At 71.8% G+C, this 57,671-nt stretch carries 47 protein-coding genes (1 of these 47 running past the window's edge); 25 read left to right on the top strand and 22 right to left on the bottom strand.

Annotated elements, in window-relative coordinates; all coding sequences use genetic code 11:
* A protein-coding gene (locus ACYVD5_RS25425) for a hypothetical protein (protein ID WP_461003672.1) crosses the window boundary here: on the bottom strand, window positions 1-321 show its 5' portion. 1,020 nt of this gene lie to the left of the window's left edge; 321 of the gene's 1,341 nt are visible here — the first part of the coding sequence; the start codon lies at window positions 319-321; the stop codon falls past the left edge of the window.
* Between the two features lie 175 nt (window positions 322-496).
* Here ACYVD5_RS25425 and ACYVD5_RS25420 point away from each other — a divergent pair, with 175 nt between their 5' ends.
* From ACYVD5_RS25420 to ACYVD5_RS25410, 3 genes are all read left to right on the top strand, one after another.
* A complete protein-coding gene (locus ACYVD5_RS25420) occupies window positions 497-1,645 on the top strand; it encodes a sensor histidine kinase (RefSeq protein WP_461003671.1) in 1,149 nt (382 codons plus the stop codon).
* A complete protein-coding gene (locus tag ACYVD5_RS25415) occupies window positions 1,642-2,298 on the top strand; it encodes a response regulator (protein WP_461003670.1) in 657 nt (218 codons plus the stop codon). The genes ACYVD5_RS25420 and ACYVD5_RS25415 overlap by 4 nt, the downstream gene beginning before the upstream one ends.
* Window positions 2,299-2,607: 309 nt before the next feature.
* Window positions 2,608-3,276, top strand: coding sequence for a DUF2306 domain-containing protein (locus ACYVD5_RS25410; RefSeq protein ID WP_461003669.1), 669 nt, complete (start codon window positions 2,608-2,610; stop codon window positions 3,274-3,276).
* A gap of 64 nt (window positions 3,277-3,340) precedes the next feature.
* On the opposite strand, the gene ACYVD5_RS25405 is transcribed toward ACYVD5_RS25410, so the two are convergent.
* Window positions 3,341-4,006, bottom strand: a complete 666-nt coding sequence (locus ACYVD5_RS25405; protein WP_461003668.1) for a pyridoxamine 5'-phosphate oxidase family protein — start codon at window positions 4,004-4,006, stop codon at window positions 3,341-3,343.
* 219 nt (window positions 4,007-4,225) lie between these two features.
* A complete protein-coding gene (locus ACYVD5_RS25400) occupies window positions 4,226-5,185 on the bottom strand; it encodes an aldo/keto reductase (protein ID WP_461003667.1) in 960 nt (319 codons plus the stop codon).
* Window positions 5,186-5,357: 172 nt separating this feature from the next.
* Between ACYVD5_RS25400 and ACYVD5_RS25395 the strand changes: the two genes are divergently transcribed.
* Window positions 5,358-5,846 carry a MerR family transcriptional regulator gene (locus ACYVD5_RS25395; protein WP_461003666.1) on the top strand — a complete coding sequence of 163 codons (489 nt, stop codon included), beginning with the start codon at window positions 5,358-5,360 and terminating at the stop codon, window positions 5,844-5,846.
* 59 nt (window positions 5,847-5,905) lie between these two features.
* Here the strand turns inward: ACYVD5_RS25395 and ACYVD5_RS25390 are convergent, their stop codons facing one another.
* On the bottom strand, window positions 5,906-6,460 hold the full coding sequence (locus tag ACYVD5_RS25390; protein ID WP_461003665.1) for a GNAT family N-acetyltransferase: 555 nt from the start codon (window positions 6,458-6,460) through the stop codon (window positions 5,906-5,908).
* 377 nt (window positions 6,461-6,837) lie between these two features.
* On the opposite strand from ACYVD5_RS25390, the gene ACYVD5_RS25385 reads away from it, so the two are divergent.
* Complete coding sequence (locus tag ACYVD5_RS25385) at window positions 6,838-7,776, top strand: ketopantoate reductase family protein (RefSeq protein ID WP_461003664.1); 939 nt, start codon at window positions 6,838-6,840, stop codon at window positions 7,774-7,776.
* A gap of 148 nt (window positions 7,777-7,924) precedes the next feature.
* Window positions 7,925-8,866: a LysR family transcriptional regulator gene (locus ACYVD5_RS25380; protein WP_461003663.1), complete on the top strand. Its 942-nt coding sequence runs from the start codon at window positions 7,925-7,927 to the stop codon at window positions 8,864-8,866.
* A 56-nt stretch (window positions 8,867-8,922) separates the two neighbouring features.
* Here ACYVD5_RS25380 and ACYVD5_RS25375 read toward each other — a convergent pair whose 3' ends face one another.
* A complete protein-coding gene (locus tag ACYVD5_RS25375; RefSeq protein ID WP_461003662.1) occupies window positions 8,923-9,918 on the bottom strand; it encodes a LysR family transcriptional regulator in 996 nt (331 codons plus the stop codon).
* A 71-nt stretch (window positions 9,919-9,989) separates the two neighbouring features.
* Here ACYVD5_RS25375 and ACYVD5_RS25370 point away from each other — a divergent pair, with 71 nt between their 5' ends.
* Entirely contained in the window at window positions 9,990-11,132 is a 1,143-nt protein-coding gene (locus ACYVD5_RS25370) for an EamA family transporter (protein WP_461003661.1), read from the top strand.
* Here ACYVD5_RS25370 and ACYVD5_RS25365 read toward each other — a convergent pair.
* The gene (locus ACYVD5_RS25365) at window positions 11,080-11,307 is read right to left on the bottom strand and encodes a hypothetical protein (RefSeq protein WP_461003660.1); all 228 of its coding nucleotides are present in this window, start codon (window positions 11,305-11,307) and stop codon (window positions 11,080-11,082) included. The genes ACYVD5_RS25370 and ACYVD5_RS25365 overlap by 53 nt on opposite strands.
* A 161-nt stretch (window positions 11,308-11,468) precedes the next feature.
* On the opposite strand from ACYVD5_RS25365, the gene ACYVD5_RS25360 reads away from it, so the two are divergent.
* Window positions 11,469-13,280 carry an NPP1 family protein gene (locus ACYVD5_RS25360; RefSeq protein WP_461003659.1) on the top strand — a complete coding sequence of 604 codons (1,812 nt, stop codon included), beginning with the start codon at window positions 11,469-11,471 and terminating at the stop codon, window positions 13,278-13,280.
* A 24-nt stretch (window positions 13,281-13,304) separates the two neighbouring features.
* Here the strand turns inward: ACYVD5_RS25360 and ACYVD5_RS25355 are convergent, their stop codons facing one another.
* Window positions 13,305-13,958, bottom strand: coding sequence for an alpha-ketoglutarate-dependent dioxygenase AlkB family protein (locus ACYVD5_RS25355; RefSeq protein WP_461003658.1), 654 nt, complete (start codon window positions 13,956-13,958; stop codon window positions 13,305-13,307).
* A 366-nt stretch (window positions 13,959-14,324) separates the two neighbouring features.
* Between ACYVD5_RS25355 and ACYVD5_RS25350 the strand changes: the two genes are divergently transcribed.
* Window positions 14,325-15,494, top strand: a complete 1,170-nt coding sequence (locus ACYVD5_RS25350) for a magnesium and cobalt transport protein CorA (protein ID WP_461003657.1) — start codon at window positions 14,325-14,327, stop codon at window positions 15,492-15,494.
* Between the two features lie 94 nt (window positions 15,495-15,588).
* Here ACYVD5_RS25350 and ACYVD5_RS25345 read toward each other — a convergent pair whose 3' ends face one another.
* The 5 genes from ACYVD5_RS25345 to ACYVD5_RS25325 all read right to left on the bottom strand — a co-directional run bounded on the left by ACYVD5_RS25345 (window position 15,589) and on the right by ACYVD5_RS25325 (window position 23,519).
* A complete protein-coding gene (locus ACYVD5_RS25345; protein ID WP_461003656.1) occupies window positions 15,589-16,815 on the bottom strand; it encodes a VWA domain-containing protein in 1,227 nt (408 codons plus the stop codon).
* 169 nt (window positions 16,816-16,984) lie between these two features.
* Entirely contained in the window at window positions 16,985-19,462 is a 2,478-nt protein-coding gene (locus ACYVD5_RS25340; RefSeq protein WP_461003655.1) for a DUF5682 family protein, read from the bottom strand.
* On the bottom strand, window positions 19,462-20,562 hold the full coding sequence (locus tag ACYVD5_RS25335; RefSeq protein WP_461003654.1) for an ATP-binding protein: 1,101 nt from the start codon (window positions 20,560-20,562) through the stop codon (window positions 19,462-19,464). The genes ACYVD5_RS25340 and ACYVD5_RS25335 overlap by 1 nt, the downstream gene beginning before the upstream one ends.
* Window positions 20,559-22,091 (bottom strand): DUF5691 domain-containing protein, encoded by a 1,533-nt coding sequence (locus tag ACYVD5_RS25330; protein ID WP_461003653.1) that lies wholly within the window; start codon window positions 22,089-22,091, stop codon window positions 20,559-20,561. Before ACYVD5_RS25330 ends, ACYVD5_RS25335 begins: the two co-directional genes overlap by 4 nt.
* A 123-nt stretch (window positions 22,092-22,214) precedes the next feature.
* Window positions 22,215-23,519: an SWIM zinc finger family protein gene (locus ACYVD5_RS25325; RefSeq protein ID WP_461003652.1), complete on the bottom strand. Its 1,305-nt coding sequence runs from the start codon at window positions 23,517-23,519 to the stop codon at window positions 22,215-22,217.
* Window positions 23,520-23,830: 311 nt separating this feature from the next.
* On the opposite strand from ACYVD5_RS25325, the gene ACYVD5_RS25320 reads away from it, so the two are divergent.
* Together ACYVD5_RS25320 and ACYVD5_RS25315 are read left to right on the top strand one after the other, a co-directional pair.
* Window positions 23,831-25,048 (top strand): RNA-guided endonuclease InsQ/TnpB family protein, encoded by a 1,218-nt coding sequence (locus ACYVD5_RS25320; RefSeq protein ID WP_461003651.1) that lies wholly within the window; start codon window positions 23,831-23,833, stop codon window positions 25,046-25,048.
* Window positions 25,049-25,109: 61 nt separating this feature from the next.
* Window positions 25,110-26,117, top strand: a complete 1,008-nt coding sequence (locus tag ACYVD5_RS25315; protein WP_461003650.1) for a methyltransferase — start codon at window positions 25,110-25,112, stop codon at window positions 26,115-26,117.
* A 394-nt stretch (window positions 26,118-26,511) separates the two neighbouring features.
* Here ACYVD5_RS25315 and ACYVD5_RS25310 read toward each other — a convergent pair whose 3' ends face one another.
* A complete protein-coding gene (locus tag ACYVD5_RS25310; RefSeq protein ID WP_461003649.1) occupies window positions 26,512-27,084 on the bottom strand; it encodes an LURP-one-related/scramblase family protein in 573 nt (190 codons plus the stop codon).
* A 305-nt stretch (window positions 27,085-27,389) separates the two neighbouring features.
* On the opposite strand from ACYVD5_RS25310, the gene ACYVD5_RS25305 reads away from it, so the two are divergent.
* Window positions 27,390-28,049, top strand: a complete 660-nt coding sequence (locus ACYVD5_RS25305) for a TetR/AcrR family transcriptional regulator (RefSeq protein ID WP_461003648.1) — start codon at window positions 27,390-27,392, stop codon at window positions 28,047-28,049.
* Window positions 28,050-28,286: 237 nt separating this feature from the next.
* Here the strand turns inward: ACYVD5_RS25305 and pstS are convergent, their stop codons facing one another.
* The gene (pstS, locus tag ACYVD5_RS25300) at window positions 28,287-29,405 is read right to left on the bottom strand and encodes a phosphate ABC transporter substrate-binding protein PstS (RefSeq protein WP_461003647.1); all 1,119 of its coding nucleotides are present in this window, start codon (window positions 29,403-29,405) and stop codon (window positions 28,287-28,289) included.
* A gap of 222 nt (window positions 29,406-29,627) precedes the next feature.
* Complete coding sequence (gene aroQ, locus ACYVD5_RS25295) at window positions 29,628-30,098, bottom strand: type II 3-dehydroquinate dehydratase (RefSeq protein WP_461003646.1); 471 nt, start codon at window positions 30,096-30,098, stop codon at window positions 29,628-29,630.
* A 256-nt stretch (window positions 30,099-30,354) separates the two neighbouring features.
* Here aroQ and treY point away from each other — a divergent pair, with 256 nt between their 5' ends.
* From treY to ACYVD5_RS25265, 6 genes are all read left to right on the top strand, one after another.
* On the top strand, window positions 30,355-32,685 hold the full coding sequence (gene treY / locus ACYVD5_RS25290; protein ID WP_461003645.1) for a malto-oligosyltrehalose synthase: 2,331 nt from the start codon (window positions 30,355-30,357) through the stop codon (window positions 32,683-32,685).
* Window positions 32,686-32,803: 118 nt separating this feature from the next.
* Window positions 32,804-33,691 (top strand): putative RNA methyltransferase, encoded by an 888-nt coding sequence (locus ACYVD5_RS25285; RefSeq protein WP_461003644.1) that lies wholly within the window; start codon window positions 32,804-32,806, stop codon window positions 33,689-33,691.
* 122 nt (window positions 33,692-33,813) lie between these two features.
* A complete protein-coding gene (treZ, locus tag ACYVD5_RS25280; RefSeq protein ID WP_461003643.1) occupies window positions 33,814-35,583 on the top strand; it encodes a malto-oligosyltrehalose trehalohydrolase in 1,770 nt (589 codons plus the stop codon).
* Window positions 35,584-35,857: 274 nt separating this feature from the next.
* Window positions 35,858-38,023 (top strand): fibronectin type III domain-containing protein, encoded by a 2,166-nt coding sequence (locus ACYVD5_RS25275; protein WP_461003642.1) that lies wholly within the window; start codon window positions 35,858-35,860, stop codon window positions 38,021-38,023.
* A 65-nt stretch (window positions 38,024-38,088) separates the two neighbouring features.
* Window positions 38,089-38,538: a spore-associated protein gene (locus tag ACYVD5_RS25270; protein ID WP_461003641.1), complete on the top strand. Its 450-nt coding sequence runs from the start codon at window positions 38,089-38,091 to the stop codon at window positions 38,536-38,538.
* Window positions 38,539-38,681: 143 nt separating this feature from the next.
* On the top strand, window positions 38,682-39,143 hold the full coding sequence (locus ACYVD5_RS25265) for a PPOX class F420-dependent oxidoreductase (protein ID WP_461003640.1): 462 nt from the start codon (window positions 38,682-38,684) through the stop codon (window positions 39,141-39,143).
* 284 nt (window positions 39,144-39,427) lie between these two features.
* On the opposite strand, the gene ACYVD5_RS25260 is transcribed toward ACYVD5_RS25265, so the two are convergent.
* From ACYVD5_RS25260 to ACYVD5_RS25250, 3 genes are all read right to left on the bottom strand, one after another.
* Window positions 39,428-39,685: a hypothetical protein gene (locus tag ACYVD5_RS25260; protein ID WP_461003639.1), complete on the bottom strand. Its 258-nt coding sequence runs from the start codon at window positions 39,683-39,685 to the stop codon at window positions 39,428-39,430.
* A 617-nt stretch (window positions 39,686-40,302) separates the two neighbouring features.
* Window positions 40,303-41,220, bottom strand: coding sequence for a methionyl-tRNA formyltransferase (locus tag ACYVD5_RS25255; protein ID WP_461003638.1), 918 nt, complete (start codon window positions 41,218-41,220; stop codon window positions 40,303-40,305).
* A 945-nt stretch (window positions 41,221-42,165) separates the two neighbouring features.
* A complete protein-coding gene (locus ACYVD5_RS25250) occupies window positions 42,166-42,912 on the bottom strand; it encodes a phosphotransferase family protein (RefSeq protein ID WP_461003637.1) in 747 nt (248 codons plus the stop codon).
* A gap of 154 nt (window positions 42,913-43,066) precedes the next feature.
* On the opposite strand from ACYVD5_RS25250, the gene ACYVD5_RS25245 reads away from it, so the two are divergent.
* The 3 genes from ACYVD5_RS25245 to ACYVD5_RS25235 all read left to right on the top strand — a co-directional run bounded on the left by ACYVD5_RS25245 (window position 43,067) and on the right by ACYVD5_RS25235 (window position 46,591).
* Window positions 43,067-43,645, top strand: a complete 579-nt coding sequence (locus tag ACYVD5_RS25245; protein ID WP_461003636.1) for an NADAR family protein — start codon at window positions 43,067-43,069, stop codon at window positions 43,643-43,645.
* 271 nt (window positions 43,646-43,916) lie between these two features.
* Window positions 43,917-46,364 (top strand): anthrax toxin lethal factor-related metalloendopeptidase, encoded by a 2,448-nt coding sequence (locus ACYVD5_RS25240; protein WP_461003635.1) that lies wholly within the window; start codon window positions 43,917-43,919, stop codon window positions 46,362-46,364.
* 23 nt (window positions 46,365-46,387) lie between these two features.
* Window positions 46,388-46,591 (top strand): hypothetical protein, encoded by a 204-nt coding sequence (locus ACYVD5_RS25235; protein ID WP_461003634.1) that lies wholly within the window; start codon window positions 46,388-46,390, stop codon window positions 46,589-46,591.
* A gap of 324 nt (window positions 46,592-46,915) precedes the next feature.
* Here the strand turns inward: ACYVD5_RS25235 and ACYVD5_RS25230 are convergent, their stop codons facing one another.
* Window positions 46,916-47,179 (bottom strand): hypothetical protein, encoded by a 264-nt coding sequence (locus tag ACYVD5_RS25230; protein WP_461003633.1) that lies wholly within the window; start codon window positions 47,177-47,179, stop codon window positions 46,916-46,918.
* Window positions 47,180-47,267: 88 nt separating this feature from the next.
* Entirely contained in the window at window positions 47,268-51,194 is a 3,927-nt protein-coding gene (eccCa, locus tag ACYVD5_RS25225; RefSeq protein WP_461003718.1) for a type VII secretion protein EccCa, read from the bottom strand.
* 346 nt (window positions 51,195-51,540) lie between these two features.
* Between eccCa and eccD the strand changes: the two genes are divergently transcribed.
* Complete coding sequence (gene eccD / locus ACYVD5_RS25220) at window positions 51,541-52,887, top strand: type VII secretion integral membrane protein EccD (RefSeq protein ID WP_461003632.1); 1,347 nt, start codon at window positions 51,541-51,543, stop codon at window positions 52,885-52,887.
* Between the two features lie 72 nt (window positions 52,888-52,959).
* Here the strand turns inward: eccD and ACYVD5_RS25215 are convergent, their stop codons facing one another.
* Together ACYVD5_RS25215 and ACYVD5_RS25210 are read right to left on the bottom strand one after the other, a co-directional pair.
* Window positions 52,960-55,521, bottom strand: coding sequence for a TPR repeat region-containing protein (locus ACYVD5_RS25215; RefSeq protein ID WP_461003631.1), 2,562 nt, complete (start codon window positions 55,519-55,521; stop codon window positions 52,960-52,962).
* 49 nt (window positions 55,522-55,570) lie between these two features.
* On the bottom strand, window positions 55,571-55,951 hold the full coding sequence (locus tag ACYVD5_RS25210; RefSeq protein ID WP_461003630.1) for a hypothetical protein: 381 nt from the start codon (window positions 55,949-55,951) through the stop codon (window positions 55,571-55,573).
* Window positions 55,952-56,503: 552 nt separating this feature from the next.
* On the opposite strand from ACYVD5_RS25210, the gene ACYVD5_RS25205 reads away from it, so the two are divergent.
* The 3 genes from ACYVD5_RS25205 to ACYVD5_RS25195 are packed head-to-tail and all read left to right on the top strand — an operon-like array spanning window position 56,504 to window position 57,662.
* Complete coding sequence (locus ACYVD5_RS25205) at window positions 56,504-56,848, top strand: hypothetical protein (RefSeq protein WP_461003629.1); 345 nt, start codon at window positions 56,504-56,506, stop codon at window positions 56,846-56,848.
* Window positions 56,849-56,862: 14 nt separating this feature from the next.
* Window positions 56,863-57,159, top strand: a complete 297-nt coding sequence (locus ACYVD5_RS25200) for a WXG100 family type VII secretion target (protein ID WP_461003628.1) — start codon at window positions 56,863-56,865, stop codon at window positions 57,157-57,159.
* 26 nt (window positions 57,160-57,185) lie between these two features.
* Window positions 57,186-57,662 carry an ABC transporter permease gene (locus tag ACYVD5_RS25195; protein WP_461003627.1) on the top strand — a complete coding sequence of 159 codons (477 nt, stop codon included), beginning with the start codon at window positions 57,186-57,188 and terminating at the stop codon, window positions 57,660-57,662.
* Window positions 57,663-57,671: the final 9 nt, after the last annotated feature.

Below are 57,671 nucleotides of genomic sequence, written 5' to 3'. Positions count from 1 at the left end.
GGTCAGCAGGTCCTCGGCGCGCACCCGCGCCTCGGTAACGGGGGCGGCGGCAATGCCGGGAGTAGCCGCAGAAGCACCCGCGCCCGGCGCGCCCGCTGCGGCGCCGCCCGGGTCGGGCGCTGAAGACCCCGGATCGCCGCTGGGCTGCTCCGCGGCTTCGCGCTCCAACTCCTGCTCCAGCCGCTGGCGCTCGCGCCAGGCGCGCCACCGGGTGTGCTCGGGCAGGTCGCAGTACTGCGACGGCCGCCCCGGCGCGGAACTGCGCGGCACGGAGCGGGAACAGCCGGGAAAGTTGCAGGTGTTCGCGTCGGTTGCTGCCACGGAGCCGAGCCTAGTGGTCCAGCGCGGCCCGCGGCCCGCTGCCGCGGCCGGCCGGACACCCGCAGCGGGCCGGCGAAGGGCGGGGTGCCGGCAGCCGTTCCGGAGGCGGGCGGCCGGGCCGCGCCTTGTACTTTCGGCCGATCACCGGCGGGAGGCGTGCTTCTAGGATGGGGGAGTGCACGCGCTTCTCCGCACCGTGTGGGACGAGCCCCGTCCGGTCCCTCCCGCGCCCCGGCCGCTCCGGGACGGCGCCCTGGTGGGGGCACTCATCGCCTTGACGGTGCTCGACGGCGCCCTGCGGCTGGATCCGCCGTGGCGGTGGGTCTCCGTTGCGGTCTTTGCCGGACTGCTGCTGACCCTGCTGTGGCGGCGGAGCAGGCCGCTGCTCATGCTTGCGGTCGCCTGCCCCGCCGGAGCGCTCACCCAAGCGCTGACGGGCGGCGCGGCCGAACCCGCAACGGCTGTGTTCCTGCTGCTGCTGCCCTATGCGCTGTACCGCTGGGGGTCGGGCCGCGAGATCGCCGCCGGATCGGCGGTCCTCCTCGCCGGCATCGCCTTCGCGCTCGCGTTCGGCGGCGGCTCCGCCGGCGAGGCACTTGGCGGAGCCGCCGTACTGTCGGCGGCCGCTGCGCTGGGTACAGCGCTGCGCTACCGGGTCCGGGCGCGGATGCGCGAGTTCGACCGGGTCAAGATGCTCGAACGCGAAGCGCTGGCCCGCGACCTGCACGACACCGTCGCCCACCACGTCTCGGCGATCGCGGTACGCGCCCAGGCCGGGCTGGCGACCGCGCAGGCGCGGCCGGCCGCAGCGGCCGACGCGCTCCAGGTGATCGAGACCGAAGCCACGCGCACGCTCGCCGAGATGCGCGCCATCGTGGGCGTCCTGCGGCGGGGAGAACCGGCCGGGGATGCCGCGCCGCGCCCCGGGCGCGGGGTCGCCGACCTGAGCGGGCTTGCGAGCGACGGCGGCACCGGACCCGTTGTGGAGGTGCGGATCAGCGGCGACACCGACGGCCTGCCGGCGCCTACCGCGGCCGCCCTCTACCGCCTCGCCCAGGAGTCGGTCGCCAACGCCCGCCGCCACGCCCGCAACGCGACCCGGATCGTCGTGTGCGTGCGGATCGAGGCCGCCGCCGCGCGCCTGGAGGTGCGCGACGACGGAGAGGCGGGACAGCGGCGCCCGACCGCGGCGCCGGGCTACGGACTCACCGGCATGGCCGAACGCGCCCAACTGCTCGGCGGCACCTGCGCCGCCGGCCCCGACCCGCAGCGCGGTGGCTGGAGCGTCACCGCGGTGCTGCCTTTCCGGGGAGGGACGGTTTGAGTATCCGGGTCCTCGTCGCCGACGACCAGGAGATCGTCCGCACCGGGCTGGCGATGATCCTCGACTCCCGCGAGGGCATCGAGGTCGTCGGCGAGGCCGCCGACGGGCGTGCCGCCGTGGAGTTGGCGCGGCGGCTGCGCCCCGATGTGTGCCTGCTGGACATCCGCATGCCCGGCCTGGACGGCATCGAGGCCACGCGCCTGCTGACCGGCGCCGGGGTCGCGGATCCGCCCGCTGTCGTCGCCATCACCACCTTCGACCTCGACGAGTACGTGTACTCCGCGCTGCGCGCCGGCGCCCGCGGATTCCTGCTCAAGGACGCCGGTCCCGACCTGCTGTCCCAGGCCGTGCACGCCGCGGCCGACGGCGATGCGCTCATCGCGCCGAGCGTTACCGCGCGCCTGCTGGCGGCCTTTGCCGAAGCCGAACCCCCTGCGCAACCGGTGCAGCCCATCGAGGCGCTGACCGACCGCGAGGAGCAGATCCTGGTCACGGTGGCGCGGGGGCGCACCAACAGCGAGATCGCCGCGGAGCTGTTCATCTCGCTGAGCACCGTGAAGGCCCACATCGCCGGCTTGATGGCCAAGCTGGGTGCCCGCAACCGGGTGGAGATCGCCATGTGGGCCTACGAGACCAAGCGCGTCCGCAACTGACTCCGCCTCCGGGGCCGCGCGGGTCCGCAGGATCCGCCGAAACCATCGTGCCGGGCCGGAGCGGCCGGGCGGTGCTGCGCGCGGCGCGGCCCGCCTGCCGGCGGCCGGAGGTACACCCGGATCCCGCCCTTTCGGCCAAGTCCGATCGAGCCGTTGCGCCGATGGCGAGCGGGCTTCAAGCGGCCATTCTCGAACCGTGGGCGGGGGAGCGGACGGGCGCCCGGCGCCGGTTTGCCGCGTCCGCGCCTTCCCGCCGGCCTGCACCAGGCGGCCGCATCAGCCGGCCGCCCCAGAGAAAGGGCTATCGCCGTGAAGGCTGCTTCCACCCCCGCGGACCTGCTCGTGCCCGCCGCACTGATACTGCTCAGCGCCGTACCCGTGGTCGCCGGCGGGTTCCGGCTGACCGAACTGGTCTCGGGCGCCGAGGTGACCCCGGAGAACGCGCGGTTCGCCGCAGCGCCGCTGCCGGTGGTGGTCCACATCCTCACCGTCACCCCCTACTGCCTGCTGGGAGCGTTCCAGTTCTCCGCGGGGCTGCGCCGCAGCAGGCCCGGCTGGCACCGGGCCAGCGGGCGGGCGCTGGTTCCCCTGGGGCTCGCCGCCGCGCTTTCGGGGCTGTGGATGACCGCCTTCTACGACCTTCCAGCGGTCGACGGGGAGCTGTTCGAGCCGTTGGGACTGATCAGGCTGGTGTTCGGGATGGCGATGGCGGCCTGCATCGTCCTGGGCTGCGCCGCGATCCGGCGGCGCGACATCGCCCGCCACCGGGCTTGGATGATGCGCGGCTACGCAATCGGCCTCGGCGCGGGGACGCAGGTGCTGACCTCTGTGCCCTGGATCCTGCTTGCCGGGCCGGTCGACGAGTCGAGCCGGGCGCTGACCATGGCGGCGGGCTGGGTGATCAACGCGGCCGTGGCGGAGTGGGTCATCCGCAGGAGACCGGTGCGCGCGGGGCGCACGCTCCCGGCCAGGGGGTGAGCCCGGTGGCCGGGCCGGGGGCCGTCTCCGCGCTGTCCGCCTGGCCGGGTGCCCGCCGTGGTCGTCAGGTGAGGCCGCGCAGGTAGGCGGGCAGCGGGACCTCGCCCGCGCCGCCGCCGGTGTCGGGCTCGGGGGGACCGTAGGAGCGCGCAGCGGGCACCACGCCCGCCCAGTGCGGCAGGTCCCGGTCCTCGGGTTCCTCGCTGACACCGCCCGTCCGGATCTTGGCCGAGACCTCGTGCAGGTCGAGCCGCAGCACCGAGGTTTGGGCCAACTCCTTGGCCGTGGGCGGCCGGCAGTCGCCTGCACGGCCGGGGAAGGGGGCGTCGACCAGCGCATCCAGCGCCGCCCGGCTTTCGGCCTGGTCGGTGACCCGGCGTGCGGTCCCGTGCGCCACCACCGAGCGGTAGTTCATGGAGTGGTGCATGGCCGAGTGGGCCAGCACCACCCCGTCGGCGATGGTGACGGTGACGCAGACCCGCAACCCGTCGCGGGCGTCGCGCTGCGGGCGGCTTCCCGTGGAGCCGTGCAGGTAGAGCCGCTCGCCCACCCGGGCGTAGAGGGTGGGCAGCACAACGGGTGCGCCATCGGCGACGAAACCGAGGTGGCAGATGTAGTCGGCGTCGAGGATGGCGTGGACGGTACCGCGGTCGTACCCGACGCGTTCGGCGTGGCGGGTGGGCGTCGTGCTCGCGGCGACGGGGTAGGCGGTTTGTTCCTGACCGGCCATTAATGTACCAACTTTGAACTAGTTCAACGTTTATTACGTACTAGTATGTTGGTTCGCGGCTGGTGGCATGTCAAGGGCGGACCGGCGCCCCGCCTTTCGCCGGGTGCACAGCGGCGCACCCGGCGAAAGGCGGAAGGCACCAGCCGTAGAGGTCTTGCGCGGCTGCAGCGGGGCGCCGCCGGCCGGATCCCGCAACGGTCCGGCCGGCGGCCCCCGCCATCAGTAGCGCGTGCCTGCCGCAGCGGGAACCGCGTCCAGTTCGGCCAGCTCCGCGGCGGTCAACCCGATGCCGCCGGCCGCGGCGTTCTCCGCCAGATAGCGCGGCGTCTTGGTGCCGGGGATCGGCACCACGCGCCGGCTCTGGGCGCGCGTCCAGGCCAGCGCCACCTGGCCGGGGAGGAGCCCCCGGCGTTCGGCGACGCGGCGGGTGGCGTCGGCGATCGCCTGGTTGGCGTCCAGGGCGTCCTGCTGGAAGCGCGGGTTGGTCCGCCGCCAGTCGTCCGCGGCGATATCGTCCGCGCTGCGGAACCGGCCGGTGAGGAACCCGCGGCCGAGCGGGGCATAGGCCAAAAACGCGATGCCGTTCGCCTCGCAGTAGGGGAGTACCTCCGCCAGCGGGTCGCGGGTCCACAGCGACAGCTCCGACTGCACCGACGCGACCGGGTGCACCGCCTGAGCACGCCGGATGTCGGCAACCGCCACCTCCGAGAGCCCGATGGCGCGCGCCTTGCCCGCTGCGACCGCCTCGGCCATCGCACCCCAGCTCTCCTCGATCGGCACATCGGGGTCGAGCCGGTGCAGTTGGTACAGATCGACGTGGTCGGTGCCAAGTCGGCGCAGGCTCGCATCGATACTCTCGCGGATGTGCTCGGGGCGCCCGTCATTGCGGCGCCCCAGCGGGTGGTCGGCATCGGTGACCAAGCCGACCTTCGTCGCCAGCACGGCCTGTCCGCGCCGGCCGGCCAGCGCCCGCCCCACCAGCTCCTCGTTGGTGTGCGGCCCGTAGACATCGGCGGTGTCCAGCAGGTCGACGCCCGTGTCCAGCGCCTGGTGGATCACCGAAACCGAGACCGCCTCGTCGCGGCCGTGCGGATCGTAGCCGTGCGACATACCCATACAGCCCAACCCGATCGCCCCGATGTCCGGACCGTCGGCCCCCAGCGTGGTCCTGGCGAGCATGGCCTGTCCCCCTTCCCTGCTGTGTGCGTCTCCTGCGGCCGCGGTGCGGCTGCGGCGGCCACTGTGCCCCCTGGAGCGCACTCCAACGCAAAGCGGTTTCCGCCGGAAGCACCGGCATGGGCACCGTCGCCTACTGCGGGGATCGCGGATGAGGCGGACTAGATTCAGGAGCATGAGCACAGCACCCCCGCGCGGCCTGTCGATCTCCGAAGCCGCCGACCGCACCGGCCTCTCCGCCGACACGCTGCGCTACTACGAGCGGATCGGGCTGATCGATCCGGTGCCGCGTTCGGCGGCGGGCCAGCGCCTCTACGGCGCGGCCGAGCTGGACCGCCTGGAGATGGTCACCCGGCTGCGGGAAGCCGGCATGTCCATCCAGGGCATGCTCGCCTACGCCCGGCTCATCCGCCAGGGGCCGGAGACCACGGCGCTGCGCCGCACGCTGCTCGCCGAGCACCGGGCGCACCTGCGCGCGGAGCTGGAACGGCTGGAGTCGACCATGCGCTACCTCGACACCAAGATCGGCATCTACGATGCCCGCCTGGCCGAGGCCGCAACGGGTGCCTCCGCGGACTCGGCGGCCCAGGCCCCGTCCGGGGCGGAACGGCCCGGCTGCGGAGAGACCGCTTGCGGCCCGGAGCGCGGCGCGGCACAGGGGTAGCGGGACCGCATCCGCGGCCGGCCCGCGCGCGGTTGCGGATTTCGGCGGCGCCGCCCGGCTCAGTCGTGGCCGCCGACGCCCCCGATCCGGCTGACCATCGTCGTGACAAAGGGCCGGAAGCCCTCCTGCTCGAAGAAGCGGATGTCCTCGGAGCTGGTGGCAAGCGCGGTGAGCTCCAGATCGCGGATGCCCATGGCGCCCACCTGGCGGCGCAGTTCCTCCAGCAGGCCCGAGCCGACACCGGTGCCTTCGTGGTCGGGGTGGACGGACAGGGTCTGCACGACGGCGACTCTGGAACCCCGGTCCCAGGAGCCCTGTTCGTTCTCGCGGATGGTCACCATGGCGTAGCCGACCGACTCGCCGCCGCGTTCGGCGACCACGGCGAGGGTTTCCGGCTCGTTCAGCCATGCCAGGTACTGCGCCCTGCGGCGGCGCCAGGATTCGTCGGCGTTCACGCGGGTGATGATGTCTTCGAGATGCGGAGCCGTCGTGCTGTGCTGCTCGTGCAACGCGGCCCACAGCCCGGCGAGCTGGTCCACGTCGGCGGAGCCCAGGTACCGGTAGCGCAGAGTCGGAACTCCACCGTGAGTTTTGGTCGCCAACGAAGTTTCCATGTTCTTTCCACCCGTTCTCGTTGCGTCCGCACGCCCCGCCCTCGCCGCCCCAGCGGTCGTGGTACAGACCAATCGGCGAGGTGGGCTGTATTCCTGACGGTACGTGGTGATTACCCCGAGTGCCGTAGCGACACGTGAAGAAGGTGCCGGTCTCGTGACCACCGAGAAAATTCCGGCGAATTTGACGGTGGTGCTGCGCGGTCTCCGCTCAGCTCCGCACCGCCCCCATCCGGCCTGCGCCGCCCCGCAGGCCGGAAACGGTCGGCTACCCCGAAGGGCCCCGGGAACAACGTCGGCGCCACAATGGGGCGTTGATCCGGTGCACCGCCCGCTCAGGGCTCGCCCCGGCCGTTCGATCCGAGAAGGCGGTCAGCAGCATGAACGCGCACGTTCCCGACCCCGCTAACCCAGCCGAGCCCGGCCGCATCACCGTCCTCGCGCCCGGCGGCGTCGGCGGACTGCTGGCGGGCGCGCTGGCCAGCGACGGCCGCGACGTGGCCGTCGTCGCCACCGAGTCCACCGCCGAGCACATCGCGGCGCACGGTCTGGCGGTGGAATCCGCGGTCCTGGGCGACTTCCGGGTCGGAGTGCCCGCCGCACCGGCGGCCACCGAGCCGGCCGACGTACTCGTCATCGCACCCAAGGCGACCGCGCTGGAGCCCGCGCTCAAGCGGGTACCGCCGCAGCAGGTCGCCGAAGGTGCGCTCGTGCTGCCCCTGCTCAACGGCTTCGAGCACATGGCGCTGCTGCGCTCGTACTACCCCCGCGCCCACGTGCTGGGCACCTCCATCCGGGTGGAGTCGACCCGGACCGGACCCGGCCGCATCGCCCAGACCAGCCCGTTCGCGGACATGGACATCGCCTACTCGGGGGCGCCGCCCGAGCGGGTCGAGCGGTTGGCCGCCGCCCTGCGCTCGGCGGGTCTGCGGGTACGGCTCCGCGGCGACGAGGACGCGGTGCTGTGGCGCAAGTTCCAGTTCCTGCTGGCGACCGCCCTGGTGTGCACCCACCACGGGACCGCAATAGGCACCACGCGCACCGAACGCCGCGCCGACATGGTCGGCGTGGCCGAGGAGGTCGCGGCGGTGGCCGCCGCCAACGGCATCAGCGTCGAAACCGACCGTGTCGTCGGGATGTTCGAGGCCGCCCCGCCCGCCACCAAACCCTCGATGCTGCGCGACCGCGAGGCCGGCCGCCCCATGGAGATCGACGCGCTGGGCGGGGCCCTGCTGCGCGCCGCCCAGCGGTCGGCTACGCCCGTGCCCACCGTCGAGCGCCTGGTGGCCGACCTGCGCGGCATCGACCCCGCGAGCTGAACGACCGCACCGCCGCGTCCAGCCGCCGGCGCCGCCCCCGGCGGTGGCTCCGCCCGGTGCGGAGCTGTGCCCGACATCACGCGGTGAACAAAGGTGCCCGGGCAGGCCGCGGCGACCGCCGGTGTTTCCCGCGGATTACATTGTGAACATGATCGACGTGCGCCGGTTGCAGCTGCTGCAGGCACTTGGCCACCACCAAACGGTCGCCGGAGCGGCCGATTCGCTGGGGGTGACCCCCTCGGCGGTCTCGCAGCAGCTCGCCGCCCTGGCCAAGGAGACCGGGGTCGCCCTCGTCGAACGGCAGGGGCGCCGGTTCGTCCTCACCGGCGCAGCCCGGGTGCTGCTGGGCCACGCCGACGTCATCTTCGCCGAGATGGAGCGCGCGCAGGCCGACCTCACCGAGTACGCCGAGGGCCGGGTCGGCGTCGCACGCGTGGGCTCCTTCGCCACCGGAATCAGCGACCTGGTGGCACCGGCGGTGGCCGCCCTGCGCGAAAGCCGCCCCGGCTGGCGGTTCGAGATCGTGCAGGCCGAGCCCGAGCACAGCACCGAGATGCTGCGCTCGGGCGAACTGGACATCGCGGTCACCATGTCCTCGGGCACGCTGCCCTCCAGCGGCTCCGCGGATTTCCAGGTCGCCCCGATCATGGTGGAGCCTTTCGACGCCGTGCTGCCCTACGACCATCCGCTGGCCGCATCCACCGACCTCGAGTTGGCCGCCGACCTTGCCGACGCCGACTGGATCATGTCGGCGCCCGGCTCGCCCTGGTACGACTGCGTCGCGGCGGCATGCCACCAGGCCGGCTTCCAACCGCGGGTGGCACACACCGTCCACGAGTTCAGCGCGGTGTTCGCGCTGGTGCGGGCCGGGCTGGGCGTGGCGCTGATGCCGCGCCTGGGCTGGACCGGGCTGTCGGCCCCGCACATCCTGGTCCGCACGGTGCGCAACACCGCCCGCCGCCACATCGTCGCGGTCACCCGGGCGGGCTACAACGCCGAGCCGCTCCTCAGCGCGGTGCGCGAGGCGGCGAGCAAGGTCCCGGTGCCCTCGGTGGGCCCGCTGATGGTCTCGGACCCGGGCGCCGCTTAGCACTTCGGGCACCCAACGCCGGGTCGCCGAGCGCGCCGCCGCCCTGTCGGGAGTCCTCAGCCGGAGCCGTCCGGCGCCTCCGGCCCGGCCGGATCCACAGGCCCGTCCGTCCCGCCGGGTGCGGGCAATGGCGGCGGGGGCGCCGCGTCGTCCAGTGCGGTTTGGGCGGCCTCGTGCAGGTAGCGGGCCAGCAGCGCGATCGGCTGCCAGGACCATCCGCCGGTGCTGCCCGCCAGCGAGATCCGCCGGGTGCCGCCGAGCTCGCCGAGCGGGGAGTGCACGACGCCGCGGCGCGTGGCGGCGGCCAGCTTGGGCATGACACCCACCCCCATTCCGGCGGCGACGACCTCTTCCAGGATCTCCAGGTCGTCGATGCGGTGCCGGATCCGCGGCGCGAACCCGGCCGCGGCGCACATGCGCTGGACGAGCTCGTCCTCGTCGCTGCCGCGCGAGTTGGCGATCCAGGAGGCGGCGGCGAGGTCGCGCAGCCGCCGCCGGGTCATGGTGCGGCTGGTGGCCGGCGGGCCCGAGGGTTGGGACAGCAGCAGCGGTTCGGTGCCCACCGGCCGCAGGGTGAGCGAGCCGGGGAAGCGCCGCGGCACCAGGCTGTAGTCGTAGACCAGCCCCATATCGGCCGTTCCCGACTGGAGCAGCTCCAGGGCGTCGTCGGGCTCGTGCTCGATCAGGCGGACCTCGATGCCGGGGTGGTCGGTCTGGAGCCGGCGCATCGCAGGCAGTACGATCGGCCCGGTCACACTGGAAAAGGTGACCAGGTTCACTTGGCCCACCGGTTTCCCGCCGCCCGCGAGTTCGGCCTGGGCGGCATCGACCCGGGCCAGGATGTCGACGGCGTGGCGGGCCAGCCGGTGCCCGGCAGGCGTCAGGCGCACCCGCCGTCCGGCCGGAGCCAGCAGCCGGACGCCCGCCTCGCGTTCCAGCACCGCGAAATGCTTGGAGACCGCGGAGGTGCCCATGCCGGTGGTCTCCGAGACCGCTGCCATGGTGCCCAGCCGCTCCAGTTCCACGAGCAATTGCAACCGCGTCAAGTCCATTCACCAAAACTACACGATCGATCCGCCAATGCTCCGTGGACAGAAACAGACCTGCTGAGTGCAATGGTCGGATGATCATCTCCCCATTTGCCGCGGTTCGCCCTGCCCTGGACCGGGTTCCGCCCGCCGTGCTGCTGCTGGTCGGTATGTTCGTGCTGCACACCGGAAGCGCGCTGGCGGTCCGGGCGTTCAGCGAGGCCGGGCCGCTGGGCGTGACCTGGCTGCGGCTGCTGTGGGCGGCTGTGATCCTGGCGGCGCTGGGCGGGCGCCCGCTGTGGCGTGCGCTGCGCAGCGCGAGCCGGCGCGAGCTGGGTACAGCGGTGATCCTGGGCACAGCCAGCGCGGGGATGATGGCACTCTACTCCGCGGCAACGGCCCGCATCGACCTGGGAACGGCCACCGCACTGGAGTTCCTGGGGCCGCTGGCCGTGGCGGTGCTGGCCCTGCGCCGCCGCCGCGAGGCCGTGTGGATCGCCGCGGCCGCCGCAGGCGTCCTGCTGCTCACCCGGCCCTGGACCGGCGGAGCCGATCTGGCCGGTGTCGCGCTGGGGTTGGCCGGCGCAGTGTGCGTGGCCCTCTACATCGTGTTCACCCAGCGCGTCGGCAGTAGTTTCCAGGCGGTGCACGGGCTCGCGGTGGCGATGGCGGTCGGGGCGGTGCTGACCGCACCGTTCGGGCTTCCGCCGGTGCTGGCCGCCCCGAACATCGGGCATGTGCTGGGTATCACCCTGGCGATCGCGGTGCTGTTCCCCTTGGTGCCGTTCCTGCTGGAGATGGTGGTGCTGCAACGCATGGGCCGTTCCGCGTTCTCCACCTTCGGCAGCCTCGAACCGGCGGTCAGCCTGGTCATGGGCATGGCCCTCATCGGCCAGATCCCGGCCTGGGTACAGGTGGGCGGCATGGCACTGGTGGTGGCCGCCGGGATCGGGGCGGCCCGCGGCGACGGCCGCAGGCCGGGCGCCGCCGCGCGCCGGCGCACGCGGGAGCCGCAGCAGGAAGGCGGCGGGGACGGGCCGCAGGCGCTGCCCAGCGGGCAGGCCGCGGTCCCACCGGGGAGGAGCGGCTCGGCGGTGTCCCCGAGCGGGTGGCCTGAACGGGCGCTTCCAGGAGCCCTCTGCCCGCCCGCAGCGGGCCGCCCGCCGGCCGCCGGAGCCGGCCGGCTCAGGTTTCCTTGCGCCGGCCTCCGTACTTCTTGTGCACCGCCTGTTTGCTGATGCCCAGGATCACGGCGATCTCGCTCCACGTGAAGCCCTGTATCCGGGCCCGCCGCACTTGGATCGCCTCCAGCCGTTCGGCCTCCTGGCGCACTTCGACGATGGCTCGCAGCGCCAACAGGGGCGAATCGCCGCGGGCGGACTCCAGCAGCGGCGTGATCAGGTCCTCCTCCATGCCTCCAACTTACGCTTGTACCGGGGCCGAGCGCGCCGGGCACAGCCGCGACCGCTGCGCCCCCGGGCGGCCGCCGCGCCTGCCGATACCGCCGAATGCGCCGATTCCGGGCGGTACGCGGCGCGTTGTGTCGTCGGGATGGAATAAAGTCAGGCCCAATCATGAGCACGAATACCGATCTCGAACTCCTGCGCGCCTACGAGCCCGTCCTCGTCTTCACCCGCGGAGAACTTTTCTTCCCTGCCGATGTCGAGTCCTATGTCCGCTGTTGCAGCCTGTGGTGCGAAGACGGCGACGACAAGGACAAGGAGTTCGAGGCCGTCCCAGCGGGCGAACTCACGCTGGACCGCCTCGGCCGCGCCGAACGCGAGTGGCCCGGCCGCTACAAGCACCTGCGCTTCGTGCAGGAGGCCACGCTGCGCGCCGAGGCCCGCAAGCACAAGAAGACCACCCGCAGGGTCATCCCGCGCAGCGGACGGCTGGCCGCCGTCGGAGTCCTCGGCCGCGTGGTCGACATCCTGATGAAGCTCTCCCTGCTCATCCGCGGCGCCGTGCCCGGCGGGGTGGCCGCGGCGGCTGCCACCCGCTACCGCGACCGGGTCGGCGGCGACAGCCGGTCGGCCACCTACTACGGGCGGGTCGTGCGCGAAGGCGGCTACACCGCCCTGCAGTACTGGTTCTTCTACGCCATGAACGACTGGCGCTCCACCTACGGCGGTGTCAACGACCACGAGGCCGACTGGGAAAAGGTCACCGTCTACATCGTCGAGGACGCCCAAGGCCGCACCCGGCCGGTGTGGGTGGGCGCCTCCTCGCACGAGTACTACGGCGACGACCTGCGGCGCAGCTGGGACGACGACCAGCTGCGGCGCGAGGGCGACCACCCCGTCATCTTCGTGGGCGCCGGCTCCCACTCCCACCAGATGCTGCCCGGCGACTACCTCATCCAGGTCGACCCCGCGGTGCTGCGCGGCGTGGTGCGCGCCTGGCGGCGGCTGACCCTGTGGCTGTTCCGCAGCGACAGCGCGATCGTCCGCCGCGGCATCGGCGTCCCCTTCGTCGACTACGCCCGCGGCGACGGCGTGCGCGTTGGCCCCGGCGGCGACCGCGAATGGACGGCGCACCCCATCGACGACGACACCCCCTGGGTACGCGGTTTCCGCGGCCTGTGGGGGCGCGACACCGGCGACTTCTTCGACGGCGAACGCGCGCCCAGCGGCCCCCGCTACGAGCGCGACGGCACCATCCGCTGGTCGTGGGCCGACCCGCTGGCCTGGGTGGGCCTGCAGAAGGTCTCACCCAACGAGAGCGCCGCGCGCGCCCAACTCGCCGCGCACCTGGGCGACCTGGAAGAACGCATCGGCGAATCCGACGCCGAGATCACCCGCCGCCGCGACGCGCTGCGCCGGCTCTCCGCGGCCCGCATCGTGCTCAGCCGCGACAGCCACTCCCAGTCCCGCGCGGCAGAGTACGACGAGCGCATCAGCGCCGACGAGCAGGAGTTGGCCGCCACCTACCGGCGGCGCGCCATGATGGTCGACGAGCGCGACTCCTGCCGCGAGGCCCTCGACAGCGACACCCCCGTTGCGCCCCGGCCCGCCGAGCACCTGGACAACCCGCACCTGCCCTACGCCACCGGCGAGCAGCGCACCACCCGGTTCCTGCAGGTGTGGGCGGCACTGAGCACCCCACTGCTCATCTGTGCGCTGGGCGGCATGCTGCTGCTGCGCGGTATCTACACCGCTCCGGCGATGATCGGTGTGGTGCTGGTCTTCGCCATGATCGACGCCGTTGCCCGCCGCAAACTGACCACCTTCCTGGCCGGACTCGCGATCCTGCTGGTGATCGTGGGGCTGATCGTGGGAATCATCGCCGCCTTCGCGGCCGATTGGCGGATCTCGCTGCTGGTACCCACTGCGCTGATCGTGGTGCTGCTGCTATGGGTAAACGTCCGCGATCTGGTCCGGCGCTGAGCATCCCCGCGGCGCCGGCCCGGCTCACTCCAGACCCGATGCGCGGATGGTGATGTTCAGCCGCCCCTGCTCCAGGCCGATCCCGGCCGGCGCCGTGCCCGGCCGGGTGCGCGGCACCCCGTGGTATGCCATGCGCGCCGGTCCGCCGAAGACGAACAGGTCGCCGCTGGCCAGCTCCACGTCGGTGTAGGGGCGGGTGCGGGTCTCGGTGTTGCCGAACCGGAAGACGCAGGTATCGCCCAGGCTCAGCGAGACCACCGGCGCATCGGCGTGCTCGTCGCGGTCCTGGTGCATGCCCATCCGGGCTTCGGCATCGTAGAAGTTCACCAGCGCCACGTCGTAAGGCGGATCGCCGGGGGCGGGCGGCGCACCAAAGGCGGCGGCCACACCGGCGCGGGCCAGCTCGCCCAGCACCGCCGGAAACGGTGGCACGGGCTCGCCTCCGGGCAGGGTGCGCGAGTAGCGGTAGGGCGCCCAAAACCAGCCCAGGGCGGTCATCCGGACGCTCATGGTCCCGCCCCGCGGCATGCGGTGCCGCACCATACCGCCGGGGCCGCGCGACCAATCGCGGCAGCGCCGCACCAGGTCGCGCTGGGCCTCGAATCCCAGCCACCCGGGCAGGTGCACGGCCCCCGGTGCCACCTGGACCGGGTCGGCACCGAACAGCGGCTCGTTCACGCCGGCCGCCCGGTCCGGACCGCGCGGCGCAGCCGCCGCTGCGAGCGGGGCGTATCGGTGGTCTCCACGGTTCCCATCCGACCATGCAGCGCACGGCCGGGGCAACGCGTGCGCCCACCGCCGCCCGCGCCCGTCCCACCCGCACGCGGGAGGGGCGGCGGGCGCGGCGCGGGGGCAGCACCGCCCGGCGCGGGTAGGATGGTGGCGCGTTGAGTACCGGAGCACGAGCGCAGGAGGTGGGGCCGACCATGAGCCAACCTCCCAGTACGGCCTGAAACCGCGTCCGGTTCCGCCACGCGGTGCGGCGCAGCAGCATGTCTGCGCCGGGCGCCGCTCCGCCTTATCTCAACGCCGAGGGGTGACCCCATGGCCCAACGCAACCCACTTGCCTGGCTGCCCGGTATCCGCGGCGGCCATCAGGCCCGCAAGCTCGCCCGGCCCCGACCGCCGGAGTACTCCATGGATCCCCGCGCCGATCACAGCGGCGGCGCCACGCCACCGGTGCAGGACAGCGTGATCGACGCCGCGATCTATGTCGACGGCAACCGCCAAGAGGCCCCCACCGAACTGCGCGACCTTGCCGAGCTGCACCGCCGTACCCCCGACCACGAGGGCGCCATGGCCTGGATCGGGCTGCTGCGCCCCTCCAGCAACCAGTTGTGGGCCGCCGCCAAGGAGTTCGGGCTGCACGAGCTGGCGGTCGAGGACGCCATCGTCGCCCATCAGCGCCCCAAGCTGGAACGCTACGACGACACGCTGTTCGTCGTGCTGAAATCGGCCCTCTACCTGGACGCCAGCGAAGAGGTCCGCTTCGGCGAATTGCACCTGTTCGTCGGCCGCCACTTCGTGCTGACCGTGCGGCACACCCAGGCCCCCGACCTCTCGGCGGTGCGCCGCCGCCTGGAAAACGACCCCAAACTGCTCGCGCTGGGCCCCGAAGCGGTGCTGTACGCGATCCTGGACGCGGTCGTCGACGGCTACGCGCCGGTGGTCGCCGGGCTGCAGAACGACGTCGACGAGATCGAGACCCAGGTCTTCGACGGCGACCCCGCGGTCTCGCGGCGCATCTACGAACTCTCCCGCGAGGTGATCGAGTTCCAGCGCGCCGCCCGCCCCCTGCTGCCGATGCTGCGTGCGCTCAACGAGGGCTTCGACAAGTACGGGACCGACGAGGAGCTGCGGCGCTACCTGCGCGACGTCGCCGACCACGCCACGACCGTCGCCGAACGTGTCGACGGCTTCCGCGACATGCTGCAGAGCATCCTCACGGTCAACGCCACCCTGGTCAGCGAGGCGCAGAACGAGGAGATGCGCCGTGTCACCGAGGCCAGCTACCGCCAGGGCGAGCAGGTCAAGAAGATCTCCGCGTGGGCGGCCATCCTGTTCGCACCCAGCCTGGTCGGCAGCATCTACGGCATGAACTTCGACCACATGCCCGAACTCGACTGGGGCCTGGGCTATCCGATGGCGCTGGCGCTGATGGCGGGGATCAGCGTCACGCTCTACGCCGTCTTCAAATGGCGCCACTGGATGTGATCCCACGCAGGCTGCAGGCGGGGCGCGGGTTTCTCCCGTACCGGCCGGATGCCGGACCACCCCGGGGCGCCCGGCACCGGCCAACGGGATTGTGTCACCCCGTGCTGCCGGCCGCAGCCTCCTCCTGCTCGACCCAGGCCTGCAGGGAGCGGCCCTGGATCGCGGCCGACATGAGGTCGGGGAACCGGTCGGGGGTGCAGGCGAAGGCCGGCACCCCCAGCGCGGCCAGCGCGGCGGCGTTCTCGCGGCTGTAGGACGGCGAACCCTCGTCGGAAAGCGCGAGCAGCACCACCACCTGCACCCCGGCGGCGGTCATGGTCGCCACGCGGCGCACCATCTCCTCGCGTACCCCGCCCTCGTACAGGTCGCTGATGAGCACCAGGACCGAGTCCTGGGGGCGGCCGATCAGGTCCTGGCAATAGGCCAGCGCCCGGTTGATGTCGGTGCCGCCGCCCAGCTTGGTACCGAACAGGACCTCGACCGGGTCGCTGAGCTGCTCGGTCAGGTCGACCACCGAGGTGTCGAAGACGACCATGGAGGTCTTCAGCGCGCGGATCGAGGCCAGCACCGCCCCGAACACGCCCGCGTAGACCACCGAGGAGGCCATCGAACCGCTCTGGTCGATGGCCAGCACCACGTCGCGCTGCACGCCGCGGCTGCGGCGGGCGTAGCCGACCAGGTTCTGCGGCACGATGGTGCGGTACTCCGGCAGGTAGTGCGCCAGATTGCGGCGGATGGTGCGGTCCCAGTCGATGTCGGCCACCCGCCGCGGCCGGCTGGTGCGGGCCGACCGGTCCAACGCCCCCTGCACGACCGAGCGCGTGCGCTGGGACAGGCGTTTCTCCAGGTCCTCCACGACCCGGCGCACCACCGCCCGCGCCGACTCCCGCGCCGCCTCGGGCATCACCTGGCTGAGTGAGAGCAGCGTGCCGACGAGGTGCACGTCGGGTTCGACGGCCTCCATCATCTCCGGCTCCATCAGCATCCGCCGCAGCCCGAGGCGCTCCATGGCGTCGGTCTGCATGACCTGGACCACGCTGGAAGGGAAGTAGCCGCGGATGTCGCCCAGCCAGTTGGCCACCGACGGCGAGGATCGGCTCAGGTCGCCGGAGCGGTCGCCGCTGCTGCGCCGGCCCCCGCCCGAATCGCCGGAGTCGCCGCGGTTGTACAGGGCGGCCAGGGCCCCGTCCATGCCGGCGTCGGCGCCGCTGAGGCCGCCGCACGCGGATTCGGCGGGTCCGCCCAGGACCAGCCGCCACCGCCGCAGGCGCTCGGAGTCCTCGCCGGGTGCCGGATCCGCGGGTGCTGTTGTCTCGTTCATCTGCTGCGCGCCGGTGTCCCCGCTGCCGGGGGTACCGCCGCCCCTCCTCTCGGGTGGGACCTGGGAACAGGGTCGTCGTTGGCCGGGCGGAAGCGGCCGGGAAACCGGGCGGTTCCACCGGCGGCGGCCGCGGGCCGCACCGGCCGGGAACGGGAACCGGGCAACCGGATCAACCCGCCGGCCGGCCGGCGGCGGCCCCGGCGGCCCCGCCGCTGGGCACAGGCTGCGGCGCGTTTCCGGCACCGCGGGCACTCCCGCTGGTTGCCGTGCCGTCCGTGCCGCCTATGCCGTCCGTGCTTGCGGCCCCTTCGCCGGCCGGCCGCGGATGTCCGAGCAGTGCCGCGGCCGTCGCCACGGCCGGGGCGGCGCGCCGGGAGTCGAGGTCCTCGCCCGCCGCGCCACCGGATGCGGCCGGACGGCCCAGGCTGCGGGCACTATCGCCGATGGAACGGCGTTCGGCGCCGGTGAAGGAACCGAAGGTGCGCCGCAGCAGCGGCAGGACCTCGGTGAACGCATCGGGGGCCAGCCCGCCGAGCCAGCGGTCGATCAGGCCCAGCAGCGCCGTGTCGTGCACCAGCACCAACCCGCTGCCCGATACGAACCCCTCGATCCAGTGGGCGGTGCGCTGCGGTGCGGTGCCCCGCGAGGCCGCTCGGCCCAGGCGCGCGGCGAGCGTGCCGGAGTCCAGCCGCCCGGAGTCGTGCAGGATGCGGTTGGCCCGCCCGCACACGCGCCCCGGCGCGGATTCGCGGACGGCCACCTGCTCCAGCACGTCCAGCCACGCGGCTTCGTCGGCGCCGCCCATCAGCACCGCGGCCCCCTGCACGCCGTCGATCGCGCGGACCATCGCATCGGCGGCATCGTCGCCCAGCCCCGACACCGCGGGCACCAGGCCCGCCCGGATGCGGGCCAGCAGCTGGGCGGCCACATCGCGCAGCGCCGCGGAGTCGCTGCCGCGGACGTCGCCGTACCGCGCGGAGCGCGCCAGCGGCGGCAGCGCCGCCATGAGCCGCTCGATGTCGGTGTCCTCGGCGGCGCGGGCGGTGAGCTCGCGCAGCACCTCGGCGATGGCGCCGCCGAGGTCGGCGTGCAGGCACTGCTCGGCCAGCAGGGTCAGCCAAGGCAGGTCGGCGCGGGCGGCCGTTGAGCGGGCGCGCGATTCCGCGGCCGACTCCACGGTAGTGCCCCAGGCGCCGGCCTCGACCAGCCGCAGGTCGAGGCCGGGCTGCCACACCACGGTCCAGCTCTCGCGAAAGGTTCCCCGCGAACGGACGGTGTCGTGCCGGGGCCTGCCCCACTCGACGCCGAGCAGCCGCAGCCGGTGCAGCAGCACGCTGCGGCGGCGGCCGTTGTCCTCGCGCAGGTCCAGGTCGAGGTCCTGCGGTTCGGCCTTGGGTTTCAGGCGCACACTGCGCTGCTGGGCGGCGAGGTCGCGCTGCAGCGGCACCATCGGTGTGCGCTCGGGCACCGCGCCGAGCTGTTCGCCCAGCACCATCTCGCTGTGCAGCAGCTGCGCGCGGGCCTGCGCCCCCTCGCACAGCACCGATTCCGCGGCGTCGGCTGCCTCGTCCAGCCCGGCGACCGGGCGGCCGCGCAGCGCGGCCAGGGTCTCGGTGAGGCGGACCGCCTCGATCACATGCGCCGAGGAGACCGGCAGATCCTTTTCGCGCAGCCGCCGCGCGGCCTCGGCCAGCCACCGCGTGATGGGCCGGTCGGGTGCGGTGAACAGGTGGTGGTACCAGCCGGGCGAGCGCACGCCCGCCCGGTAGCCGGAGGCCGACGCCAGCCGCCCGTGGGTCCACGGGATCCAGGTGGTGGCGACCTTGGCCTTGGGCAGCCCGCGCAGCAGCGCGGTGTCGTCGGCGGCCTTGGGGTGGTCGAGCAGCGCCGGGGCGTGCCAGGCGCCGCAGACCACGGCGATGGGGCCGCTGACCGCACGCAGCGCCTTGCGCAGCACCTGGCGCATGTGGGCTTCGCGCCGGGCGTCGTGCAGCGCGGCCGCCCCGCCCGAGTGGGGACCCCACTCGGCGCGCACGGCGGCCATGGCCTCGGCGATGGCGGGAAACGGCGACGGCGTGCCGCCGACCGCGCCGCGGCCTTCGACCACGTCGTCCCACCAGCGCTCCGGGTCGTCGTAGCCGGCGGCCTCGGCCAGCACGCCCAGGGGGTCGGCCACCCGGTGGTCGGGCTCGGCGCCGTCGGGGGCGGACTCCGTGTCCGGCCCGGACCCGGCGGCTCCGGCGGAGTCGGCCGAGCCGGTGCCCCCGCCTTCCCCGTCCGGATCCCGATCGGCCTGTTCGGTCTGTTCGGCCTGCTCCTCGGCCAGTACGTGCGCCGCGGGCAGGTCCATGAACCGCGCCGGCACCCCGTTTTCGGCCGCGTAGCGCAGCGCGATCCACTCCGGCGAGAACGACGCGAGCGGCCAGAACGCCGCGCGCGAGGGGGAGTCGGGCACGTAGGCCAGCAGCGATACCGGGGGTTGGAGGTCGCCCACCAGCTCAACCAGGCCGTCGGCCTCGGGCGGGCCCTCGATGAGCACGAGTGCGGGGCCGACGCGTTCCAGCTCGGCCCGCACCGATCGGGCCGACCCCGGCCCGTGGTGGCGGATGCCCAGGACATGGACGCGGTCGGTGTCGACGCGCGCCATCAGCGGCTGACTTCGCGGCAGGCGCGGTAGAAGTCGTCCCAGCCGTCGCGGTCGCGCGCAACGGTCTCGAGGTACTCCCGCCACACGACCGAGTCGGAGACCGGGTCCTGCACAACGGCGCCGTGGATGCCCGCGGCGACATCGGCCGGGCGCAGGTTGCCGTCGCCGAAGTGCGCGGCCAGCGCAATGCCGTTGGTGACCACCGAGATCGCCTCGGCGGTGCTCAGCGTGCCGCTGGGCGATTTCACCTTTGCGGAGCCGTCGGCGGTGGCGCCCTCGCGCAGTTCGCGGAAGACGGTGACCACCCGGCGGATCTCGGCGAGGCTGGTGGGGACCTCGGGCAGCTCCAGTGAACGCCCGAGGCTCTCGACGCGCCGGGTGACGATGTCGATCTCGTCCTCGATGGTGGCCGGGACCGGCAGCACCACGGTGTTGAACCGCCGCCGCAGCGCGCTGGAGAGGTCGTTGACCCCGCGGTCGCGGTCGTTGGCGGTGGCGATGACGTTGAAGCCCCGGGTGGCCTGGACCTCGCTGCCCAGTTCCGGAACCGGCAGCGTTTTCTCCGACAGCACCGTGATCAGCGCATCCTGCACGTCGGAGGGGATGCGGGTGAGCTCCTCGACGCGGGCCAGGCGGCCCTCGGACATGGCGGTCATGATGGGGCTGGAGACCATCGCCGCCTCGGAGGGGCCTTCGGCCAGCAGCCGCGCGTAGTTCCAGCCGTAGCGGATGGCCTCTTCGGCGGTGCCCGCCGTGCCCTGCACCAGCAGCGTGGAGTCGCCGGAGATGGCCGCGGCCAGGTGCTCCGACAGCCAGGTCTTGGCGGTACCGGGCACGCCCAGCAGGAGCAGCGCCCGGTCGGTGGCCAGGGTGGCCACCGCCACCTCGACGACCCGCTGGGCCCCGATGTACTTGGCGGAGATCTCGGTGCCGTCCTCAAGGGTGCCGCCGAGGACGTAGCGGGTGACCGCCCAGGGCGAGAGCTTCCAGCCGGGCGGGCGCGGCCGGGAGTCGGCGCGTTCCAGCGCGGCGAGTTCGGCGGCGAAGTTCTGCTCGGCGTGCGGGCGCAGCGCCGCCGCGGGGGCGGAGGGGAGGGTCAACGGAACTCCTGATGCATCTCGTGTCGGTATTTCAGCGTGTCTGCGAGGCCTTCCAGGCGTGCCTGGATCTTGTTCGAGGTGGCGCCGCGGGCCGCGGCGGTGACTTCGAAATGCAGCGCCGGGGACATGCGGTTCTCCGCGTAGCTGCAGATCGGCCAGACCAAGTCGTTAGGGGAGGAAACGGCACCCAGGATCCGCAGGGCCATCCTGCTGAAAGCTTCGTCCCAGGCGCAGTCGAGCACTTGGACGATGGGCAGCAGGACCCGCCCCGGGTAGTGGGCCTGCCTGGCGCCGACCTGCTCGAGGTGCTCCAGCGCCAAGGAGCACTGCTCGGCGGGTGGCAGGACTCCCAGCAGGGGGCGGGCCCGGGTGGAGTGGTCGCTGGGGGATTCGCTAAGCCGCTGCAGCGCGACCGGTAGTAGAGCGCGCGCCCAGGCCGGGGCGTACTGCAGGACGGCGGCATCGGCCAGCGCCTCGAAGAATTCGTGGTCGCCGCCGGCGTTCCGGGCGACCTCGGCGGGATCAGCGCCGAGGTGGCCGACCCAGGCCCCGAGCGGGGTGTAGTGCACCAGCACCCACAGCCGTTCGCGGCGGGTGTTGCGGCTGGTCTTGTCCTGCTTGCGCGGGGACACGCCCAGGTCGCGGGCGAGGTCGGGGTCGGCGAGGTCGGGCAGGCAAAGCTGCAGTGAGCCGTCGGCGCCGATCAGCACGTGCCGGCGGGCAAGGTCGCTGAGCCGGCGCCCCCGTTCGGTGTCGGGGAACCGGGCCGCGAGCGCCATCGCGAGCCCGCGCACACGGGTGCTGCGGTCGGTCAGCGCCTCGTCGATCAGCGGCTTGTCGGCTTCGGTGAGGTGCGCTCCGCGCGCCTCCAACAGCGAATACCGCTTCTCGGCCGGTTCGCTGCGCCACTGCTCGGCGGTGAACTCGGCGGTGCCGGCCATCCGCGCCAGGTAGGACCACTTCGGATTGAGCCCGGCCAGCCACAGCCCGCGGGCACCGGCGGCAGCGGCAAGCGGCCTGCCGATGCCGTCGTGGTCGCGCGAGCCGCGGTCCAGCAGGTCGGGCAGGGTCTCGGGCGGGACCCGGAGCCCGTGCCGGCCCGCCAGCTCCAGCCATTCGGCCAGATGCTCGGAGTTGGCGGTGCGCAGGCTGTCGAGCCGCTGCGCCGCTCGGGGGCCCGGCAGCGGCGCGGTCTCGGCCGCCGCCGGTTCGAGGATCGCGGGCGAGTCGGTGCCGATGTGCTCGGGCGTGCGGCCCGCGCGGCGCCGGACGGTGGCCAGAGCGGCGCGGTCGAGCAGGGTTGCGGTGGGATCGCCGCGATCGGCGCCGGGCAGGCCAGCGAGGCGGGGCACCGACCGGCGCGCGGTGCCCACCAGCGCCACCGACACCAGATCGGACCAGGTGCCGTGGTCGCCGGCGCCGGGCCCGGTACCGGCGGCGCCGGGGCCACCGGGTTCGGTTCCGGAGGCGGGATCCGGGGGCGCGAGAGGCGCAGGGGCCTCAGGGGGCGCATGTGGTTCGGGGGGCAAAACAGTCCTCTCGTGCAAGCAGAGGCCAGTGGGCGGCAGGTGGTCGGCTGCGCAGCGGAGGCGGGGCGGGCGGGGACCGGCTGATGCGGCACGCATCGGGCGCCGCGCTGCCGCGGCGGCAGGCTACACGTTGAGTGCGACACTCCGGCCGTCGGTATCCCACGCGGTCAGCGGCCGGAGTCCGTCGCCGGTCCACTCGCCGACCACGGTGGTCGGCGCGCCGCCGCTGACGGCGGCGAGCCGCCAGTTCGGCGAGCATTCGGGCAGCAGCGGCAGCACCGCGCCGGTGGGATCGGCCAGCGCCCACGGCTGGTCGGCCGCCACGCGCACGGAGTCGAGCGCGACCGGCCACGCATCCAGCCAGGGGTCGGCTGCCAGAGCGGCGGCATAGGAGTCGAGCGCGGCAACGACACCCCCGGCCGCGGGCGGCTGCGCCGGTTGTTCGGCGTGGACGGCGGCGACCGACGCGCGCCATTCGGCCGGATGGAAGGCGAGGTCGGCATCGACCGAGGTGCCCGCGCGCACCGGGGTTTCGGGGGTCTGGCCCTCGGGGGCGAAGGACAGCAGCGCGGCGGTGCGCCCCGTGGCGGCGCCGCGCAGCCAGATCCGGCGGCCGCGGACCTGGCCGGCGCCGAAGTCGCACATGCCCAGCACTTGCCAGTGGTCGCGCACCGGCGCGGTTTCGTCGGCCGCCGTGGGCAGTCCCACCCGGGTCTCGACCGTGGCGCGCAGCGCCGGGTCGAGGTCGGCGCGGCGCTGGTAGGCGCCGGAGAGCATGTGCAGCATGGCGTACTCGCTCAGCATCCGGTCGGGCCAGTCGCGGGAGGTGCCGATGCGGCTGATGTCGCGCACGCGGTCGGCGAGCCGGCCCGCCTGGGAGTCGACCAATCGCGCGGCCATGGTGTCGAGCGGGGAATAGCCGAGATCGCGGGAACCGGCGAGCCCGGTTTCGAGCTGGTCGCGCAGCCACAGGTCGAGTTCGGCCACGCCCTCGGACACCCGTTCGTGGCGTTTTTCGGCGCGGCGGGCGGCCGCGGCGGGATCGGCGGGGGCCGCCGCAGCGGCGGGCCGGTTGCGCGCGGCCGCCCGCCGGGACAGCCACTCGGCCACGTGTTCAGGGGGCTCCTGGACCTCGAAGCCGGTATCGGCCCACAGGTACAGCAGCGCCAGCGTGTGCTTGCAGGGGGTCTTGCGGCTGGGGCAACTGCAGCGGTAGGCGGGCGAAGCGCCGAGTTCGGCCATGACCCGGTAGGGGGTCTTGCCGCTGCCGGCGCAGTCGCCCCACACCGCAGCGGCCTCCGCGGTATCGGCGGGGCGGAAGCCCGTGGCCGACCAGGAGTCGGGCTTGGCGGTCTTGACCGCAGCCTTGCGGGAAGTGGAATCGGGCGCGAGGGCCCAGACGTCGTCGGTGGTCCAACGGTTGCTCACAGCTCTGAACCTAGCGCCCGGCTATGACATTTCCGGTCCGGGCGCCCGGCGCCGCCGCCCGGCGGTGCGGCGCTACCGAGATCGTCGGCAGTGCTCCGGCCTCCATGCCGGAGGTGAAGCCGACTCCCCCACGTAGCGCGACAGCAAGCGCCGAACCGCCGCCAGGCGGTCCGGCGCCCTTCATATCGGTAAACACCCCGTGCCGGTACTTCGCCACGAAAACCAAGTGCGCGTGCACGACGACAATGCAATGCCTGCCGGTTCTCACTCCTCGTATGCACCTATAAACCAACCGTAGTACACTTGTTCGCATGCAGCTCCGGTACAGCTTCCGGCTGTACCCGAACGGACCCCAACGCGACGCGTTGGCCAGGGCGTTCGGGTGCGCACGCGTCGTGTACAACGATGCCCTCCGGGCACGTGAGACCGCACGCGCCGCGGGTGGGGAGTTCCCCACCACCGGTGACCTGTCCAAAGCGCTGATCACCGAAGCAAAGAAGACACCCGAGCGTGCATGGTTGAGCGAGGTCTCCGCCGTGGTGCTGCAGCAGTCCCTCAGGGACCTGGACACCGCCTATAAGAACTTCTTCGACTCCCTCAAGGGCACGCGTCCGCCCATGGGCCCTCCCCGGTTCAAATCCCGCAAGGACACCCGCCAGGCCGTCCGGTTCACCGCCAACGCCCGATGGAAGATCACCCCGGGCGGTGATCTGTCGCTGCCCAAGATCGGAGACCTACGGGTCAGGTGGTCGCGCACCCTGCCGTCGGTCCCGTCCTCGGTGACCGTGGTCCAGGACGCGGCCGGACGGTACTTCGCATCCTTCGTTGCCGAGGCCGGAGACGCACCGCTGCCGGAGTCAAAGCAGGTGAGGGGTATCGATCTCGGGCTCGGGCACTTCGCCGTGCTGTCGGACGGTACGAAGATCTACTCGCCCCGGTTCCTCCGCCGTGCTGAAAAGCGCCTCAAGCGGGCACAGCGCAACCTGTCGCGCAAGGCCAAAGGCGGCAAGAACAGGGAAAAGGCCAGAGCCAAGGTCGCCCGCGCCCACGCCCGTGTGGCCGACGCGCGGCGCGACTTCCACCACCAACTGTCGACCCGGATCGTTCGCGAGAACCAAGCGATCGCCGTGGAAGACCTGTCGGTCAACGGACTCGCACGCACCAACCTGGCCAAGTCCGTGCACGATGCCGGGTGGTCGGCGTTTGTGGGCATGCTGGAATACAAGGCCGCACGGCACGGCCGCACCCTGGTCAGGATCGGCCGGTTCGAGCCGACGTCCCAGGTGTGCTGTGCCTGCGGGATCAGGGACGGCCCCAAACCTTTGCGCGTCCGGCAGTGGAGGTGCGGGGACTGCGGGTCCGTCCTTGATCGGGACATCAACGCGGCGGTGAACATCGCCAGGGCGGCCGGACTGGCCGTATCAGCCTGTGGAGCGCAGGTAAGACCCGGGCTTGCTCGGGCACAGCGCGTCGAAGCAGGAACCCACCGAAGCGGCCGGTCGGCCGCCGTAAGCATCCCCGGGCTCTAGCCCGGGGAGCGGAAGTCAACGTGGGTATCGGGTGCAGGGTCGGCGGGGTTACGGGGGCGCAATGGCCAAGAGCGAAGCCGACAGCCGCGAGCTGCTGCGGCTGATGATGGGACCGTGGCTGGCCGAGGGGGTGACCGCGGCGGTGCGGCTGGGTGTGGTCGACCGGCTCGGCGCCGGCCCGGCGTCGGCCGCTGCACTCGCCGACACCCTGTCGCTGGCTCCGGAACCGCTGCTGCGGCTGCTGCGTCTGCTGACCGCTCTGGGCGTGCTCGAGGAACGCGACGGGTGCTTCGAGCTGACCCCGATGGGCGAACTGCTGCACAGCGAGCACCACGCCTCGATGCGCGATCTAGCGCTGCTCTACAACAGCGACTTCTTCCGCGGTGCCTGGAGCGGGCTGACCGCGGCCGTGCGCACCGGCGAGCAGGCCTTCGAGTCGGTCTACGGCCAGGACGTCTACGGCTACCTGGCCCGCCACCCCGGCGACGCCGCGCTGTTCGACGCCGGCATGGCCGAAGGCGGCTCGTTCGCCCAAGGCCTGTCCGGCGCCTACGACTTCGCGCAGGCGCGCCACGTCGCCGACATCGGCGGCGGCGACGGCAGCCGGCTGGCGGAACTGCTCAACGACCACCCCCACCTGCACGGCACGCTCCAGGAACGCCCCCAGGTCCTCGCCGCGGCCCAAGAGCGGCTCGCGCCCTACATCGGCGAGGGGCGCTGCACGGTGGCCGCCGGCGACTTCCTGCGGTCGGTCGCCCCCGGCGCCGATGTCTACGTACTCAGCCGCGTGCTGCACAACTGGGACGACTCCTCCGCCGCGCAGGTGCTCGCCAACTGCGCAGCGGCCATGGGCCCCGACGCCCGCCTGCTGATCGTGGAGCGGGTCATGCCCGACGGGCACCACCCGTGGCTGTCGCGGGCCTTCGACCTGCACATGATGGTGATGACCACCGGCCGGGAACGCACCGGGAGCGAGTACGAGGCGCTGCTGGCCCCGGCCGGGCTGCGCACCCTGGAGGTGCGCGCACTCGCCATGGAAATGGCCGTCCTGGTGGCGGGGCGCGGCTGAGCCGAACGGCCCCCGCGGCCCGGTGCACCACCGGTGTGTACCGCCCGGCGGTACGGGCCGTTGCCGGCGCGGACTCCGGACACGCGGTCCCCGTCTGCAAGGGGGTCAGGTTGTCAAGGACACGCGCCAGTGAACCCGGGTCCGTGCCGGCAACTTCCTGCAGTGTGGCCGATCGCCGAGGATAAAGCGAGGTCAACGCGAAATTGCAGGTCAGAACCTCGGTCGGCGACGGCGGTGCGGGCGGCGCGAAACGGGCCGCCGCAGCGGGCGGGGCGCATGGCGGGGGCAAGGCCAGGCCACGCGGCTCACCCGGGGCCGGCGGTTGGCCGGATCCGGCCGGGTGGCCGATGGGGGCGGCGGGGAAGGAAGCCGCACCCCGGTATCAGAAGGCCCTTTAGCGGGCCTGCAGCGCGTCCAGCGCGACGGCCATGGCGATCACCAGGCGGCGGTCGACATTGGGGTCGGGGATGTCGACGGTGTAGCGGTCGCGCAGCCCGAAGCGCTTGTCGACACTGAAGATCGGGTGCTGGCCCGCAACGAAATCAAAGTGGTACGGAATGATCTGCGCGGCCGAAATGAACCGGCGCAGGATTCCCAGGACCTGGTTGCGCTCCTGGCCGGTGGCGGTGAACAGTCCGGGCTGCTCCAGGTGCCAGGTGGAACGCAGCAGCGACTGCTTGAAGTCCTTGCGGAAGTTGCCGATCGCCTGGCCGTTGTGGTCGGTGACGTCGTAGGTTGCGCCCAGGTCGACCACCTGGCGGGCCTTGAAACCCAGCACCGGGTACTGCTTGCTGTCGTCGGTGTAGAGCGTCACCTGCTCTTTGAAGGCCATCCGCTTCTGCTGCGCAAAGGCGATCATTTCGCCCTCGGAGCCGTCCGGCTGCACAGCGCGGACCTCGTACTGGTTGACCATCATCCGGATACGCTGGCGCACCGCGAGTTGGGTTAGCGTTTGCAACTGATTCATCGGTTTTCCTCGGTTTTCAGGGACAGATTTACGGCAAAAGCGCCTGGAACCCGGCTGATCCTAGCGGCACGATCGCAGTCGCGACACATCCGGACGTTGCCCGGAGCGTGATCGCTGCCTTTTCCCACCGGTTCGGGGTGCGGCAAGCCGACGCGGACGCGGAGACCCGCCCAGCGGGGTTCCGCCGGGTGGCGGGCGGCCATTCTCCCTGCACAAGCCGGTGGCGTTCCCGGCGGGTGGAGTGTTGTCAGCGAGGGCACCGGCGCAAGGGTGCGCGCCGCCGCAGCGATCATAGACTAACGAGCATGGAAAGCGCGGGTTGGTCGTCATCCGATAGCGCCCGCGCCGCGCGGCGCGGGCAGCGGGGGCGTCCGCCCGGCCGCACTGCGCAGGGCGATCTCGTGCGTGCCGAAATCCTGGCCGCCGCCGCCCGGCACTTTGCGGCGGGCGGTTACAACGGGTCCTCGCTGGCACGCATCGCCGCCGACTGCGGACTCTCCCAGGCCGGATTGCTGCACCACTTCGCCACCAAGCGCGAGCTGCTGGAGGAACTGCTGGCCGAGCGCGACCGCCGCGACCTGCAGGCCGTGGGCGTACCAGCCGGCGCCAGCGGGCTCGCCGTACTCGACTTCGCCCACCGGCTGGTGGCCCACAACGCCGGCCAGCCCGCGCTCGTGCGCGCCTTTGCCGTGCTCTCCGGCGAAGCGGTCGCATTGGACCATCCCGCCCGCGACTACTTCGCCGCCCGCTACCGCACCTCGGCCGAGCAGCTGGCGGCCGGGCTGCGCAGGGGAATCGACGACGGCCAACTGCGCCCGGACCTCGACTGCGCCGCCATCGCCTCGGAGGTACTGGCCGTGATGGACGGGATGCAGACCCAGTGGCTGCTCGATCCCGAGCGGTTCGACATGACCGAGCGTTTCGGTGCCTACGTGCGGAGATTGGGCGCGGCGCTGACCGCCTGACCTGACACGCCCCGGGCGCACCGGGCGCCGCGGCCGACCCGGCCCCCGCCCCGGCCGATGGGGGAAGACACCGGTCGGCTGCATAGGCGGCCGGATCCGGCCAAAAACAGCAACGGTCACATGCTGTCATAGATCGCGGGCTTTCGGTGATGTCCGAAGCCGCCGCCTGCGGCCGGGCCGGCGCCCGCCTTCGTCGGGCCCGGTCCGGCCGGCGGCCGCCTGCGCCGCGCGGTGCGTTCAGCCGGCCGCGCTGATGGCCGCCACCGAGTCGCGCAGCTTCGAGCGCAGGCCCGCCGGCAGCGGAGCCGACCCGGTCTCCGCCGACGCGGCCCGCTGCCCCTCCTCGCTGAGCACGTACTCCAGGAAGGCGCGCACCCGCTCGGCGTCCTCGCCCGACGAGTAGCGCAGGCAGGCGATCTCGTAGGTCACCAGCACGATGGGGTAGGTGCCGGGCTCGGTCGTGCCGTAGTCCAGTTCCAGCGCATGGTCGTGGCGGTGGCCGCCCGGCCGTTCCGGTGAGGACCCCACCACGCGCGCGGCCGAATCCGGCGATACCTCGACGAACCCGCCGCCCACGCCGATGGCCGCGGTGGACATGCCGGCGGTGTGCGAGGCCTCGACGTAGCCGATCGTGCCCGCGCCGCCTTCGACCGCCTGTGCGATCCCGCTGTTGCCCTGGGCCGCTTCGACCGGGTTGACCGGCCAGGTGCCGCCGGGCGCGTGCGGCCATGCCCCGCCGGCCGCCTCGGCCAGATAGGCGGTGAAGTTCTCCGTGGTACCGGAGTCGTCGGCGCGCGTGACCGGGGTGATGCGCAGGTCGGGGAGGTCGGCGCCGGGGTTGTGCTCGGCGATCGCGGGATCGTTCCAGCGGGTGATCTCCTGGTTGAAAATCCGGGCCAGGACCTGCGGCGGCAGGTTCAGCGAGTCGACGCCCTCCAGGTCGAAGATGACGGCGATGGGCACCACGTAACCGGGGATGTTGACCGCGGCCGCCCCGGCGGCGCAGCGCTTGCGCGCCCGGCGGTGCTCGGCGGCATCCAGCGCGGCATCGGACCCGGCGAATTCCACGGCGCTGTCGAGGAACTGGCTGCGCCCGGCACCCGACCCCACCGAGTCGTAGAGCACAAGGGCGTCGTCGCAGGCGAGCTGGAAACCGGCGACCCAGGCGTACATGGCGTTCTCCTGGGCACTGGATCCCGCCGCCGAGAGGCTGCCGTCAAAGCAGTTGATGTCCTCGGGTACGGGAGGAGGCTCCTGGCCTTCTCTGAGGGCGTTGTCGCTGCCGCATGCCGCGGTCAGCGCCAGCACGCCGGCCAGTGCGGTCGCGGACAGGGTGCGGTGGCCGGGCAGGGTCACGGGTCTGACATTCCCCTTTGCGAGCGGTTGGCAACCCTGCGTGTGCAACGGGATGCCCGAAACGTCGGATGCATGGCGCTAAAGTGGCCGAACTCCGAAGGGGAATCTAACAACCGGTGAACTGGGCTGGCCAGCGGCCCCCGATCAGGCACGCCCCGCCGCCGTGCGGGCGGGTCGGCCCGCCCGCACGGCGGGCACCTCGGGCACGCGCCGGCGCTCCGCTCAGTGTGCGCCGGCGCGCCGTTCCCCGATGCGGGCCAGCACCGCCCGCAGCCCCAGCTCGTAACCTGCCGGGCCGCAGCCCGCGATGTAGCCCTGCACCACCGGAGCCGTCACCGACCTGTGCCGGAACTCCTCGCGCGCGTAGACGTTGGAGATGTGCACCTCGACACAAGGGGTCTCCACCGCGTCGATCGCGTCGCGCAGCGCAATGCTGTAGTGGGCAAAGGCCCCCGGATTGAGGACGATGCCGTCGAAGGCGCGTGCCCGGTGCACCTGTTCGACCAGCACGCCCTCATGGTTGCTCTGCACACACTCGACCCCGGCACCCAGTTCGGTGCCCAGCGCCGCGACACGGCGCTCGATCTCGGCCAGGGTCACCGACCCGTACTGCTCCGGGTCGCGGCTGCCCAGCAGGTTCAGGTTGGGCCCGTTGAGCAGGAGCACGGCGGGGGGCGCACCGGAATCGGCCATCGGAGTGGACCTTTCGTTATGGAACAGTGGCAACAGCGGTCTGCAGGAATTGAATCCGCGCAGCCGCACACCGCGGCAGCGGATACGCGGGTACACGGTTCCGCGCAAAACGCAGGGAGGAGGCGGACTCACCGATCCTAGTTTCTGCAGCCGCCCGCGGCTCCGGGCCCCGGCGGGCATGTCGCCCTCCAACCCCCGGTCAGCGGCCCGCAAGGTACCCGGTTCAACGGCGGCGGTGCGGGGCAGAGAACCCACGATGAACGCGCACAGCCCGCCGACCTCCACCTACCGGCTGCAGCTCGGACGGGGCCGCACGCTCCATTGGGCCGCCGGTCTCGTCGATTACCTGCACCGGCTGGGGGCGGGCGCCATCTACCTGTCGCCGATCCTCACTGCCGCGCCCGGATCCGAGCACGGCTACGACGTCACCGATCCCGCATCGGTCTCGGCGGCCCTGGGCGGCGACCCCGCGCGCCGCGAACTGGCCGGGCGGCTGCACGAGCACGGCATGGGCCTGGTCGCCGACATCGTGCCCAACCACATGTCGGTCGCCGCACCCGCCGCCAACCCGTGGTGGTGGGACGTGCTGCGCAGCGGCAGGGACTCCGCCCGCGCACGCTGCTTCGACATCGACTGGTCGGCCGGCCGCCTCGAACTGCCCGTCCTCGCCGACGACGGCGACGGTGGCGCCGCCGCCCTGGAACGCCTCGGTATCGCCGACGGCTGCCTGACCTACGAGGACCACCGCTTCCCGATCGCACCCGGCACCCACCGGCCCGGCGACACCGCAAGTGACGTGCACGGACGCCAGCACTACCGGCTGGTGTCCTGGCGGCGCGGCCGCGAGCGGCTGAGCTACCGCCGCTTCTTCGACATCACCGGACTGGCGGCGGTGCGAATGGAGGACCCCGACGTCTTCGCGGCCGCCCACGCCGAAATCCTGCGCTGGGCCGAACGCGGCGAACTGGACGGGTTGCGGGTCGACCACCCCGACGGCCTCAGCGACCCGGGCGGCTACCTGCGGCGGCTGCGCGACTCCTTCGGCGGCTGGATCGTGGCCGAGAAGATCCTCGGTCCGGGCGAGTCGCTGCCCGCCTCCTGGCCGGTCGAGGGCACCACCGGCTACGACGCGCTGCGCGAGGTATGCGGCCTGTTCGTGGACCCCGCCGGCAAACCCGTGCTGAGCGAACTCGCCGTGGCCGTGGGCGCCCCGGTGCGCACCGCCGCAGTGCAGGCCGAATCCCGCCGGCTCGCCGCCCGCGAACTGCTCGCCCCCGAGGTGCGCCGGATCGCCGCACTGCTGGACGACACCGACCCCGCACAGGCCGAACCCGCCGTGGCCGAACTGCTGGCGTCCTTCGACACCTACCGCAGCTACCTGCCCGAAGGCCGTGCGGCATGGGACCGGGCCGTCGCCGCGGCCCAGACCTGCCGCCCCGACCTCGCCGGGATCATCGCCCGCATCGACCGGCACGCCCGCGCCGACCCCGCCGGGGAACTCGCCGTGCGCATCCAGCAGACCAGCGGCATGGTCATGGCCAAGGGCACCGAGGACACCGCGTTCTACCGCGCCACCCGCTTCGTCGCGCTGAACGAGGTCGGCGGCGACCCCGCCCGGTTCGGGGTCGCCCCCGCTGAATTCCACGACCGGTGCGCCCGCCGCGAGGCATGCCGGCCGCAGACCATGACCGCCCTGTCCACCCACGACACCAAGCGTTCGGAGGACGTGCGCGCCCGGCTGGCGGCGATCAGCGAGATCCCCAGGGAGTTCGCCGCTGCCGTGCACCGCTGGCGCGGCAGCTGCGCCATCAGCGACCCCGCCCTGGACCTGCTCGCCTGGCAGACCCTGGTGGGTACCTGGCCCATCAGCGCGGCGCGGCTGCGCGACCACCTGCTCAAGGCCGCCCGCGAACAGAAGGAGCGCACCTCCTGGATCGACGGCGACCCCGGCTTCGAAGCAGAGATCGCCGCCTGGCCCGAACAGGTGCTTTCGGCGACCGACCTGTGCGCCGACATCGCCGCGTTCGTCGGCCGTATCCGCGCAGCCGGCTGGAGCAACTCCCTGGGCCAGAAACTGCTGCAGCTCGCCGGCCCCGGAGTGCCCGATCTCTACCAGGGCTCGGAGCTGTGGGACCTGTCCCTGGTCGACCCCGACAACCGCCGCCCCGTCGACTTCACCTGCCGCCAGACCCACCTGGAACGCCTTGAGAGCGGGCACCTACCCGAAATCGACGCCTCCGGCGCAGCGAAACTGCACGTGGTCCGCAGCGCGCTGCACCTCCGCCGCGACCACGACCTGCGCGGATACCTCCCGCTGGAGCCGGTGGGCCCCGAATCCGAGCACGCCGTCGCCTTCGCCCGCGGCCCCCGCCACGACGTGGCCGCCGTCGCCACGCGGCTGCCGCTCGGCCTGGCAGCCAAGGGCGGCTGGTCCGAGACCGCCGTCCCCCTGCCGTCGGGGCCGGGCACCTGGCGCGACCTGCTCACCGGCCGGGTACTGCTGCCCGAACGCACCGACGGTTTCTGCGCCGCCCGCCTGGCGGCCGTACTGGACCGCTACCCCGTGGCCCTGCTGGTGCGCAGCTGAGAGCCGCGGGCGCCGGGGCGCGGGTCGGCGCGCAGGTGCCACCGCCGCGGGCGCAGCCCCGGCAGTCCGCCGTGCAACCCGCCCCGGCAACCGCGCGCCGCGGCTAAGCTGCAGGCACATGACCTCCACCGACGACGGCCCCGCTGCGCTGCCCGCCCGGCTGCGGATGCCCGAACCCGTGCTGCGCGCCCTGGCCTGCCCCGTGTGCGGGCAGCCCCTGGGCCCCGGCGGCAACGCGCTGGCCTGCACCGCGGGACACCGGTTCGACGTCGCCCGCGAGGGCTATGCCGGCCTGCTCACCGGCCACCGAACGGCGGGCACCGGCGACACCAAGGAGATGGTGCGCGCCCGCACCGAGTTCCAGGCCGCCGGACACTACGCGCCCCTGGCCGCCCGCATCGCCGAACTCGCCGCCGGTACCCCCGCCGCCGCGGACGGCCTGATCGCCGACATCGGGGCCGGCACCGGCTACTACCTCGCGGCGGCGCTGGAAGCCGCCCCCGGCGCCTGGGGGCTGGCGCTGGACGTGTCCAAGTTCGCGCTGCGCCGCGCCGCCCGCGCCCACCCGCGCGCCGGCGCCGCCGCCTGCGACACCTGGCGCGGCCTGCCGCTGCGCAGCGGTTCTGCGGCGGTGCTGCTCAACGTGTTCGCGCCCCGCGAGGCGGCCGAGTTCCACCGCGTACTGCGCAGCGACGGGTCCCTGGCCGTGGTCACGCCCACCCCGCGCCACCTCGCCGGTCTGGTCGCCGACCTGGGGCTGGTCACCGTCGACGCGCACAAGGAGCAGCGGCTGGAGGGCGGGCTGGCCGCCCACTTCACCCGCGTGCACCGCGAAGAGCTGGACGTGGCACTGTCGCTGTCGCCCGAGGAGGCCGCGTCACTGGTCGCGATGGGCCCCAGCGCCCGCCACCTCGCGCCCGGCGAGATCCCCGACCGCGTCGGCGCCTTGGGCGCCCCGATTGCGGCCGCGGCGTCCTTCGCCATCTCGGTGTACCGCCCGAGCTGATCCGGCGGGCGGAGCCGCCGCCCCCGCCGCCGGGCCGGCACTCTCGCGCGCCGGCGACTTCGCAGGCCGCACCCGCCGCAGAGCCGCGCTTTATCCCGGTGCCGCCCGGGTACGACCGCCCCGTGAGCGCGCACGAAGGGCACCGGTTCGGGGTCTGGGCACCGCAACGCAGCAGGGTCGATTTGCGCTTGGGCGGCACCGACCACCCCATGCGCCGCGGCTCCGGCGGCTGGTGGCACGTCCGCGCCGCCGCGGCGGGTACCGGCGACGACTACGCGTTCGTGCTCGACGGCGACGGCACCCCGCTGCCCGATCCCCGCTCGCTGCACCAGCCCAACGGCGTGCACGGGCCCTCGCGCATCTACGACCACGCCGACTTCGACTGGACCGACACCGACTGGCGCGGGCGTGCGCTGCCCGGATGCGTCGTCTACGAGCTGCACATCGGGACCTTCACCCCCGAAGGAACGTTCGACGCCGCCATCGCCCGCCTGGACCACCTCACCGACCTCGGCGCCGACCTGGTGCAGCTCATGCCCGTCAACGCCTTCGGCGGCACCGACCACGGGTGGGGCTACGACGGAGTGCTGTGGGGAGCGGTGCACGAACCCTACGGCGGCCCCGACGGCCTCAAACGCTTCACCGACGCCTGCCACCGCCGCGGCCTGGGCGTACTGCTCGACGTCGTCTACAACCACCTCGGGCCCGAAGGCGCCTACCTGCCGCGGTTCGGCCCCTACTTCAGCGGCGACACCCCCTGGGGACCCTCGCTGAACCTGGACGGCCCCGGATCCGACGAGGTCCGGCGCTACGTGATCGACAACGCCCTGGGTTGGCTGCGCGACTTCCACCTCGACGGGTTGCGCTTGGACGCGGTGCACGCGCTGCACGACTCCCGCGCCCGCCACCTGCTCACCGAACTCTCCGCCGAGGTCGACGCGCTGGCGGCGGGCCTGCGCCGTCCGCTCACCCTCATCGCCGAGTCCGACCGCAACGACCCCGCCACCGTCACCGCGCGCGAGGCCGGCGGCCACGGGCTGGCCGCGCAGTGGTGCGACGACCTGCACCACGCCCTGCACACCGCCCTCACCGGCGAGGACCACGGCTACTACGCCGACTTCGCCGCACCCGGGGTGCTGGCCGGTACCCTCGCCCGGGCGTTCTGGCACGACGGCCGCTACTCCGCCTTCCGCGGCCGCACCCACGGCGCCCCCGTCGACACCGCCCGCATCCCCGGCCACCGTTTCCTGGCCTACCTGCAGAACCACGACCAGATCGGCAACCGCGCCGGCGGCGACCGGATGGCCGCGACCGTATCGCCCGGCCTGCTGGCATGCGGTGCGGCACTGGTGCTGTGCTCGCCTTACACCCCCATGGTGTTCATGGGCGAGGAGTGGGCTGCGGCCACACCCTGGCCGTTCTTCGCCTCCTTCACCGAACCCGCACTGGCCGAGGGCGTGCGCACGGGGCGCCGCCGCGAGTTCGCCGCCCACGGCTGGGATGCGGCCGACATTCCCGACCCCCTCGACCCCCGCACCCGCGAACGGGCCGTGCTGCGGTGGGACGAGCGCGACCGCCCGCCGCACCGCGGCACCCTGCAGATCTACCGGCGGCTCATCGCGTTGCGCCGCGCCCGGCCCGAACTCGCCGACCCCCGCTTGGACCGCTTCGGCGTACAGGCCGCGGCCGACGGGCGCGAACTCGTGCTGCACCGCGGCCGGCTGCGCGTCGTCTGCAACCTGCGCAGCACCCCCGCCGAGGTCGGACTCGACCTGCCCGCAGGCCGGGTGCTGCTGTCCTCGGCCCGGGCCGAGGCACGCGACACGCGGGTGCACCTGCCACCGGAGTCCTTCGCCATCGTCGAAACCGGTGACCGGACCCGGCCAGACTGACCAACAGCGCCCCGGCCGCGGCATGGCGTGCGGCTGCGGGATACGGCTGTGATCTGCGGCAACGGAGCACGGCCCCCGGTCCGGCCGGCCGGTACGGCGCGTTTCCCGGGCGCACGGAGTCATCGCGCATTGACGCGATTGTCCCATTCTGGTTTGCTACATTCTGCCCGCGCTCGCCGGAACGCCGATCGCCCCGAACGATCCCCGGCGCCCGCGCCCCGGCCCCCAGGACGCGCCCGCGCCCCTTCCGCGAACGCGAAAGAGAGAGCTGCCGATGGCGGACCAGCCGGCCGAGCCGGCCCACCCCGCGGACCGCCCTGCGCAGCGCGCCCGGGGCCTCTCCGCGCGCCGGGCGCTGCCGGCCCTTGGCAACCGCATCAGATCCGGTGCCTCAGGGCTGACCATTGTGCTGCTGGCGGCCGGGCTCATCAGCACCGCGTTCGGTGTCGGCGCGATGGGCCGCGCCGACGAGGTCTCCGACGGCGCGGCCTGGCTGTGGAACAGCCCCACCGGCGAGATCACCCGCGTCAACGGCAACAACGCCGAGGTCGACCTGGTCACCTCGCTGCCCGACTCCAAGGGCGGCGACGTCCGGGTCACCCAGAACGACGACCACCTGCTGCTGCACGACCCCGCCACCGGCAAGGTCACCTCGGTCGACCTGCGCGAAATGGGGTTCTCCGGCGCGCTGGACCTGGGCAAGAGCGGCGACTTCGGACTCGTCCTGGGCAAACGCAGCGCGGTGGTCATCGACCGCGCCGGCGGCGAGATCAAAGCGGTCGACCCCGCCACCCTGCAGCCCACCGGCGCCTCGCTGCAGATCCCGGCGCCGCTGGTCGGCGGCGCCTTCGACGACACCGGCACACTGTGGCTGGGCGTGCCCACCCAGGGCACGATGGCGGGGATCCGGGTCGAAGGCAAGGACGCCGCCATCGCCCAGACGGTCTCGGTGGCCGATCCGGGATCCGACATCGCCATGACCGTCCTCGACGACGGTGCCATGGCCGTCGACCGCACCGGAAAACGGCTGGTCGCCGCGCGCAACGGCGAGGACCCGCGCCTGGTCGCGTCCCCGGTGCCCCTTGAAGGCGCGGTGCTGCCGCCGCGCACCCGCGGCGACACCGCTGCGGTCACCGTGCCCGGCGCCGGCCGGATCGTCACCGTCGCCGACCCCGGCGGCGCGGCCCGGCTCAGCCGGTTCGCCGTGGGGCACAAGGGCGGCGGTACCGCGGTGCCGTTCGAGGGCCGCGTGTACGTGCCCTTCGACGGCGAAGCCACCGTGCGCGTGTTCACGCCGCAGGGCAAGGAGCTCAATCCGATCAGCCTGCCCGACGCCGAAGGGCCGCTGGAGGTCGAGGCGCGCGAGGGGCACCTGTTCGTCAACGCCCCCGACACCGGGGCGGCCGCGGTCGTGGACCCCTCGGGCAAGGCCGGCATCGTTGACAAGACCCAGCCGCCGCCGGGCAAAGGCGACGGCCCCGGAGACATCGCCGCCTCGGCCGACGATCCGGCTCCCGGACCCGGGGCGCCCGGCTCGGGCGGCACCCCGCCGCCGGACGGCGGCAGCGGCTCCGCGGACGGCGACAACCCCGGCACCCCCGAAAAACCAGACAAGCCCGAAAGCACCGACGCCCCCGGCGCGCCCACCCCGGTGACCGCCGAAGCCGGGGACGGCACGGTCGACCTGTCCTGGCCCCGGGCCTACTCGCCCGACGCGCCGGTTGCGACCTACGTGGTCACGTGGGAGGGCGGCAGCACCACGGTCGACGGGTCGGCGGGCAGCGCCCGGATCGGCGGGCTTGCGAACGGCACCGCCTACCGCTTCCGCGTGCGGGCCACCAACGAGCACGGCACCGGCCCCGCCGCCCAGACCCAGGAGGTCACCCCCGGCCCCGAGGCACCGGGCGCCCCGGCGGGCGTCAGCGCCGAGGCCACCGGCAGCGACACCGCCGAGGTGTCCTGGCAGGCGGTCGACGGCGCCGCGGACTACATCATCAGCGCAGCGGAGGAAGGGGTCGCCGACCGCACCTCCACGGGCACGTCGGCGGAGTTCTCCGGGCTGGAGCCCGGCGCGACCTACACCTTCACCGTGACACCGCGCGCCGAGGGCGGTGTCAGCGGCGAGCCGGCCACCGGCGATCCGGTCACCATGCCGGAACTGGAACTGGGCGCGCCCGGCAACGTCACCTTTGAAACAGCGGCCGACTCGGTGACGGTGGACTGGGACGCGGTCGAGGGGGCGGCCGAGTACCGCATCACCCCCGGCGGCGACGGCGCCGCCGCACTGTCCGAGGCCACCGCTTCGGGCACCTCCCACACCTACCGGCCGCGCGGCGCGGGCCGCTGCTACACCTTCACCGTGCGGGCGGTGGGCCCCGACGGCACCGCGGCCGAATCAGGGACCTCCAGCGAGGCCCGGTGCGCGCAGGACTTCAACTGATGCGCCGGCCGGGCAGCGGCGGGACACAGCGGGCAGCAAGCAGGCAGCGAACGGAGGCGGCGGACGTGGCCGAGACCAACAAGCGCAGGCGCACCTGGATCACCGGGGCGGGCGCGGCCGCAGCGGCGGCCGCCACCCTGGTCATGTCCTCGGCCACCGTTGCGTCGGGGGCCGACCCGGCGCAGGAGTGCTCGAACGGCGCAGGGGCCAAGGGCAGCAACTACACGCAGACGGCCAACGAGAAGGCCATCCCCGGCGGGCAGGGCAGCGTCCACCTGTACTACGACCCCGCTACGGGCATCAACTGCGCGATCACCGTCGGCACGGTGTCGGGCGCCACCCACATGGACGTGGGGCTCCGCCGGCACAACAACGGCGCCGGTGAGTGGGATTCGGGCAGCTACTCCAGTTTCGCGGGTCCCGTCTATGTTGCGGCGAAGGGCATCTGCGTCGACTTCACCGGCGCCGTCGGCAACCGGTCGGTGACCGTGACGAACACGAACTGCGGTGCCTGACGCCGGTGCGCGCACCGGCGGCGCGCACCGATATAGGGTTCCGGCGTGACCACCGCCCCCGCCGCCGTGCCGCGGGCCGGCCGCGGGCGGTGCAGCGCCGCCAACGGCCGCATCCGGCCGCAGCCACCTGGAGGAGTCCGCAGATGAGCCCGTCGATCGCCACCAACACCCGCGTGTCCCGCGAGGACCTGCTCGACTTCGTGCGGCCCCGGCACCGGGCGATCCTGATCACCCGCCGCGCCGATGGCGAACCGCAGGCCTCCCCGGTCACCTGCGGGGTCGACACGCAGGGGCGCATCGTCGTCTCGACCTACCCCGAGCGCGCCAAGACCCGCAATGCCGCACGCGACCCGAAGGCGAACGTGGTCGTGCTCTCCGAGGAGTTCAACGGGCCCTGGGTCCAGGTCGACGGCACCACCGAGGTGGTCGAGGGCGAGGACGCCATCGAACCGCTCGTGGAGTACTTCCGGGTGATCTCCGGCGAACACCCCGACTGGGACGAGTACCGCGACGCAATGCGCAAACAGGGCAAGTCGCTGCTGCGCATCACCCCGCAGCGCTGGGGTCCCATCGCCACCGGCGGTTTCCCCGCCCGGCTGGCCTGATCCGCCGGCGGCCCGGTGCCGCGGTGCGGTCCTTCCGGGCCGGGTGCCGCGCGCTTATGGGGCGGCCGCGCAGGCGCACGGTAGCGGCCCGAGCCCCCGCTGCCGCGCGGGGGCTCGGGCCGCGTATTGCGCCGGCCGCCCGCGCCGTCTGCGGCGCTTACGAGGAGTGCCGGTGTGGGCCAGAGCCGAGGGGGTCAGCCGTCCGACGATGGCCGGGGTCTCGTGGACCAGCGCATCGTTTTCCACCGCCTCGACCATGAACCGGGGGTAGTCCACGCGGCGGGTCAGGTTGCTTCCAGCACGGGATCGCCCACATGCCTGCTCCACACCGGAAGGCCCTGGGCTTGCCCGTCCTCCAGGTCACTGCCGCGCACCACCGTCCACCTGGCGCCGCTGGCGAAGACCCGGCGGCACACCTTCTCCGGGGCGCCGACGTCCACAACCCGGACCGACTGGCGGACCGCGATGCGCCGCCGGTCGGCCTCAATGCACAACGCACTGACCCGCCACCCGTGGGCGATCGCCCTGCCTGGGGGAATCAATCCTCGGGATGAGAGGTTCCGGGACGATGGCCGGCCTGGGAGCAGCAGCGGCAGTGTTGGTGGATTCGTATTTCGCCGATGGTTCCTGCCTGGAACATCGTTCCCGTCACTGTGCCATTTACCGTGTTCCGGGTGCCGCTGCGGTTGCGGAGTGTTGGGGGAGTCCGGTGCTGGATGGAATCCAGCAGTATTACCGCGAGGCCCCAGCCGAATCTCGCCAAGAAAGCCGATACCCCAACGGCCAGCGCCAACAGGAGTATGTCCAAGGGGCGGAGGCCTGGATTTTGGGCAGGATGAGCCAGTGGTAGGTCACCACATAAAACGAGCTAACCATCCTTGGACCCATTAGCTGCTTTCGCAGGTGCTCCTTCTACGCCCCGGGTGCAAGCCGTCTTTTCCACCTTGACCGAACAAGAAGCCTATCAGCCGCCTCGCGGCCGCCTTGCCGGCGGCCCTCGCAAGTCCGGTCCCACCGTGCGGCTGGGCGTGGGGGTCTTCGGGCTCAACTGCCAAGGGCATGTGGGGCAGGGGCAGGTCCCGGTGACTCGGGCGAGGAAATGGGTCAGGCTGTATTTGTGCCGCCGGTGATCGGTGCGTTGCGGGCCGCGCGGCCGCGCTCAGCGGAAGCGGAAACCGGGGGTGAGGCCCACGCGCGCGGCCCATTCGCCGGCGGGCAGCTTGCCGGTGTCGGCGTGGCGCACCCGCCCGACACGGAGCACGCCGCCGTTGAGCCGGACCGAGAATCCGTCGCCGTCGACGTCGAGGACCTGCCCGGGCATCCCCGGGCGCTGCTCGCCGGTGAGACTGCAGCCGAAGAACCGCAGCGCCTCCTCCTCGAAGAGGGTCCACGCGCCCGGCCGGGGGTCGCTGCCGCGGATGAGGTTGTAGACCGCCTGTGCGGGGCGGTGCCAGTGGATCTTGACGTGCTGGTCGCTGCACGCGGGTTCGTAGGTCGCCCCGGCGTGGTCCTGCTCGATGCGCGGCGCCTTGCCCGCCGCCACCAGGGACACCGCCTCGGACACGGCGTCCAGGCCCAGGGGGAAGAGGTGCTTGAAGTACAGGCTGCCGACGGTGTCGTCGGGGCCGATCGCACACCGCTTCTGCAGCAGGATGGGACCGGTGTCGACGCCGTGGTCCGGCCAGAAGACGCTGAGGCCGGTTTCCGCGTCTCCGTTGATGATCGCCCAGTTGATCGCCGACTTGCCCCGGTGCAGCGGTAGCAGGCTGGGGTGGTACTGCGCTGTGCCGTGTTCGGGCGCTGTGAACACCTCGTTGGGGAGGAACTCGGTCACGAACGCCATCACGCAGAAGTCGGCCTCGAACCCCTTCCACTTGACGAAGCCCGCGGGCTCCTTCAAATCCGCGGTCGCCACCCGCGGGATACCGTCCGCTTCACTCGCGGCCCAGAGCGGATCCGCCGCACCGCTACCGTTCGGAGGAGGCGCGGCAACACCGGCGATGGTCACACCGTCATCCTGCAGCCGCCGGAGCACCGACTCCCCAAAGGCCGCCTGCCCGATGATGGCAACACGCATAGAGCACTCCCGGCTGAAATTTCTTAGATTCGTCCGTATGAGTCTTTCGGTAAGGTATCGGACGACATCGGATCGGCTGCGGGCGCCTGGGGGAAAAGAGACGTTCAAAGGCCTCGGCCGCGATGCCGCCGCCGTGAATGACGGGCGCGCTGGAGTCTGACACCAGATCTGCAGCCGCGAAGCGGTAAGCCTCGGGTAGAGAGAAAATCTCCGCCGGATCGGACCGGTTCCGCAGGTCAGGGCCGTTTTCCGCACAGGACGGCAGACGAGGAGCGAACTGCCCAGCGGTAATCCACTGACCTGCAACGATTCGCATATCCCCAGGCCGCGGCCAAGGCGGGGATCGGAGCGCATCCGGCTGCGCCCCGCTAACCGCCCGGATAAGGATGCCACGGCGGCCCCGTGCTCTATCTGTGTCCGAGAAGACCAGGCAGCACCCACGGCACGGCATTGAGCCGGCGCAGGGTCACAGTCGCTCGGCCGGTGAGGAACCGGATGTCCGGGGAACCGCCCCCGTTCCGCTTCCCGGCGATGATCATTTCCCGCACCGGTAAACAACCCTGCCGAGAGTCAGCACGGCCCGAAGCACAATCCCTCCTCTTAAGGATTTTCCCGTGTCTCCTCGCAACTTCAGCGGGCAGTTCTCTGACTGGCCGTCCCTGGTGATCTTCCTGGTCGGCCTAGTTCTCTTCATCAACGTCATCGACTAGTACCACAGCCGTAGATCGGGCCGCTGACCTGTGGTGGCGCTGGAGGTCACCGCCGGGATACTTGGTTGCTTGTGTGGAACAAGAAGCCGGTGGCGGGCGGCTGCGGCAGACAACGTAGGCCCTGAATGGCGGCGTGCTGAGTTCTAGTCCGGTCCGGGCGCCGATGACATCGGCACTGCGCCCGCCGAGCCCGCAACAGGCAACGAGAAGGCAGCATCACCGCAGCCCACCGGCCCTAGCGGTCCTGCATCCGGGATCTGAGCACGTCGAATTCGCACCCCGACGCGTTCGGATCGAAGCCGTGCTCGATCAGCCAGCGCGACGCCATCAGACTGCGCAGCGACCACCAAGCGCGGATCACGTCCCGATCCGCGCAGGCGCCGTAGCCGGCAAGCAGGTCGTCCAGACATTCCTCGTGCCCGAGCGTCAAGGTGGCGAGGTCGGACATGGCGTCGCCGGGGGCGGCCTCGGACCAGTCGATGACGCCGCTGACCTCGTCACCGTCGACGAACACGTGGGTGATCTGCAGGTCGCCGTGGATGAACACCGGCTTCCACGGCCGGAGCGCGGCCTCGGCGATCTCGCGGTTGCGCCGGATTACCTCGGCGGGCAGAACGGCGTTGGCGAGCAGCCACGCGCACTCGCTGTCGAGCTCCGCCGCCACGTCGTAGAGCCTGGGCCCCGGCCACGGCGGCAAGGGCGCATCGTGCAGCCTCCGTATGGCGGCACCCGCCGCAGCCCATGCCGCCGGCGACGCGTCCGACGGTTCGCCGAGGCGGCCGAGCGCCTTCCCGGGTACGGCAGCGATCGCGAGCACGGGCGGCTCGCGCCAGAGGATCGCCGGGGTCGGTATCGGCGCCATGGCCATCGCCCGCACCTCGGTGTCGGCGTGCGCCGGGTCGCCGTCGACTTTCAGGAACACGTCGCCGACGCGCAGCGTCGCGCGCCGGCTGTGCGCGACGACGACTTCAACCTCTTCCATACCGGCGATTCTGGCGGGGATGGCCGCCGATGTCGCCGGATTTTGCGGGTGGGGTTCGCGTAGGTCCGCCGATGGGGCTCCCGTGGCCGGGCGAGCGGGGCGCGGTCGAAATTGCCTTCGCCGGGTGTCGGTGGTGGCTGCGACGATCCCTGCCATGGAGATGAACGAGAGCCCGGCCGATGCCCGTACCCCTGACGGGCTCGCGGAGCTTATCGCTGCTGGAGCGCGTCCGGAGTGGCTGATGTTCTGGGGGCATCAGCCGCAGCGCGACGGCTCCATCGGACCGGGTGTGCTCAGCCAGTGGTGGCTTTCGTCCTTCACCGTGGACGACGTGGCCTATGCCAGCGCCGAGCATTGGATGATGGCGGGCAAGGCCCGGATGTTCGGCGATGACGCGTCGCTCGCGGCGATAATCGCGGCCCGTACTCCTGCTGAGGCCAAGAACCTCGGACGCAAGGTCCGCGGCTTCGACGAGGAAGAATGGGCCGCCGCCCGCTTCGAACTGGTCGTTGCGGGCAACGTCGCCAAGTTCGGGCAGGACCCGGATATGCGCGCGTATCTGCTGGGCACTAACAACCGGGTCCTGGTCGAGGCCAGCCCGCGGGACACTGTCTGGGGCATCGGGCTCGCCGCCTCCGACGACCGCGCCACCGACCCCTCCCGGTGGCGCGGGCAGAACCTGCTCGGCTTCGCCCTGATGCAAGCGCGGGCCCGCCTGGCGGCCGCCGAATAACGGTGTGAACTGGGGTGGCACAGGCGGTTGGGCAACAGAATCGATGGTTGCCGATAGTTATCCAGCGGTGTCCGCTTCCGGACAGTCGGATCGGCAGCCGACCCGGTGGTCTGCGGTTCCGACGAACATCGGTCCCTCTGGCGCCACCTCTGCCGAAACGTCCCGCATTATCCCGGAAGCGGAGCCGGGCGCTCAGCGTCTGCACCAGTAACCGGTGGCCGGGAGTTCATCACTGGCCTCGTTGCTACGGACGGCTTATGGTGGAGCGGCGTTGAGTGGTGAAGGCGTAATCGATCCCGGCGAAATCCCGATCCCGTCGGTCAAACCGGAGGATCTGCGGACGGCCGCCGGCGATATCAAGGGCGATGGGACGGATGTATCCCAGGCCGGGCAGGACATCAAGTCGGCATGGGGCGGATTGAATGAAGTCTATGCCGCCCCGGAGGCCGAGACGCTGTTTTCCGCGATAGATCCGGTCGCCGAAAAGGGCGACGATTTCAGTGGCGCGGTGTCCACGGTGGGTGACGCGCTCGCCGCGTTCGCCGATGAGGCGGAGCGGATCAAAGGACGGTTGCAAGGGCTCAAGGCCGATGCTGAGGAGTTCGTCCGGGAAATCGAAGACGACGACGATTGGCGCGAAGACGAGGACAAGGTCGAAAGGCACAACACGCTGAACAACGACGTGCTGGCCGCCATGAACGAGTACATGGCGGCGGAGCGCGACTGCGCCAATAAGATAACCGCCATATTCGGTGGGACCACGTTCGTCGCCACCGCGCCGGGCGAGGAGGGCTCGGTCGGCGCGGGCGAGCAGGCCCACGGCTACACCGAGGCCCTGAAGGACGTCGAGACGCCGTGGGCGACCCCGCAGGAGCACGACGCCCCCTGGTACGAGGATGTCTGGGACGGCGTGAAGGACTTCGGCGTGGGCATCGCCGAGGACCTGGGCGCGATGGTCGGCCTTTACGGCGAGGACGGGTGGGGTGTCGGCTCCTGGGGCGAGTGGGGCAACAACCTCAAGAACAACTGGGGCGACACGCTCAACGGGCTGGGCAGCCTGGTCGGCCTCTACGGGGAAAACGGCTGGGGGGTCGGCTCCTTCGGCGAGTGGTGGGGCAACTTCTCCTCCGGCTGGACCGAGTTCGCCCATGCGGTCGTGCCCTGGCGGGAATGGGGCGACCGGCCCGGCTACGTGATCACCCAGAGTGTGTTGAACATCGGCAGCATGTTCGTGGGTGGTGCGGGTGTGTACAAGGCGCTGGCACAGGGGGCGCGCCGGGTGGGTGGCGGTTCCGGTGACAGCGGGTCGGAGGGCTCAAATGGCGACAGCCCGGACAACACCAACGCCGACAGCCTGCGGGGGTTGGACGACTTCGGGGACCGGCCCTCCACGAGCGGGCTGCAGAACAGCCTCAACGATCTGGAGATACCCGAAAGCGGCCTGGAGGGTATCGACGACACCCTGAACGACGCCTCCCGGTTCGACCGGCAACCCGTTCCTGTTGATCCCGCAGGTCACGATGTTCCCGGCAACGGAGATACCGATCCCCAAGGTGGCAACGACCCCACGGCGCTGAACCCTCTCAGTACCGCACCAGAGGTGTCGCCGGTGGACAACGTCGACCCCGCCCCGAGCCCCCACAGCGACCTGCCGCAGCGTGCATTGGATCCCGAACCGGGGTCCAACGGTTCCGGCGATGGCGGCGATGGCGGCCACAGCCCGACCGAACCCGCCGGGTCGTTCCCGAGCGGTGGTGACGGTCCGGACCAAAGCCCCGGCTCCGACCGGCCAACGGATGGGGACCGCACCCCCACCGAGTCTCCCGACCCCGGCAACCCCCCGGAGACGCCGGAGAAGCCTGAGGGTGATGGCGGCCCGGGCGGCGGTGACAGGGACACGCCGACGCCCCAGGAGGACCGTCCCGTTCCGGCGACTCCATTGGAGCAGGGCGACGAGACCCCGGGCCACGATGGCACCGCCGACCAAGACCAGGACGGTAACCAGGCCGAGGAACCTGAGCAGGACCTCGACCCCGCAGGGGACAACGACGGCTCCGCAGACGGCTCGGAGGCTCCGCACGATTCACCGGATGATCCCGGCGGCGATGGCGACCCTGATGGCGCGCCGCCGTCCGGACAGGGATCGAACCCGGCCTTCTACGAGGACGATGGAACACGCGCGGCCCGCCTGGCGGCATGGGAGCTGCACAACCACGTTCCAGCGCACATCCGCGACGCCACCGTCGCCTTCATGCGGCAGGTACCCAGCGGCGGCATCTCCATCGGTGATGCGCCGCTCACCCGGCTTCCCGGCGGCGACGTCCTCCCAAAGGGGACACCGAATGGGTGGCCCGCGGGCTCCTCATTCGATGATGTGGCCGGAGTCTGGGAGCCGCAATCGCGCCGCCTGCTGATCAGCACATCGCGCGGGTCGGCAAGCACTTCCGTTCCTCTCCACGAGTTCGGCCACGCTGTCGATAATGCGCACGGGTGGCAGAGTTCCTCCCAAGAGTGGGCCAACATCCAGCAGCAAACCGCCGGCGCCTTGCAATCCAAAAACACTTTCAATTCCTACTACAATGCGCCCAAGGAGTGGTGGGCGGAAAGTTTTGCATCCTGGTGCAAGGGGTGGGATACAATGGTTCAGCACGCGCTTGACGACCATAAGGTCGCTGGCATATTGTGGGATTACTTTGAACGCACAATGGGAGGTCCGTGATGGCTCGCTTGGACAGTGACGGGGTGACCGTACTCGTTCCCACCTACGGCGAACTGCCCAACGGCACCCTGTGGGACGGCGTTGAACGCCTGCAACCAGGCGATGAAGGCTACGACGATGCATTCGCCGAGGCTCAGCGCCGCCAACAAATCGAGTCCCGATCACCGCAGGCCGGGCCGTCCGAAGAAGAACTGGACGAGGCCATCTCGGCATTCAAGTTCGAGTAGTCCAGTAATCGCCCGTTTCCGGTAATCCCCGTACCGCCTCGGTGGCCATCGGTCTGGTTGCCGGGCCTGCTCGCTCGCCTGCCGGCCCCCTGTAGCCGCCAGCGCGGCCAGGGGCGGGTCGGCTGGGCCGCCTTGCGGTCGATCAGGCCGAGCGAGTTGCTCATACCGAGACCGAGCGTGCCGTGGATGCCGCACTGCTTCACGCGCATCACGGGCGGCGCCGAGCGCCGCGCGTGTCTTCGGCAACGGTACCCCCGCCCGGCCTCGGTGAGTCCGCCCTGGCGCTTCGTGTGCACCGACAACGGTGTGCCCGATTCGCATTGCTTATTGGTCTTCGAAGTAGGCCAGAGTTTCCGTGGGGCCCCATTCAGCGGTCTCCCGGTTGACTTTTACTGGGCGGTTTCCAATGAATCCGTCCACTGGGTTTCCTGTCTCCAGGTACTTTGCGGTATTGAAGGGGGCGACCGTATTGCTTCCGCGAGAGCGGGCCTCGTTTTCGACCACGAATATTTCTTGGCCGGATCTGCTTTCAATATTCGCTTCAATATATTTTCGCGCGGCAATAACCGCCTCTGCTTCGGTAATCATGATATCCGGTCCCGTTGTGTTAGGTGGCGGGGTTCGTCGGTTGGGAATATGGTGAGCGATTCCTCGCCGGTGTGCCGGGGAGCGGAAGTCAACCCGGTGGCTCGCTCCAGGCGATTTGGACCTGTTCGGGTGGGCGGCCGCGGCGGGTTAGTAGGGCTCGGCCCTGGGGGAGGCGGCGCGAGGCGGTGCCGTTGGCGAGGCGGCCCTCCATGCGGTCGCCGGAGAACAGGACCCCGGGGGTGGCCATGTCGTTGAGGGTTTGGGCCACGGGTTCGTACAGTGCGCGGGAGGTGCCGCCGGTGCGGCGGGCGGTGACCAGGTGCAGGCCGAGGTCGGCGCCCTGGGTGAGGAACTCGGCGAGGGGCGCGAGCGGGTTGCTGCGGCCGGCGACCAGGTCGAGGTCGTCGACCACCACGAACAGTTCCAGGCCGCTCCACCAGTTGCGTTCGCGCAGCTGGCGCGGCGTGACATCGGGGCCGGGCAGCCGGTCGCGCACCGATGCGGCGAGTTCGGTGGCCACGGCCTTGGTGTGGTCGGGCCCGGTGCTGTAGGCCAGCAGGTAGTCGTCGCCCACCAGCCCCAGGTGGGCGCGGCGGTAGTCGACCAGCACGATGCCGACCTCGCTGGCCGGGCGCCGGGTGATCTGCCGCAGCAGCGCGCGCAGCAGGGTGCTCTTGCCGGTCTGCGGGTCGCCGTAGACCACCAAGTGCGGGTCGTCGCCGGGCAGGTAGACCGCGGGGGCGAGGTCGCGCTCGCCCATCCCCAGCACCAGCCCGGGGGCGTGGTGGGTGGCGAGCAGTTCGTCCAGGCCGACACTGCTGGGCAGGACCCGCACCGCCGGCACCGGCCGTTGCGGCCAGCGTTCGCGGATGCGCTCGACGGTGTAGCGTACGCCGTCGCCGAGGTCGGCGTCGTCGACCGAGCCGTCCAGCCGCGGCAGCGCCACCTGCACGACGCTTTCGTCGGCCTGCAGCGCGCGTCCGGGGACCTCCTTGGGCAACTGTTCGGCCTGCTTGCGCCCGATCTGGGAGTCGAAGGGGTCGGACAGGCGCAGTTCGAGCCGCCCGCCGAACAGCGCCTGCAGTTTCGTGCGGATCTGGGAGTTGGCCGCACCGGTAACAACGGTGTGCACGCCCAGCGAGGGCCCGCGCGAGACGATGTCGATCAGGATGTCGTCGGCGTCCTCGACCGCGTCGCGGACGCCCGCCCACCCGTCGATCAGCAGGAAGACGTCGGCGAAGATCCCCTCGGGCACGGAACCGTCGGCGCGTCCGCGGCGCAGCGCGGCGGGGGAGTCGAGCCGGGAGCGCCGGAACACGCGTTCGCGCTGTTCCATGAGGTTGCCGAGGTCGGCCAGCACCCGCTGCACGCGTTCGGGGTCGGAACGCCCCGCGATCCCCGCCACATGCGGCAGGTCCTCGAACGGCGCCAGCGACCCGCCGCCGAAGTCGATGGCATAGACCGCGATGCGGCCGGGCGGGTAGCGCCATGCCAGGCTCGCGATCATCGTGCGGATCAGTGTGGACTTGCCCGACTGCGGGCCGCCGAGCACGATGATGTTGCTGGCGCCGCCCGTGAAGTCCAGCGACGCCGCCTCCTGGCGCTGTTCGCGGGGTATGTCGGTGAGGCCGACGATCGCCGCGGCCTCGCCGGGCGCGGGTTCGATGGGGCTGCCGTCGGGGCCGGTGCCCTCTTCGTCCAACCGCCTCAGCAGGTCGTCCAGCGCCAGGCGTTCGGGCAGCGGCGGCAGCCACACCGGCCGCACCGGCGCCGCATCGGCAGCGACCAGCCGCCGGATCGCCATCTGCAGCGTGCTGGGCGCCTGGTCGCCGCCGTGGGCCCCGGGTTCGGCGGCCGCCGTATCGCCGCCGGGGGAGTCGCTGCCGAGCAGGCCGCTGAGGCCGTTGAACGAGATCAGCGGCAGCACCGGGGAATCGCCGCCGGTGTCGTCGGCCGGCGGCGCATAGGGCTGGGAGACCATCGCGGCCTTGAACCGTTCGAAGACCGAGGTGTCGACCTTGAGATAGCCCGAACCCGGTTCGGGCGGCAGGTGGTAGGCATCGCCCACCCCGATCGCCTCGCGGCTTTCGGCTTCGGAGAACGTGCGCAGCCCGATCCGGTAGGACAGGTGCGATTCCAGCCCCTTGATCTTGCCGGAGTCCAATCGCTGGGTGGCCAGCAGCAGATGCACGCCGATGGAGCGGCCGATGCGGCCGATGGCCACGAACAGCTCGGCGAAGTCGGGGTGGGCGGTCAGCAGCTCGGAGAATTCGTCGATGATGACGAGCAGGTGCGGCAGCGGTTCCAGATCCGGGCGCCGGGTGGCGCGCAACGCCTCGTAGGCGTGCAGGTTGGGCAGGTTGCCGATGTCTTTGAGGATCTGCTGGCGGCGCATCAGTTCGCCGAACATGGCCTCGCGGAACCGCAGCACCAGGCTGTCGTCGTCGGCGAGGTTGGTGACCAGCCCGGCGCTGTGCGGCAGGGCGTCGGTATCGGCGAAGGTGGCGCCGCCCTTGAAGTCGACCAGCAGCAGCGCCAGGTGTTCGGGCGGGTGCCCGATGACCAGCGACGCCACCAAGGTGCGCAGCATCTCCGACTTGCCCGAGCCGGTGGCCCCCACGACCAGGCCGTGCGGCCCCATGCCGCCGAACGCGGATTCTTTGAGGTCGAGCAGCACGGTGGAGCCCGAGGGATCGACACCGATGGGGACCCGCAGGAAGTCGCCTGCACTGCGCGGGCGCCAAGTGGAGCGCGGATCCAGGTGGGCGACGTCGGGAACGCCGAGGATGGCGCCCAGCCCGACCGTGGCGTGCAGGGCGTCGCCGCTGTCGGCCGCCGCCAGCCGCATCGGCGACAGCGCCCGGGCCAGCATGGTGAGTTCGGCGACGCCGGCCTGGTCGGCCCGCCCCGCCAGCGGGGTTTCGGCGACCGGGCGGTCGGGGTGGTCGGGGTGGTCGGCGGCGCCCGGCACCGGATCCTGCGGGTGGTCGCCGGAATCCTGGTGCAGCTGCCCGTCGGAGTCGACCCGCAGCCGCAGGTCGACGGTGCCGGGTTCCTCGCGCCGGTTGCCGACCAGCACGATCAAATGGATGCCGATATCGGCGAGCGAGGAGACGGGGGGTTCGGCCGACAGGCCCGACAGCGTGGACTGGAACTCGCCGTCGACGACGATGACCAGCCGCTGGGTGCCCTGCCCCGGCGGGCGGTTGCGGCGCCGCTGGAGGTCGATGGTGCGCTGCTCGATTTCGGCGGAAAGCAGTTCGGTCATCTCGACGGTGTTGGCCGCCACCAGCCGCGCCGGAAGGGGGCCGTCGGCGGCGCCGTCGAATGCGCCGTGCGGCAGCCATTTCAGCCAGTCCCACTCGGCAAGCAGCCGGGTATGGCGCACCGCCCCCACCCGCACGTCTTCGGGCGCGCAGAACGTGGCGAGCTGCGCCACCATGGCCCGGGCCGCCGCCCGGCCCACCGCGCGGTCGCCGACGATGGACACCACGCCGTGTTCGCGCAGCGGTACCACCAGCGGTTGTTCCGACACGTGGGCGTAGAGGTCGACGATCTGTTCGGCGATGCCCTGGCATACGGGGTCGTAAGCCACCAGCGGGTTGGAGGTGTCGATGTTCAGGGTCAGCCGCCGGGCGAGCGGGCGGGTGCCCTGCCCCACCCGCAGGTGCAGGAAGTCGGGGTCGGTGGCGCGGCGCTCCCAGCGCCGGGCGGGTTGGCGGGCGGGTTCGGTCAGCAGGTGCGGCGCGGGATGCCGGAACGCGGCCGCCCGGCGCTGGATGCCCGCGACCTCCCGCACGGTGCCGCGCAGGTGGTCGAGGTAGTCCAAGTAGCGTTCGCGCTGTTCGCGGATGCGCTTGCGCGGCCCGTTGTGCTGGGAGATGAACATGATGACGCCGACCGCGACGCTCGCCAGCATGATCATCACACCGGCGACCGCGTACAGCGGCCGGTTGCCGAAGGTGATGGTCATCAGCAGCGATCCCGATCCGGTGATGATCGGCATCATGATCATCGCCGAGGAGCTGGTGGCGGGCGGGTTTTCCGGCAGTTGCGGTGGAGTGGCGATGACCAGGGGGGATTCGCCCGGGTCGGGGACCGCGTGGCGGGCGGGCCGGTGAACCAAAGTGGTCGACACGGCGACCCCTCCTCTACACCCGCCGCAGGGCCGGGAGATCGAGTATGAACAGTTGCTAACGTGATGATCCCGTGCGGCCGCCGCATCGCACAATCGGGGCCCGGGCGGCTGTGGACAGTGCCGTGCACGGGGCGCGGCCGCGAAGCCGCCCTGCCCGGAGGCGCAGCCCGGCCGCTCCTGTGCCGGGCCGCGGGCGGCCGGCGGCACACGAACGGAGGAGCAGGTGAGCGGATACTGCCGGGTCACGGTGACCGGGCCGCAGCGGTGGGCCGACCTCGCCCTGCCGGGCACGGTTCCGGTGGCGGCCCTGCTGCCGCAGATGGTCCGGGTGTGCTCGCCGGAAGCCGACGGCCTCGAACCCGCCGGCTGGACCGTGACCACGGTCGACGGCGCCGCGGTGCGTCCGGAGCTGACCCTGGAGCACGCCGGGGTGCTCGACGGCGACGTACTGCTGCTGCGCCGCGACACCGCACCCGACCGCCCTGCCTTCGTCGACGACGTCCGCGGCGCGGTGGAGGACCGGGTCGACGGCACCGGCCGGATCTGGAACGCGTCCGCGAGCCTTGCGTTCGGGTTGGCGTTGGCCGCAATCGGCCCCCTGCTGCTTGCCGCGGCCCTGGCCGCGGTGCGCCAGAGCCCTGTCGACCTGCTTGTTGCCCCCGCCGGGGTGCTGGTGTCGCTGGCCGCCATGTGGCTGGCGGCGCGGCGGTCGATGGCCGGCCTCGCCCACGCTGTGCTGGCCGCCGCGTGCGGCTGGGGCGCCCTTACCGCGGCGCTGGCCGCGCTGCAGCTCAGCGGGTCGCCGCCGGCGCCCGTCGTGCCCGTGGCGTTCGCCTGTGCCGGCGCGCTGGCCGTCGCGGCCGCGGGCTGGTGGGTGCACAGCATGGCCCTGCCCTACCTCGCGGCGCTGAGCGTGGTCACGGTTTCGGCCGGTGCCCTGGTCGCGGTGGGCCTGTTCGTCGACGGCCCCATGGGTACGCGGGTGATGGCCGTGCTGCTGGTGCTGGGCGTGGGCGCGCTGCCGCGTATGGCGCTGTCGATGGGCGGACTGTCGGGCCTGGACTACGAGGTCCGCCAGGTCGGCCAGACCGGCACCGCCCGCTTCGAGGAGAGCATGGCCAACAGCGACCGGTTGCTGCTGGGCACGCTGCTGGGTGCGGTGGCGGCTGCGGTGGCCATGGTGCTGCTGCTGGTGTTCGCCGGCGACGGCCGCGCCGACCTGGTCCTGGCGGCGCTGGTGTCCTTCGTTCTGCTGATGCGGTCGCGGCTGTTCGACCGCATCCGCCACGTACTGCCGTTGCGCGCCGGCGGCGCCGCAGGCCTGGCCGCCGCCGCGGTGGGCGCCGCCTCGGGCGCCGACCGGATGCTGGCGCTGCTGCCGGCGGCGGCGCTGGCAGCGGGAGTCGCCATCGCGGTGGTGAGCCGGGTGGAGCTGGCAGAGGTACCGCGCGCATCGCTGCGCCGGATCCTCAACGGTGTCGAGGTGGTCGCGGTCGTTGCCCTGTGCGTCGCGTCGGCCTGGGCGCTGGGGCTGTACACGCTGGTGACCTCGGTTTCGATCGGGGGATGATCGGGGGCCGGGCCGGGGCCGGGCGCGGACGGCCGGGCGAATCCGCGGAGGAGGGCGGTTGGCCGACCGGGGTCAATCGCTGTCGGCCTGCTTCTGGTCCTGCAGGTTGACGCGCGCGTAGAGCTGTTCCCACACCTCTTCGTACCGGGACTTGTACGCCTGGGAATAGTCCTTGGCATTGCCCAAGGCGTCCTGGATCGTCTTCCGGTCGCCTCCCTCGTCGTTTTTGTTTTCGGCGAGTTCGGACAGCCCGGTAGAGACGGTATTTCCAGCGGACTCGCGGTCGCTGGCGTCATACTTGTAGTAGGTGATGACGTCGCCGTTGTCGTCGATGAGGTCCGGGGCGACCTGCTCGATGGTCGACGCCTTGACGTCGCGGTTGCGGACCAGTACGTCCAGCGCGTCCAGTTTCGACTTGTAGTCGACGTTGGAGTCCCGGTAGGTCTGCCCCTTCCCGTTGGGCGCATAGGGGTGCTCGACTCCCGCTTCCCCCTCTTTGGTGCGAGGGTCGATCAATTCTTGGTAGTTGGGTTCAGCGGCTTGCTGGTTCACCCGCAGGTTGTACTCCGAGAAGGCGACGCCGGTGCCGAAGAAGGATGTGGCGATCCGGGTGGTGGTGCCCGCGTAGCCGGTGGCCGCGTAACCCGCGGTGCGGACGATCGCCAGCCAGCGGTCGCGGCTCTGCTGCTCCAGTTTCTGGACGGTGAGGTCGTCGTCGGTTCGGTCCAAGGATTCGGCGATCAGCGCGGAGTCCAGTAGCGCGCGCAGTGTTGAGTTGCGCCCGGCGACGGTACTGGGCGTGAGTCCGTCCTTCGGTCCGTGGACGACGTTCTGCACCCCCATCATGTCCATCGAGTTCGCAGCGGTGTAGAGCTTCGTCGCCGCGGATTCGTCGGCCATGATGTACTCGAAAAAATCCTGGCGGTTCTCGTAAGGCATCTCCATGCGGTCGTCATCGTCGTCGATGCGGAACCCGCCGCCCCGCTGCGGTTCGGGGTCGCTGAGTTCGCCGAGATAGGCGAGCGCGACGTCGCCCAGGCTCTCGGCGATGCGCGGATTCACCAGGCCGAACGCCGCATTGGTCACCTCTTTGCCGTCGGTGTGGACGGTGATGCCTGTGTCAAGGAGGGCTTGGCGGCGTTCGTCATTGGCGGTGAGCATCTCGATGAGGCCCAGCGCGGACTCGCGGGCGATTTTCTGCATGTGTTCGTCGTCGCTCTGTGCCGCATCGGGGATCCAGCCGGTCAGCTTCGCGACGGCGGCACCGCTGTCGCCCCACTCGTGGGTGAACAGGCCCTTGAGCGCGTTGGCGTTTTTGTCGAACCGCGGATGGTCGTGCTCGTTGCTGAGGATGCGGTGGCTCGCCTGCTCATTGCGGCCGGTCACGTCGAGCAGGGTGGAGAGCGGGTCGTTCCAGGTGCCGCGGTCGTTGTCGATGCCGTTGAGGTGGTGACCGGCACTCGTGGCGATGTTGGCCGAGAACTTTTCGCCGCCGCGCAGATGGGAGGCGGACTCCGGTCCGAAGAAGCGCGCCATCTGTTCGGCATCGGCCATCCAGTCCTCGGCGTCGTCGCCGATGTGGACCCCGTCGGCCCCCCGGGCGGAGGACGGATGGCCCTCAGCAAACCGGCGCATGCTCGGCGGCAGGGCCTCGGAGGATCCGCCGACCTCGGGATTGGAGAGTACGAGCAGGCCGTTTCCGAGGGCGCCGAGCAGTTCCTCCTTTTCCTGGTCGTCCCAGGGGACCAATTTGTTGTCGTCCATGGCCTTGGGCAAGTAGAGGAGGCTGCCGTGCCCCCATCCCTTGGTGTTCGTGTCGTCCAGACGCGCATAGAACCGTTTAAGGAACTCGATTTCCTCGGCGCGGAGTTTTTCGCCCGAGTTGGGCGTGCCGCGTCCCTGCAGTGCCAACGCCTTGTTGGTGATGGCGCTCAGAGCGGTGATGATCTCCATATACCGCTGGTCGGGCTCGGTGCCGCTGTGCACGAAGCGGTTCAGGGCGTCGGCGAGGTCGTCGGCCTCGCGGGGATCGACCGGTAGCGGGGGGTTGCTGCCCGGCCCCATGATGTTGTAGGCGGTCCAGCCGAGTATCCCGGCGTCGACGAGTTTTTTCACGTGCACGGGCTCAGGGCCGTCCTTGAGCATCCGCTTGCGCTCGCGGCCGGTCTCGTGGAGCTCGTCCAGGCGGGTCTGGGCCATGGTTTCGTACTGGCGGATGAGGTTGGCCCTGCGCTTGGACTCCGCGACCGTGGTGGCGACCTCACCGGACACGGACCTGCCCGCGTCCAGCGCTGTCTTGAAGTCGGCGATGAGTTTGGCCCGGTCGCTCTTGTAGTCGATGACATCATCGGCCCACTGGTCGCCCACCCCGGCGGCGAACGCGATGTTCATGCAGGTCTCGCGCCACAGCGTGTCGTTGTAGTGACCGCCGTCGGTGATGTCCGAAGTGACCAGTTCGGTGAACTCGACGGCAGCGCCGGTGATAACCGTGCGCATGTTGCCGGAGCGGCCGATGATCCGCCCGGTCAGGTCCCAGAGCCAGTTGGTGCCCTCGCGCAGGGAGCCGACATCGGTCTCAGGCTCGGGCGGGTTGAACAGCGGGTGCGACGCCGACTCTTGATCGGGCAGTCCCATGGTGCTCCACTCCTGGTCCGGCGGGGTTCTGGTGCGGGTGCGCCGCGAGTCAGGGGACGTACCGGTCGCTGCTGTCGTTGACAAAGCGGCTGAGTAGGCGGTCCGCGGCGGTATCGCCATCCGTAGAGGCGGCGTTGTACCGGTTGTGGTTGTCGATGTCGGTAATGGAGACGCGGGTCGCCCCGGCCTGGATGTTGCCGCCCATGCGTTCGCCGTGGGTCTGCAGTTCCTGCATCTGCGCGATGTGGGCCTCGCCGAAGGCGGAGAACGCGCCCTTGATGCCCTCGTCCGCGGCCACCGTGTTCAGGAAGTCGACCGCCGTCGTGAAGCTGTGCCGCAGGCCCTGGAACGTCTCGGCGACGGTGACCGCCTCGCCGCCCTTGCTGCCCGCGTCGTTGGCATTCGCCGCGACGTCGTCGCTGTCCCCCATGGGAACTTCCTTTCGGCATTCCGGCGGATGTGAATAACCGGGATAGGTTTTCATCTCCGCCGATCAGCGTTTTCAGTGTTCTGAGGGTAGCCGACCATCTCCCGTCCGCTCGTTTGCCCCCTGCACGTGCCCGAATCCCGCTCCGGCGCGATTTCGGTCGGGTTCCGCGGTCCGCTGCTCCGGGCCGCATCGCCGGTGCACACGGCGGAGCGTGCGCCACCGGGCGTTCCGCGGAATCCCGGCCGGGCCCGCGCGTCGGCGCTTCCGGGACCGGCTTCGCGGCCGTTTCCGGCCGATTGTGATTCAGCCCGGAAAAGCGCCTGCAGAACAGCCCCGGACACGGCACCGGGAATCCGCTGCGGGACTGCTGCGGCAAGTACCCCGCCGCCGTTGACACCCGTGTGCGTGGTTAACTAGCTTTTGCAAGCTGAATCGTCCGAAACGGTCGAACCAGTCGAACCGCCCTGACGGCACCCACCACATGCGGGGCGCCGCCGCTCGGCCGGCGCACAACGCAGGACGGCGGTCGGGGCAACAGGAGAGGACGGGCGTATGGCAGACCAGGTCGGTGCAGAACAACGCAATGCTCTCCACACCGGCGCCGAACAGGTGTCCCAAGGCGGCCAGGGCATCAGGGACCGGGTCCAGGCGCTGCTCGGCGACCTCGAACAGGACCAGGGCGCGCTGCAGGGCAACGCGCTCAAGGCGTTCCGCGACGGCCAGGCCGAACTCGTCGCCGCCATGAACACGCTGACCGACTGGTGCAGCAGGTACGGCGTCAACCTCGAACTGGGCAATGCCCGGCTCGACCAGACCGATGTCGACAGCGCGCAGGAGTACTCCGAGGCCCGCTCGGAACTGTCCTCCTTCACGCTCTCCCGCTCTCCCAACGCCTAAGCGAGGCCCGCCACATGTCCGCCAGTGAATTCGAGGTCGGGGCGAACATCTCCCAGCTCCAGCAGCTGAGCTCCGACCAGCAGCAGTACCTCGCCCGGTTCCGCAGCATCATGGGCGAGCTCCACCAGCAGGCCAACGACCTGGTCACGCGCTGGGAGGGCGGCAACGAGGAGTACCAGGCCCGCGCCAACGAGTTCAACGCCGCGTTCGAGATGGCCAACCGCGGCTTCGCGAAGATGATCGATGCCACCGACGGCGCCGTCGACGGCTGGAGCCAGACCCGGAACTACCTGAACGACCTGTTCACCTGAACCGCCCCGAACAGCCGAACCGCACCGTGTCCGATCCCGCTTCCGCGCCGCCGCCCCCGGCCCGGCCCGGCGCTGCGGCGCAGCCGCCGCTGCCCGACGCCTTCCAGACCACGCCCAACGCCGAAAGCTACGTGCTGCAGGCCGACGCGCTGCGGCGGCGGCAGCTGCGCGCCGCACTGCTGTACGGCTCCAGCCGCTACTGGCGGCGCCGGCAGCGCGTGTGGCCCGCGGCGATCGCCGGCGGCATCCTCGCCGCCATCACGGCGGGCATCATCGTGGTCGCCGGGGCCTTCGACGCGCAGCAGGCCATCAACGACCAGCGCGAGCAGGGGCCGGGCGACCCCGTGAACACGGTCACCCCCGAGCAGCCCCCGCCCGTTGTGGGCGAGAACGCCTCGCCGGGCCCGCAAAGCCCCGCGGCACCGGCGGCGCCCGGGGCTGCGGGGCCACCCGGCGCGTCCAGCACCGCCCATGCGGCGGCAGCGGAGCCGGCCGCGGGCTGACCGGCCCCT

This window comes from Streptomonospora sediminis, assembly GCF_054778995.1.
Note: the sequence above shows the minus strand (reverse complement) of the source record. Positions and strands in the feature narration are given on the sequence as shown.

Coding starts and splice junctions, on each gene's coding strand:
- ACYVD5_RS25390 (WP_461003665.1), bottom strand. CDS start 6,460: ATGGAAACTTCGTTGGCGACCAAAACTCACGGTGGAGTTCCGACTCTG.
- ACYVD5_RS25285 (WP_461003644.1), top strand. CDS start 32,804: ATGACCTCCACCGACGACGGCCCCGCTGCGCTGCCCGCCCGGCTGCGG.
- ACYVD5_RS25315 (WP_461003650.1), top strand. CDS start 25,110: ATGGCCAAGAGCGAAGCCGACAGCCGCGAGCTGCTGCGGCTGATGATG.
- ACYVD5_RS25230 (WP_461003633.1), bottom strand. CDS start 47,179: ATGATTACCGAAGCAGAGGCGGTTATTGCCGCGCGAAAATATATTGAA.
- ACYVD5_RS25345 (WP_461003656.1), bottom strand. CDS start 16,815: ATGAACGAGACAACAGCACCCGCGGATCCGGCACCCGGCGAGGACTCC.
- ACYVD5_RS25395 (WP_461003666.1), top strand. CDS start 5,358: ATGAGCACAGCACCCCCGCGCGGCCTGTCGATCTCCGAAGCCGCCGAC.
- ACYVD5_RS25385 (WP_461003664.1), top strand. CDS start 6,838: ATGAACGCGCACGTTCCCGACCCCGCTAACCCAGCCGAGCCCGGCCGC.
- ACYVD5_RS25310 (WP_461003649.1), bottom strand. CDS start 27,084: ATGAATCAGTTGCAAACGCTAACCCAACTCGCGGTGCGCCAGCGTATC.
- ACYVD5_RS25320 (WP_461003651.1), top strand. CDS start 23,831: ATGCAGCTCCGGTACAGCTTCCGGCTGTACCCGAACGGACCCCAACGC.
- ACYVD5_RS25365 (WP_461003660.1), bottom strand. CDS start 11,307: ATGGAGGAGGACCTGATCACGCCGCTGCTGGAGTCCGCCCGCGGCGAT.
- ACYVD5_RS25275 (WP_461003642.1), top strand. CDS start 35,858: ATGGCGGACCAGCCGGCCGAGCCGGCCCACCCCGCGGACCGCCCTGCG.
- ACYVD5_RS25205 (WP_461003629.1), top strand. CDS start 56,504: ATGGCAGACCAGGTCGGTGCAGAACAACGCAATGCTCTCCACACCGGC.
- treY (WP_461003645.1), top strand. CDS start 30,355: ATGAACGCGCACAGCCCGCCGACCTCCACCTACCGGCTGCAGCTCGGA.
- ACYVD5_RS25400 (WP_461003667.1), bottom strand. CDS start 5,185: ATGCTCGCCAGGACCACGCTGGGGGCCGACGGTCCGGACATCGGGGCG.
- ACYVD5_RS25250 (WP_461003637.1), bottom strand. CDS start 42,912: ATGGAAGAGGTTGAAGTCGTCGTCGCGCACAGCCGGCGCGCGACGCTG.
- ACYVD5_RS25340 (WP_461003655.1), bottom strand. CDS start 19,462: ATGGCGCGCGTCGACACCGACCGCGTCCATGTCCTGGGCATCCGCCAC.
- ACYVD5_RS25350 (WP_461003657.1), top strand. CDS start 14,325: ATGGCCCAACGCAACCCACTTGCCTGGCTGCCCGGTATCCGCGGCGGC.
- aroQ (WP_461003646.1), bottom strand. CDS start 30,098: ATGGCCGATTCCGGTGCGCCCCCCGCCGTGCTCCTGCTCAACGGGCCC.
- ACYVD5_RS25380 (WP_461003663.1), top strand. CDS start 7,925: ATGATCGACGTGCGCCGGTTGCAGCTGCTGCAGGCACTTGGCCACCAC.
- ACYVD5_RS25375 (WP_461003662.1), bottom strand. CDS start 9,918: ATGGACTTGACGCGGTTGCAATTGCTCGTGGAACTGGAGCGGCTGGGC.
- ACYVD5_RS25215 (WP_461003631.1), bottom strand. CDS start 55,521: ATGGGACTGCCCGATCAAGAGTCGGCGTCGCACCCGCTGTTCAACCCG.
- ACYVD5_RS25360 (WP_461003659.1), top strand. CDS start 11,469: ATGAGCACGAATACCGATCTCGAACTCCTGCGCGCCTACGAGCCCGTC.
- ACYVD5_RS25210 (WP_461003630.1), bottom strand. CDS start 55,951: ATGGGGGACAGCGACGACGTCGCGGCGAATGCCAACGACGCGGGCAGC.
- ACYVD5_RS25245 (WP_461003636.1), top strand. CDS start 43,067: ATGGAGATGAACGAGAGCCCGGCCGATGCCCGTACCCCTGACGGGCTC.
- eccCa (WP_461003718.1), bottom strand. CDS start 51,194: ATGATCATGATGCCGATCATCACCGGATCGGGATCGCTGCTGATGACC.
- ACYVD5_RS25405 (WP_461003668.1), bottom strand. CDS start 4,006: ATGGCCGGTCAGGAACAAACCGCCTACCCCGTCGCCGCGAGCACGACG.
- ACYVD5_RS25265 (WP_461003640.1), top strand. CDS start 38,682: ATGAGCCCGTCGATCGCCACCAACACCCGCGTGTCCCGCGAGGACCTG.
- ACYVD5_RS25255 (WP_461003638.1), bottom strand. CDS start 41,220: ATGCGTGTTGCCATCATCGGGCAGGCGGCCTTTGGGGAGTCGGTGCTC.
- ACYVD5_RS25370 (WP_461003661.1), top strand. CDS start 9,990: ATGATCATCTCCCCATTTGCCGCGGTTCGCCCTGCCCTGGACCGGGTT.
- ACYVD5_RS25200 (WP_461003628.1), top strand. CDS start 56,863: ATGTCCGCCAGTGAATTCGAGGTCGGGGCGAACATCTCCCAGCTCCAG.
- ACYVD5_RS25305 (WP_461003648.1), top strand. CDS start 27,390: ATGGAAAGCGCGGGTTGGTCGTCATCCGATAGCGCCCGCGCCGCGCGG.